The sequence below is a fragment of the Sulfitobacter aquimarinus genome (genome assembly GCF_040149565.1).
Taxonomy (GTDB): domain Bacteria; phylum Pseudomonadota; class Alphaproteobacteria; order Rhodobacterales; family Rhodobacteraceae; genus Sulfitobacter; species Sulfitobacter aquimarinus.
Genome location: NZ_JBEFLO010000003.1, coordinates 447,197 through 497,734, shown reverse-complemented (window position 1 = coordinate 497,734; position 50,538 = coordinate 447,197). Strand labels below are relative to the sequence as shown.

The window sequence follows — 50,538 nt, the reverse complement described above, 5'->3', positions numbered from 1 at the left end:
ACTTTTTTGATTTTTCTTGAATTTCCTTGTTTTTCAGCGCTCTAGCGAATTTTGATTGCGCCAACAGTCGCCTTCACGCAGGTTTATTACCCGAACCCAAGGTAAAGCAATTTGCGGCCCGCGCCCCTTCTTGGGTTATCCACAGGCTTACCCACATACTAACCGGATATTGAGGCTCAAAACCCCCGAATCCGCGACTCGGAGCGTTACGCTTTTCGCTTTTTGACGAGTCGCAGGGCCAACAGCCCCAGAATCGCCGCCATATACAGGAGCGGCTCTAGCTGAATGCCTTTGACCAGCCACAGGAAGTGGATCCCACCAAGCAGGACGGCAATATACGTAAGCTTGTGCAGCTTGCGCCAAGTTGCGGCGCCCAGTTTGCGCACCGACAGGTTATTGGATGTAACAGCCAGCGGGACCAAGACCAGAAAGCCGGCCATCCCTATTGTGATATAGGGACGCTTCCAGATGTCGGCCCACATCTGCCCCCACAGCAGCGACATATCCAAAACCACCCAGACCAGCAGATGCAGGGCAACATAGGTGAAGGCCAGGACGCCAAACGTCCGGCGGAACTTTATCAGGTTAAGCCCAAGGTATTGGCGCAAAGGCGTCACGCACAGCCCGATTATCAAAAGCTGTAGTGCAATCTCGCCCAGCTCATGCTCCAGCGCCTTGATCGGTTCACGGCCCAGCCCCCCTGTCTGGGCCAGATACAGAAGCCACGGCACTGGCAATAGATACAGTATATAGACAGCCCATGTCGGGATCCGTCTTGCCAGACCATTCAATCGCTCAACTACTGTGTTCACTACTACGTCCTAGATACGTGAGGGGGGGGTGTTTTGCCTCTATTAGATAGACGGCACGGTCAGAACGTTTCTTTCAGGCTCATCCCTGCATACAGGCTGGCGACCTCTTCCTCGTATCCGTTCAACTTGAGCGTCGGAATACGTTTTGCAAACAAGCCACCCCCTACGAGGCGTTCGGAAGCCTGACTCCAACGCGGGTGGTCCAGCTCGGGATTCACATTACTATAGAAACCGTATTCGCGGGCGTTGGCGTTGTTCCAGCTTGTCGGAGGCTGTTTGTCCGTCAGGGTGATGCGCACAACGGACTTGATGGATTTGAACCCGTACTTCCACGGCACGACCAACCGCAACGGGGCGCCGTTCTGGTTCGGGATGTCTTTTCCATAGATGCCGGAGGCCATGATCGTCAGCGGATGCATCGCCTCATCCAGACGCAGACCTTCGACATAGGGCCAGTCGAGCACAGGGAACTGCACCCCCGGCATTTCATCGGGGCGCAGCGCGGTCTCGAAAGCTACGTATTTTGCCGAAGACTGCACCCCCGCCAGCGCCAACAGGTCGGCCAGCTCGAACCCGTTCCACGGGATCACCATCGACCATGCCTCGACACAACGGAAACGATAGATGCGTTCCTCGATCGTCATGGCCTTCATGATGTCTTCCAGCGCGTAGTTGCCGGGTTTGTCGACCATACCGTCGATCTGGATGCTCCACGGCTCTGTCGTCAGCGCGCCCGCGTAACGGGCGGGATCGTCCTTACCGGTGCCGAATTCATAGTAGTTGTTATATTGTGTGATGTCCTCGTAGGAGTTCGGCTCCAGCGAGTCCGCCGCAGCCATGCCAGCCCCCGCCCCGATAGAGGCAAGCCCCAGCCCCACAGCCGCACCGCCGATCAGTTGGCGGCGGTTCAGAAAATGCGCCTCGTCGGTGACGTCGCGATCGTTGAGCGTGTTTTTCCAGCGCAGGGCCATCAGGCTTCTCCTTCTATGTATATCATAGAGGTAGGGGGCGCAGACGTTTCGACCAAATGTTTTATGTCAACATTTCACCCGACACACCCGAATGTCAGAGAGTGTTTCAGTGAGGGCTGGTCAATTTAAGGCTCGGATCAACGCTAACGCGACCTGACCATCGGCGAGAACCGCGATGACCACCTTTGGGACGGGACTGGCGCGGACGGGGTCACACCCCTCAGCCAGCGCGACAGCATCACGATTCATGTCGGATGGTCGGTTCGGAGGTCGCATGACACCTCTTATATTACTCGCAATGCTCGGCGTCGGCTTTGGCGCATTCGCACTTTCGGGAGGTTCTGACGAAGCAGACACCCCCGAGCCAGAAAAAGAGCCTGTCGTTGAACCCGCCGATGAAGAACCGGAAGCTGAAGAACCCGATGTCGGCGTTTCATTTGTTGTCGACGGTGACACGATCAGCATTGATGTGGGCGAAGATGAGACGGGATCGGTGGTCGCAATCCGCACGGAGCTCCTCCGAGAGGACGTATTGGATGCCGACGACGTAGCAAACCCGCATCAAATGAACGGCTATCAAGAAACAACCCATTTTGGCGTTGAGTTTTTTCTTGTTCCCAAAGGTTCGGATTCCCCTCCAGTGTTGAGGATGTACTTGCCTCTACAGGTGCGGACACAGGCGATGTTGCAGAGAACCGCCCCGCGAGAATGGCCTACCAAGATTACCTCGCCAACATGGGCGCTGAACGCTTGGGCAGTGTCGATTTGGGAAGCTTTATCTTCTTCAATCCAACCCGTGACGCTGACGCACCGATAGCTTCACCATTGAAAGCAATCAGGAAGTTGCTTCGTTTAATCTGATTGCAAACGACGTTCCTTCCTTTTTGCCGGACGGTGAACACAATGTTTTTGGCACTCCCTTTCTTGATACATCGGAACAGGTCGTTGCAGATCAGAGCATTCAGCCTGCGGATGCCGAGATTGCGTTTGAGGACGGCATCATAGACATCACAGTCGACGCAGACGTCGAAGGGCAACTGATCGCGATTGAATACAACGATCTAAGTGGCGATGATACAACCCGCGTGGTCGAGTTCTACGTCCTACCAGAAAGCACCGAATTCCCGCTGACAGTCGCAGAAGTAAATGAGGCCGTGGCCGGAAAGGATCTGGACTATATAGGTTATCAAACGACCGAAAACTCCGTCGATATCGACACAATGCTTTTGGTCGCAGTCGCGCAGGAAACCAGCAGCGTCCGTGTCGGCTCTTTTGGCTCGTTTTTTCGAAGGCCCTGATGGCGGGATTGCCACTTACAATAACCTGATGGCGTATGAGATTCACGGCACGGTCGATTACGCGGGCTTCCGGTTTCACCCCGACGGAGCAAACGATACTGTTGTGTATGACACAGGACCCAATGCAATCGCACCGGTAGAAACCCCAAGCGGGGCCGGAGCGACCGCATAAGCCAGACAATCCCAAACAAAAAAGGCCGGAGCATACACTCCGGCCTTCTTTCATCCATTAACCCCGATCAATGCACCGTGGCATCGTCCGGCTTTGGCTTGTTACTGGCGGCGATGCGGTCGCCGATGATCAGCCCATCCGCCCCCGCGCTCACCGGAATGGTGTCGCCGTCGCTGACATCACCGGCCAGCAACATCTCTGCCAGCGGGTTTTGCAGCGCCGACTGGATCACCCGTTTCAGCGGCCGCGCCCCGAACACAGGGTCATAGCCTTCGTCGGCAAGCCACTTGCGCGCGCCCTCGTCCAGCTGCAACTCGATCTTGCGGGCAGCCAAACGTTTGAGCAGGCGGGCCATCTGGATATCCACGATCCCGTCCATGTTTTCGCGGTTGAGGCGGTCAAAGATGATCGTCTCGTCCAGACGGTTCAGGAACTCGGGGCGGAAGTGCGCCCGCACGGCATCCATCACATCACGCTTTGCGTCCGACATATCACTGCCGTCAGGCGCATTGCTGAGCGCTTGGGCCCCAAGGTTGGACGTCAGGATAATCAGCGTCTGCTTGAAATCCACGGTCCGCCCCTGCCCGTCTGTCAGCATGCCGTCGTCCAGCACCTGCAACAGCACGTTGAACACGTCCGGGTGCGCCTTCTCGACCTCGTCGAACAGCACCACCTGATAGGGGCGGCGGCGGACGGCTTCGGTCAAGACACCACCTTCGTCATACCCGACATACCCCGGAGGCGCACCGATCAGGCGGGCCACGGCGTGTTTCTCCATAAACTCGGACATATCAATGCGCACCATCGCGCTGTCGTCGTCAAACATGAACTCGGCCACAGCTTTGGTCAGCTCGGTCTTGCCGACGCCCGTGGGTCCGAGGAACAAGAAGCTGCCCAGCGGGCGGTCCTCGTCGTTCAGACCCGCACGCGAACGGCGTACGGCGTTGGCCACAGCCTTCACTGCCGCGTCTTGGCCGATCACGCGGCCATGCAGCTGTTCTTCCATGCGCAACAGCTTGTCACGCTCGCCCTCCAGCATTTTGCCGGCGGGGATGCCTGTCCAACGCTCGACCACGCTTGCGATCTGGTCGGGGCGCACAGCTTCTTCGACCGTCACGCCGTCTTCACGGCTTTCGGCCTCGTCCAACTGACGCTCCAGATTAGGGATGACGCCATAAGACAGCTCCCCCGCTTTGGCCAGATTGCCGTCCCGCTTGGCGATGTCCAGATCAGCGCGGGCGCGGTCCAGTTGTTCTTTGAGCACCCGTGCCCCTTCCAGTTTGTCACGCCCCGCCTGCCAGCTGGCCGTCATCTGCGCGCTGCGTTCTTGCAGATCGGCAAGGTCCTTCTGCAACGTCTCCAACCGGTCCTTGGACCCTTGGTCGTCTTCGAGCTTGAGCGCCTCTTCCTCGATCTGAAGCTGCAAGACCTGACGATCAAGCGCGTCCAGCTCTTCGGGCTTGCTGTCGACTTCCATCCGCAAACGGCTGCCCGCTTCGTCCACCAGATCAATGGCTTTGTCAGGCAGAAAACGGTCGGTGATATAGCGGTGGCTGAGTGTGGCGGCAGCGACCAAGGCGCTGTCGCTGATCCGCACGCCGTGGTGCATCTCGTACTTCTCTTTAATGCCGCGCAAGATGCTGACCGTGTCCTCGACCGTAGGCTCAAGGATCATGACGGGCTGAAAGCGCCGCGCAAGTGCCGCGTCTTTTTCGACATATTTGCGGTATTCGTCCAGTGTGGTGGCCCCGATGCAATGCAACTCACCCCGCGCCAGCGCAGGCTTGATCAGGTTCGCCGCGTCCATCGCGCCATCTGCCTTGCCCGCACCAACCAGCGTGTGCATCTCGTCGATGAACAAGATCACTTCGCCCGCGGCCTCGGTCACTTCGGTCAACACCGCTTTCAGACGCTCTTCGAATTCGCCACGGTATTTCGCGCCCGCAATCAACGCGCCCATGTCCAAAGAAAGCAGGCGCTTATTGCGCAGGCTTTCCGGCACGTCACCGTTGATGATCCGCAGGGCAAGGCCCTCTGCAATCGCGGTCTTACCCACGCCCGGCTCACCGATCAGAACAGGGTTATTCTTGGTCCGGCGGCTGAGCACCTGCATGGCGCGGCGGATTTCTTCGTCGCGGCCAATGATGGGATCAATCTTGCCCGCCTCGGCCCGCGCCGTCAGGTCCTGCGCGTATTTCTTGAGTGCGTCATACCCGTCTTCGGCGCTGGCACTATCTGCCGTGCGCCCCTTGCGCAGATCGTTAATGGCCGAGTTCAACCCCTGGGCCGAAACTTTGCCGGCTTCCAACGCGGTCTTGGCGCCCGATTTCACCATGCACAGCGCCATCAGGATACGTTCGACAGGAACAAAGCTGTCGCCTGCCTTCTTGGCCAGCGCCTCGGCCTCGGCCAGTACGCGGGTGGTGGCCCCGTCCAGATAGGTTTGTGCGGCGTCGCCGGTCACTTTCGGCATTTTGCCAATGGCCAGATCGACGGCCTGCTTGACCGCCTTTGCGTCGCCGCCAGACGTATTGATGAGGTTGCTTGCCAGCCCCTCTTCGTCGTCCATTAGGGATTTCAGGATATGTTCAGGCGTGAGCCGCTGGTGGCTGTCACGGGTCGCAATTGTCTGGGCCGCCTGCACAAATCCGCGCGACCGCTCTGTGAACTTGGTCAAGTCCATGGTCTTCTCCTTTTCAAAAGCGCCCACATATGGATGCACCCGCTTGGCGGCATGCGTTGGTGTGTGAGCCTCATGAGTGATTTGGGGAAGGTCACGCCCCTTATCAAGGTGGCGTTCCTTCAAATTTTACGCTTTTTCCCGCCACCCAAAAATCCACAAGCTACAGAATCGGCCAGTTTACGCCCAAGACACCAAAACGTGAAAAGCACCTAAAGCATTGTTACAAAATATAAAAATATAAGATTGCAAATTTTCCTGTCCTGATGGGGAAACCAAATCGGCTTTTAACAGTTCATTTATCAATGGGCATCACCATGTTGGTGTTAGCGGTACTGAGCGCCGGACACACGGACGCCATGAGGAAAAGCAGATGAAAGATACAAAAACACACATCGATCAGGTTATATATAATGCCTGCGCACAGCAGTTCGAAGCACTCGTAACAGTAGGTACCGGCGATGACGCCAAGAAGTATGCCTGCGCCATCGATGCGCCGATCACCATGACCTTCAAAGACGCGGCCCAAGGGCTGACAACCAAGGCGCTGCGCATGGATAAAAAGCATCAAGGGCTCCGCTCGTTCACGCGCCAGCATGTGGCCGCTGTGCGCGCCGGCCGACCACGTTTCGATCCGCGGGTCTGGCTGTCTCAGCTCGACGTGCGTGCATTCATCAAGGCGGCCTAACGCCGCCACCCCGAGATTCACGAATTTGCGCGTGTTGCGGGCCTGTTGCGTACACTCTGTCCCCGTACCCAACGCCCTCGCGCAAACGCACAGACGTCTGCCTGCCTGCACTGTCTGTGATACTCAAGCCCGGTCTGCCTTTGCGCGGCCGGGCCTTTTTTCTGTACTTGCCCCCCGCAGTCGCATAAGGCGTTGGACGTTTGTCAAACCCCTAGCCTGCTGGAGCGCGCCCCATGTCCCCTACCCAAGTTGATGACCGCCTGATCGTTGCCCTTGATGTTCCCAATGCCGTCAGCGGACTGGCCCTTGCAGAAAAGCTGGGCGATGCGGTCGGGTTTTATAAAATCGGGCTGGGGATGCTGACAGGCGGCGGGCTTGCACTGGCGAATGAGCTGAAACAGGAACACGGCAAGCGGATCTTTCTGGACATGAAACTGTTCGACATCGGCGCCACGGTGGAGTCCGCCGTGCGCGGGCTATCGCAGTTCGATCTGGATTTTCTGACCGTCCACGGCGACCCGCATGTCGTGGCCGCAGCCAAACAAGGAGCCGCTGGCAGTGATATGAAAATTCTGGGCGTCACGATCCTCACCTCGTTGGACCGCGCCGATCTGGATGCCAGCCTGATTGTCGCAGGCGATTTGCCCGAACTGGTCACCACCCGCGCCGCCCGCGCGTTCGAGGCAGGTGCCGACGGGGTGATCGCATCTCCGCAAGAGGCCGCGCTGATCCGCGCCTTGCCCGAGGCCGCGAACAAGCTGATCGTAACACCGGGTGTGCGCCCTGCGGGTGCCGCATTGGGCGACCAAAAGCGTGTGGCGACGCCCGCGCAAGCCATCGCAGATGGCGCAAATCATGTGGTCGTCGGCCGCCCGATTTATCAATCCGACGACCCCGCCCAAGCCGCCCGCGACGTTCTGGCCGAGATCGCAACAGCGGGATAGACAACCTGACCGTGTGCCAATTGCGCCACAACGCCTGGAATTGACCGAACGTAACCACATCCGAAACTATGTCACAGGCGCGGTTCGTGATACTCTACGTATGGTGATACTCCCCGACGAACTGGATCTTCCTTATGTTCGTCACCTTCCCCCCGCTACATAAGGCGGGGGGGCTTTTCGGAAAAATTCATTATGCATCAGATATTTGCGTCACGCGCATTGACCCAGACGGCCAGCCGCTCCTGAAAGGCGGGCACGGCTTTGGGATGGTGCAGGAACGCCTGTTCGGACATCATTTGCCAGCGCTGCCCCTCGTCGCCGAAAACGATATCGTGCCGCACCTCATGTGGCAGTTGGGCCACAAAGAACCATTTGAATGTTGCACCTTCGCGAAAACGGCGCCCCCATCGCAGTGCGGATTGCGGCACGCGCACCCCCAGCTCTTCGTGGCATTCGCGCAATGCGCAGTCTTGAGGCGTCTCTGTCCCCTCGCGCCCGCCGCCGGGCAAATCCCAGTGATCCGCAAAGATCAGGCCCGGCGTGGCATCCCGCAAGATAACCGCCAACTCGGCCCCAAGGTACAAGGCCAACTTTGCACCCCCGAAGGGGCTGCCGTCATAGGTTTCGATGTCGATTTGCATGGCTCTTGACCTCCGATGCGCCTATGATTAGCCATCCCGAAGCCCAGCACAATAGCCCCGCCATGCCCGCCCTTTGCCGCGATTGCCTGACCCAGTTCGAAGAGGCCCGCAGGTGTCCCGCCTGCGCCAGTCCGCGTGTCACGCGCCACGTGGAGCTGTGGGACCTTGGCATCGCGCATATGGATTGCGACGCCTTCTATGCCTCGGTGGAAAAGCGCGACGACCCCAGCCTTGAGGGCAAGCCCGTGATCATTGGTGGCGGGCGGCGCGGTGTTGTTTCAACCGCGTGCTATGTGGCGCGTATCAGGGGGGTCCGTTCGGCCATGCCGATGTTTCAGGCGCTTAAGCTGTGCCCTGAGGCCGTTGTGATCAAGCCGAGGATGGAGGAATATGTCAAAGCCTCCCGTGCGATCCGCACCATGATGGAGGAGCTAACGCCCGCGATTGAACCCTTGTCGCTGGATGAAGCGTTTCTGGACATGCGCGGCACCACCCGCCTGCACGGCGCCCCGCCTGCCGTGATGCTGGCAAGGCTGGTGCGGCGGATGAAGACCGAGCTTGGGCTGACAGGGTCGATCGGGCTGAGCCACAACAAGTTTCTGGCCAAAGTCGCCTCTGATCTGGATAAGCCGCACGGGTTTTCGGTCATCGGCGAAGGCGAGACGATGGATTTCTTGCGCGACAAACCCGTGCGGATGATCTGGGGCGTGGGTGCTGCGGCGCAGGCCTCGCTCGAGAAAGCGGGAATTCGGACGTTTTCGGATTTGCTACGGTGGGAGCAGGCTGATCTGGTTGCGCGCTTTGGCGGCATGGGCGACCGCCTGTGGCATCTGGCACGGGGGCAGGACAAACGCCGCGTTTCGGCCCATGCGCCGATGAAGTCGATCACAAATGAAACGACATTCAGCGAGGATACCTCGGACCCCGACATATTGGACGGGCACATCTGGCGGATGGCCGAAAAAGTCGCAGACCGCGCCAAGGCAAAACGCCTTGCGGGGCGTGTGGTGACGCTGAAACTGAAGCGGGCCGATCATACGCTGCTGTCGCGGCGCGTGGCACTGAGCGATCCGACGCAGTTGGCGGACCGGATTTACCGAACGGCGCGGGGGCTGTTTGATCAAGTGGGCGCGCAGGGGCCGTATCGTTTGCTGGGCTGCGGGTTGGCTGACTTGAGCGATGCTGCGGGGGCGGATCAGTTGGGGGATTTACTGGACCCTGACGCATCGCAGCGGACGGAAGCCGAACGGGCAACCGATGCGATACGCGACAGATTTGGTGCGCGGGCCATTGTGAAGGGCCGTGCCTTGCGGTGATGTTGATGGGGGCCAGCCCCCTTGACCCGGTGGCCAATTCCCCCGGAGGATTTTTGGCCAGAAAATATAATGACAGTTATTCAGCGGCGAGGGGGACGCTGCCCTGGCCGATTTTGGCGACCTCCGCGATGACATCGCGCAGGGCGGATTGAACGGCCTCGAAGTCGCCGTTGGGGCGGATCAGAGGCTCGTTCATGTAAAGGGAGCGGTCAATTTCCACTTGGACGGCGTGCTGGCCTTTTGCGGGCTTTCCGTAGGCTTGGGTAATATAGGCCCCTGCGAAGGGGGTGTTTCGGGTGACGACAAAGCCTGCGCTTGCGAAGGCTGCCTCGATCCGGTCGACGACTTCACCGCTGGCGGCGGCGCCGAAACGATCCCCCAGCACTACATCGGGGCGGCGGATGCCTGCGCGGGCGACGCCGTCCATTGCCTCGTGCGGCATGGAATGACAATCGATCAGGACTGTCTGACCATGGCGGGCGTGGGCCGTATCGAGCAGGGATTGCAGGCGATTGTGGTAAGGCTCCCAATAGCGGGATATGCGGTCTTGGGCCTCTGCAAGTGAGATTTTCCCGCGGTAGATGGCGCGGCCATTGGCAACAACGCGGGGAATCACCCCGAGACCAGAGGCCACACGCGGGTTGTGCCCGATACGGCGCGCCCCTTCGATCAGGGCGGGGTCGAGTTCATCGGGGGCGCGATTGAGGTCGACGTAGGCGCGTGGTGCGCCTGCTTTCAGGAAGACAGCGCCGAACTGGGGGGCGCATTCAAACAGCTGATCAACAAAGGCATCTTCGGATGAGCGGATCGCGTGTTCGTTCAGCACCGTTTTGCGCAGGAAGGACCAGCTATAGTCGCGCCCCGAGTGCGGTGAGGCAAAAACCACACAGGATGCGGGGGTGCTGGGCATCAATACATCAAAGGCAGCGGCGGGCATATGTGTCTCCTGTTCACCAAAAACACATAGCGCAGTTTATTAGAAAGCCAAAAGGTCTTGAACACGTGGACGACTCCTTTTATAGCGAGCGGACGGCGCGGTGTTTCGCGCCCCATTTTGTTTGGGGCAATGAGGCGCTGCACGTATAGTGGATGATTAGCTCAGCGGTAGAGCACTTCGTTGACATCGAAGGGGTCACTGGTTCGATCCCAGTATCGTCCACCATTTATTCTTTGGTATGCTCAATTCGTGAGCATACTGCCCGTAACCCGGCGCTGGCCCGCGCCACAACTTGGAAGGATTGGACCTATGAAAGTTCGCAATTCACTCCGCTCGCTCAAGAACCGGCACCGCGACTGCCGTGTTGTGCGTCGCAAAGGCCGCGTTTACGTGATCAACAAAACACAGAAGCGTTTCAAAGCCCGCCAAGGCTGAGACTGTTCTGACGGTTTTTTAAAGAGGCTGCTCTGGTTCAGAGCGGCCTTTTTGCTGTTGTGCTAGAGCGTGACGTGGCCGTCGATGACAATGCTCGTGTGGCCGCCGATCCAGATGTCATTGCCCCGTGGGGTGGCGACAGCGCGGCCTTGGCGCCCAAGCGCTGTGCCCTGGGCCAGCACAATCGGCGCCGTGAGCCGCCCTACCCCATGCAGCCAGCACGCAACTGCCGCGATGAGCGAACCCGTCACGGGGTCTTCTGACGCGAGGGATGCGGGCGTTAGGTTTCGAACCTCATAGCCTGCACCGTTAGCGCCGATGATGCTAACCCCGTTAAATGCGGGCTTACTAACCGCATGTGCATCAAGAGACAGAACGCGGGCGGCATTCGACAGCTCAATCACATTGCGCAAGACGCCGTTATCCAGTTGCACCGCATTCAGGACTTCGTCCGTGGCAATCGTCAGAGCGGTGCAAATCGCGTTGCGGGTCTGCGGTGGCATTGGGGCAATCCTGGTTTGGGGTGCTTCGAACGCGGGCGCCTCGCCTGTCAGATCAATCTCGACCAAACCCACATCGCAGTCCTGGATCACGCAGCCTTCGTTCTGCGGAATGCCCCCTGCGTGCAGCCATGCCGCACAACTGCCCAGCGTCGGGTGGCCTGCGAATCGCATCTCTCCTGTGGCGCTAAAAATCCGCACGCGGTAATCGCCACCTCTGTCCGAGGGCATCAGGAACGTCGTCTCGGCCTGCTGGGTCCAGTTGGCAAAATCCTGCATTTGTGCGGGGGTGAGGTCAGCGCCCTCAACCACCACGGCCAGCCCGTTGCCTTTCAACGCTGTGCTGCTGAACACGTCACATTGGATAAATCGCCGCTTCATCTGCACTCCATTTTGCGCTGGCCCTTGTCTGCGGCCTGCGCCACCATACCTGCCAAGTTGTAGCATTCCTTAAAGGAGCCCAAGATGGCAAGTGATCTGACCTATACCCCTCCGAAAGTCTGGACATGGGACGCCGAGAGCGGCGGCAAATTTGCCTCGATCAACCGGCCCATTGCAGGGGCAACCCATGACAAGGACCGCCCCGTGGGCAAGCATCCGATCCAACTGTATTCGCTGGCGACCCCCAATGGGGTGAAGGTCACGATCCTGCTGGAAGAGCTGTTGGCTCTGGGGCATTCGGGTGCCGAATATGACGCGTGGCTTATCAACATCGGCGAGGGCGATCAGTTCGGCTCGGGCTTTGTTGAAGCGAACCCGAATTCAAAAATCCCCGCGCTGATGGACCATTCCGATGGCGAACCGCAGCGGGTTTTTGAATCAGGTGCGATCCTGCTGTATCTGGCCGAGAAATTCGGCGCATTTGTCCCCACGGACCCTGCCCAAAAGACCGAGATGATGAGCTGGCTGTTCTGGCAGATGGGGTCTGCACCCTATCTGGGCGGCGGGTTCGGGCATTTCTATGCCTATGCGCCAGAGAAATTCGAATATCCCATCAACCGATTCTCGATGGAAACAAAGCGCCAGTTGGACGTGTTGGACCGCCATTTGGCCGACAACGAGTGGTTTGCGGGCGACTACTCGATCGCGGATATGGCGATCTGGTCGTGGTACGGTCAGTTGGTTCTTGGACGGCTTTATTCGGCGGCAGAGTTTCTGGAGGTCGAAAGTTATACCAATGTGATGCGGTGGGCCAAAGCGATTGATGCGCGCCCTGCGGTGACACGCGGGCGGATGGTAAACCGCGCGTTCGGGGATGACCTGTCGATGCAATTGCATGAACGGCATGACGCAACAGACTTTGAGACCAAGACGCAGGACAAACTGCAAGGCTCCTGAGTACAGTTCACCTAATGACCTGAATAAGCGCGCCCTGATTTTCGGGGCGCGCTTTTTTGTGGGGGTATATGGGGGCCAGCCCCCTTGGCCCTTTGGGCCAACTCCCGCAGAGGATTTAAGGCCGGAAAAATAGACGATTATGGCACCCGAGCGCGTCAGGGGCGGCGGCCCACCTGGCGGCAGATGAGGATGACGGGGAGCAAGCCCATCGCAACGATGACAAGGCTGGGCACGGCGGCGCCTTCAAGGCGTTCATCGCTGGCGAGTTGGTAGGCCTGAACGGCCAATGTGTCAAAGTTGAACGGGCGCATGATCAGGGTTGCGGGAAGTTCCTTCATCACGTCCACGAAGACGATCAACAGAGCGGTAAGCAAGCTGGGGGTCAGGATCGGCAAGTGAACGCGACGCAGAGTGCCGATGGGTCCTTGACCCAAGGAGCGGGAGGCTGCGTCCATATTGACGTGGACCATCGCCTGACCGCCCTCGTACGCGCCCAAGGCAGCGGCAAGGAAGCGCACCATATAGGCGATGACCAGCAGCCAGATAGAGCCTGTGATCAAAAGGCCGGTAGAGATGTCGAATGTGTCACGCATCCATGCGTCCAGCGCGTTATCAAAGGCCGCGAAGGGGACCAGAAGGCCAACGGCGATCACGCCGCCTGGCACAGCGTACCCAAGACGGGCGATATAGGCGGCCGATTGGGCCATGCGCCCGCCGCGCATCCGTTGCAGGAACCCGATGCTGATCGCGGCACCGACGGTGACCAGCGCAGCGACTGTGGCCAGTTTGGCGGAGTTCTGGATAAAGCCGAGGTAGCGGGCGCTGAGCAGGTTCTGCTCGGACCCCAACCCCATTGAGAATAGGACAATGACAGGTAGGACAGCACCCAACAGGACGGGCAAGCCGCAGAGTGTAATGGCGGCGGCGGCTTGCCAGCCTTTCAGGGTCGCGATGGGTGCCTCGCGGGATTGGCGGGCAGGATCGTGATAGCGGGCATTGCCGCGCTGCAAGCGTTCCAGCATCGCCAGAAGAAGCGCAAAGCCCAGAAGGCACAGCGCGAGCTGGGCGGCCCCCACGCGGTCAAAAAGGGAAAACCAGCTGGTGTAGATGCCTGTGGCGAAGGTTTGCACGCCGAAGTAGGCCACTGTGCCGAAATCGGCGATTGTCTCCATCACTGTCAGAAGAACACCACCCGCGATGGCGGGACGGGCCAGCGGCAGGGAGACTTTGAAAAACGCGACCCAAGGGGAAGATCCCAAAGCGCGGGCCGCAAGAAAGGTGGAGCCGCTTTGTTGCACGAAAGCAGCGCGGGCCAGCAGGTAGACATAAGGATATAGCACAAGAACAAGCATGCAGGCCGCACCGCCCAGAGAGCGGATCTCGGGGAACCAATAGTCACGCGGGCCCCAATCCATCATGGCACGCAAGCTGGATTGCACGACACCCGGATGGTCCAGAACATGGGTATAGGCGTATGCCAGCACGTAGGCAGGGAAGGCCAGCGGCAGCACCAAGGCTACCTCGAAAAAGCGCACACCGGGGAAGCGGGTCATGGTGACCAGCCACGCCGCGCCAACGCCGATCGAGAACGTGCCGAAAGCGACCAGAAGAACAAGCGCTAGCGTGGTGCGCGCATAGTCGCCCAGCACGGTTTGCGCCAGATGCTGCACCGTTTGCGTCCCGCCGGAGATTGCGGCAAGAAACACCGCGATCATCGGCAACGCGCACAGGATGGCCACGAACACTGCAAGCGCGGACAGGGATCGCACTCCGTCGCGTTTTGCAGGTTTGATTTGGGTTGACGCGTTGCTCATGCCTCTATGTCGACTATTATAGTCGGAAAGAAAAGTGCGCTGTCGTCGCGGTCTTTAGGCTTAGTCGTAGGTGCGTTGATCTTCGATCACCAGGCCGTCTTTGGGCAGGGTGTCGGGGGCCACTACGTCGATCACGCCTTTGAGCTTGAGCAGCGATGCGACAGACGCGGCATAGGCGGCCTCATCCGGTGCGCTGCTTTCGATGCGCACGGTCATCACGTCCTGCTCGGACGCGCGGGTGGCGATAACGCGGGCGCGGGTGATTTCGGGGTGGTGGGCAACCAGTTGGGCAACCTGTTCGGGTCGCACGAACATGCCTTTGATCTTGGTCGTCTGGTCGGCACGGCCCATCCAGCCCTTGATGCGCATGTTGGTGCGGCCGCACGGGGACGGACCTGCCAAAACCGCGCTCAGATCACCTGTGGCAAAACGGATCAGCGGGTAGTCGGGGTTCAGCGTGGTCACAACGACCTCGCCAACTTCGCCCGCAGGGACAGGGATGCCAGTGCCGGGCGTGACGATTTCCACAATCACGCCTTCGTCCACAATCATGCCTTCGGCTGCGGGGGATTCGTAGGCGATGTTGCCCAGATCGGCCGTGGCATAGCTTTGCAGGCAGATGATGCCGCGGGCGGTGTACCACTCACGTAAGGAAGGGAACAACGCGCCGCCGCCAACGGCGGCCTTGTCGATCTTGAGCGTCACACCCATCTCGTCCGCTTTTTCCAGAATCACCTTCAGGTAGTCAGGTGTGCCCGCATAGGCCGTTGTGCCGATGTCGCGGGCCGCGAAGACCTGTAACTCTGTCTGTCCGGTGCCCGCAGGCAGGACCGAGGCGCCGACGGCGCGTGCGCCACTCTCGAATATCATGCCCGCAGGGGTAAGGTGGTAGCCAAAGCAGTTGTGCACAATGTCTTTCGCGCCGATGCCAACCGCATGCAGAAAGCGGCCCATGCGCCACCAATCGGGGGCGTCGGATGAGGGTTCATAGATCGGGCCGGGGGATTGGAACACATGGCTAAAGCCGCTGGCGGGTTTTGTGGTAAAACCACCGAAGGGCGCATTGGCGGCTTGGGCTTTGCCCAGCTCGGATTTGCGCAGGACGGGCAGGTCGGCAAGCGCCTCGGCGCTGGTGATTGCCGCCGCGTCCACATCGGCGAGGCTCCCTGCATACCCGCCGAGCCCTTGGGCAGCGGCGATTTGGCGGGGCAAGGCCGTGGCATAATCAGCGGCGCGGGCGTCAGCGCTGCGTGTTTCCAATTCGTCGAAATGGCTCATCTTGGTCCCTCGTCCCCTGAGGCGGCACGCGGACTAATGGCGTGCGGCATACGTCGTCTTTGTGTGTATCGGTGCGCCCGTCGGCCCCGCCGTGATCAGCTGAGCCAGCGCTTGCGGCGGCGATAGCTGCGCACATCGCGGAAGGATTTGCGGCCCTCGTCGGACATGCCCAGATAGAATTCTTTCACATCCTGATTTTCGCGCAGATCGGCGGCAGGGCCGTCCATCACCACGCGGCCACTCTCCAGGATATAGCCGTAGTGGGCGAACCGCAGGGCCACGTTTGTGTTCTGCTCGGCCAACAGGAAGGTCACGCCTTCTTTTTCGTTGATCTCTTTTACGATGTTGAAAATCTGTTCCACCAACTGCGGCGCAAGGCCCATCGACGGCTCGTCCAGCAGGATCGTCTCGGGGCGGCTCATCAATGCGCGACCCACGGCGCACATCTGCTGTTCGCCGCCCGAGGTATAGCCCGCTTGGGATTTGCGGCGCTGGCGCAGGCGCGGGAAGTAGTTATAGACCATCTCGAGGTCGGCTGCGATTGCGCCTTTACCATCCGTACGGGTGTAGGCACCCGTCATCAGGTTTTCTTCAATCGTGAGGTGTTCGAAACAGTGACGGCCCTCCATCACCTGAACGACACCCTTTTTCACCGTCTCGGCGGGGTCTTGATGTTGGATCACATCGCCGCGGTATTTGATCGAGCCTTTGGTCACTTCGCCCCGCTCGGACGCAAGCAATCCCGAGATCGCCTTGAGCGTCGTCGTCTTACCCGCGCCGTTACCGCCCAGCAGCGCAGTGATGCCGCCCTTGGGGACGTTCAGGCTCACGCCCTTCAGGACAAGGATCACGTGATTATAGATCACCTCGATGTTGTTCACTTCGAGAACGTTCTCAACCTCAACCGATGGGGAGTTCGTGTCCAGCATGTGCCTTGACCCTTCTTGAATTCTTGCAAATTCTCTGGCCGCTACGAGATGCAGCGGCCAGAGAGAACGCGCAGCTTACTTGCAACCGGCTTCGATGTTGTTTTCCGCAGCGTAGGCTTCGGAATCTTCTTTGATCAGTGGCCCGATCACATCCATGTCGGAGGGAGCGAAGTCGGAAACGAGGCTCCACGTCTTGGACGATGCATCCCACTGGGTCATGCCGACAAGGCCTTCACCACCATGGTTTGCGCAAGACACGTTGAACTCTGGCCCGAAGTTCGGCAGGCCGAGAGCCGCCATCTTGGCTTCGGTCATTTCCAACGCTTCCATACCGTCGCGCATCATCGCGGGGGTGATGTCCATCTCGCCGTGGATCGCTTGGGCTGTTTTCACAGCTTCGGCGGCCAGCATTGCCGCGTACATGCCGCGGTTATACAGAACCGTGCCGATTTGATCGCCGGCGCCTGCCGCGTTGCCCTTGTCGACAACGTGGGTTTTGATGTCGTCGAACACGGGGAAGTCACTGCCCACACCGTGGAATGTCAGCGCCTTGTAGCCGTTGGCCGCGTCGCCTGCTGCGAGCACGTCATTCTCGGAACCGGACCACCAAATGCCGATGAAGTTTTCCATGTTGAAACGGATGTTGGCCGCTTCTTGCACCGCAACCTGGTTCATCACGCCCCAACCGTACATGATCACATAGTCAGGTTTGTCACGGCGGATTTGCAGCCACTGTGATTTCTGCTCCTGACCTGGGTGGTCAACTGGCACGCCTTTGAACTCGAACCCGTGCTTTTCAGCAAGTGTTTCCAGCGTGCGGATCGGCTCTTTGCCGTAGGCAGAGTTGTGATAAACGAGTGCTACTTTCTTGCCCTTCAGATCACCGCCGTTTTCGCCCAGCAGATAGTTGATCGCGCCAGAGGCACCGTTCCAGTAGTTGGCAGGGTAGTTGAACGTGTGGCTGAACACTTCGCCGTTCGCAGCAGAAGTACGGCCATAACCCATGGTGTGCATCGGGATGCCGTCCGCCGTGGTTTTCGGGATCAGCTGGTAGGTGATACCAGTGGAGAGCGGTTGATACACCAGCGAGCCTTCGCCCTTGGTGGATTCGTAGCATTCAACACCTTTCTCGGTGTTATAGCCGGTTTCACATTCCAGCACGCGGGTCATCACGCCGCCGATCCCGCCGTCACGCTCGTTCAGCATGGAGAAGTAGTCGGCATAGCCATCTGCAAACGGAATACCGCCCGCCGCATATGGGCCTGTGCGATAGCTCAGCGATGGGAACACAAGGTCCGCCAGAACGGGGCTTGCGCCCATCACGGCCGCGACGGCCAATGTACCTAGTTTATATTTCATCGGTAGTTTCCTCCCTTGGATTTTATCCGATTGGTTTAGTGAGCAGGTTGTCCCGCTTTCGTTGTTCATGGTCCTGCCCGTCAGTGCGGGAAGGGCCACAATCTCAGTTTCTCTTTTGCGACGCGCCACAGTTGTGCGATGCCATGCGGCTCTGCGATCAGGAATACGATGATCAAAAAGCCGACGACGACAAGGTTCAAATGCGCCACAATATCGGTGGGCCAGCCGAACCAGTCCACGCCAACAACCTTGAGCGCAACAGGCAGCAGCACCAGAAACGCCGCACCCGCGAATGACCCGAAGATCGAGCCGAGCCCGCCGATGATGATCATGAACAGCACCAGAAACGATTTCTGGATGCCAAAGACTTCGCCCACTTCCACAGCGCCCAGATAGACCGCAAAGAACAGCGCACCCGAGATGCCGATAAAGAAGGACGAGACCATGAACGCCGTTAGCTTGGCGCGCAGCGGGTTCACGCCGATGATCTCGGCCGCGATGTCCATATCACGGATCGCCATCCATTTGCGGCCCGCCGAGCCGCGCGTGAGGTTGCGCGCCACATAGGCGCTGACGATGGTGAAGAAGAGACAGAAAAGATATGTCGCCCAGGGCTCGGTCGATGGACCTGTCAAAAGGACGCCGAACAGGTCCCGCTCGGGCGCGTTGATCTGGCCGGAGGCCGAGTAGTTGTAGAACCACGCCACACGGTTGAACAGCCACACAAGGAAGAACTGCGCGGCAAGCGTCGCCACCGCCAGATAGAACCCTTTGATCCGCAAACTGGGCAGACCAAACAACACGCCAACAAGTGCGGTCATTACACCGCCCATGATAACGCTGAAAAAGATGTTGAATTCAGGCAGTCGGAACAGCAATTCGCCGCCCCACCAGATGTCGACGCCTGTCATGAACTTGTAGCACGCATAGGCGCCCACCGCCATGAACCCGCCTGTCCCCAAGGACACCTGCCCGCAATATCCCACAAGGATATTCAAGCCCAGCGCCGCAATCGCATAGATCAGGAACGGCAGCAGCAGCGAGTTCACCCAATAGTCATTAACCACAAAGGGGACCACAACGATGGCAATGAACAAGACAAAGTAATAACGATACCGGTCAAACTTGATCGGGAACGTCTGCTGATCCTCGGCGTAAGTCGTACTAAAATCGCCTGCTTCACGGTAGAACATCAGCTGCGCCCCTCTTCTTTATTTTGCCTATAAACTCCGGGGTCTGGGGCAGCGCCCCAGCCCACGCGGGCCAAATCACACACGTTCAATGATCTTCTCCCCGAACAAGCCCTGCGGACGGAAAACCAAGAACAAAAGCGCCAGCATGTAAGCAAACCAGTTCTCCGTCGCACCCCCAAGGAAGGGCGCACCGATCAGGAATTCAAACAGCTTCTCACCCACACCGATGATCAGACCACCCACGATAGCCCCCGGAATGGAGGTAAACCCACCAAGCATCAAAACCGGCAAAGCCTTCAAAGCAATCAGCGACAGCGAGAACTGAACGCCAGACTTTGCCCCCCACATAATCCCCGCGACTAAGGCAACAAACCCCGCCAGCGACCACACGAAAATCCAGATGAAGTTCAACGACACACCAACAGACAAGGCCGCCTGATGGTCATCCGCCACAGCCCGCATGGCGCGGCCCTGCTTGGTGTACTGAGCAAACATCACCAGCCCCGCAACCAACAGGATCGCAATAATGCTCGCCACGATATCAAGGTTGTCGATGAAGAAGCCGTAACCGAAGGCTTCATAAGTCGTGCCCTCGAGCCAGACGTTCATCCCCTGCGGCAGGCACGCACCCTCAGCCGCACAGACATTCAACGCCTTCAGCTCGGAGCCCCACATCAAATCCGCCACCCCTTCAAGGAAGTAGGCCAGGCCAATCGTCGCCATGAACAGAATGATAGGCTCTTGCCCCACCAGATGGCGGAAGACGAACCGCTGCACAGCCCAGGCAAGGGCAACCATCACAAACACCGTCAGAATGATCGCGATGAATGAATGCACATGCCAGCCGAACTTGTGCACATCCAAGCCGAATATTGCGTTGATCAAATGCGCAAACGGCACCTGCCCGTTCTGGATCCCGACCAAGGTCATCGCCGCAAACAGTGCCATAACCCCTTGGGCATAGTTGAAAATCCCCGACGCCTTATAGATCAGCACAAAGCCGAGTGCGACCAGCGCATAAAGCACTCCCGCCATCAGCCCGTTGGCAAAAACCTCGATTGTAAACGCTAGTTGTTCGTTCATCACACAGCTCCCCCAAGATCAGTCATGTGCCACACCCAGATACGCATCAATCACAGCCTGATTGTTGCGCACATCATGCGGCGTTCCGTCGCCGATCTTCTTGCCGTAATCCATCACAACCACACGGTCGCTCAGGTCCATCACAACACCCATGTCATGCTCAATGAGCGCAATCGTGGTGCCAAATTCATCATTCACCGACAGGATAAAGCGGCTCATGTCCTCTTTTTCCTCGACGTTCATCCCCGCCATCGGCTCATCCAGTAGCAAGATCGAAGGCTCGGCAGCCAGTGCCCGTGCCAACTCGACCCGCTTCTTCAACCCGTAAGGCAGACGCGCCACAGGTGTCTTGCGAATGGCCTGAATTTCCAGAAAATCAATGATCTTCTCGGCAACTTCACGGTTCTCGACCTCTTCACGCTCCGCCGCTCCGCGCCACAACATCTGCGAGAACATCCCCGACTTCATATGCGTCAAACGGCCGGTCATCACGTTGTCCAGAACGCTCATCCCCTCAAACAAGGCGATATTCTGGAACGTCCGCGCAATCCCCTGCTGCGCAACCTCAAAAGGCTTCACCGCCGGACGCCGCGCACCCTTATACCAGACCTCGCCTTCCTGCGGGACATAGAAGCCCGAAATCACATTGAGCATGGACGATTTACCCGCCCCGTTCGGCCCGATAATCGCACGGATTTCGCCCTCACGAATATCAAACGAGATGTCCTTGATCGCCTCAACCCCGCCAAACCGCAGAGTGATGTTCTTCATCTCCATGACAACAGGCCCAATCGTGCGCCCGTCTTCGGTCACATAACTCTCGACGCTATCTTTCACGCGCGGACCCCCATCTTCATTTTGCCAATTAAACTCAATCCCGCACCCTCACCAAACGCGACACCCGCGTTCGCAACCAAAAGGGATGGCGGGCGGGGCGTCGTGGCACACGCGCGTCGCAAGACATCCATCATTCTGCCGCCATCTTGCGATTGTCCGCAAAGACCTTCGCATCGCGCACTTCCAGCGTTGCCTTGATCGCCCCCTTGCGCCCATCTTCATAAGTCACTTCGGTCTCGGTACTCACCTGAGGCGAGCCATCGTAGAGCGCTGCAATAATATCGCCGTATTTCTCTTCGATGATACGGCGGCGCACCTTGCGCGTCCGCGTCAATTCACCGTCATCCGCATCCAGCTCTTTGTGTAGTACTACAAAGCGGTGGATCTGGCAGCCCGACAACATCTCGTCCTCGGCAACCGAGGCATTCACCGCCTCCACATGTTCCTGAATCTGCGCCATCACCTGCGGGTGCCGCGCCAGTTCCTGATAGGATGCATAGCCGATGTTGTTGCGCTCGGCCCAGTTGCCGACCGCCGTGAGGTCGATGTTGATAAACGCCGTGCATTCGTCCTTGCCATTGCCAAAGACCACAGCCTCCAGAACATTCGGGAAGAACTTCAGCTTATTCTCGACATATTTAGGCGCGAACAGCGAGCCATTGGCCATTTTGCCAACATCCTTGGCGCGGTCAATAATCCGCAAATGGCCCGTGTCAGGCTCGACAAAGCCCGCGTCACCCGTGGCAACCCAGCCTTCGGCGTCCTTGGTATCGGCCGTGCTTTCCGCGTTTTTGTAATACTCTACAAACACACCGGGTGAGCGGTAGAAGACCTCGCCATTGTCGGCAATCTTCAGCTCCACACCGGGACAGGTCACACCAACGGTATCGCTGCGCACCTGCCCGTCGGGCTGCGCGGTGATGAACACTGTCGCTTCGGTCTGGCCATAAAGCTGCTTCAGGTTGATCCCGAGGCTGCGGTAGAAATCGAAAATCTCGGGGCCAATCGCCTCACCGGCGGTGTAGCCCACGCGCACACGACTGAACCCAAGCGTGTTTTTCAGCGGGCCGTAGATAAACAGCTCCCCCAAACGGTACTTCAGCTTGTCGCCAAAGCTGACTTCCTCACCATCCAGAATGGCCGACCCCACTTTGCGCGCGTGCGCCATATAGTGGTCAAACAGCTTCTTCTTGAACTTGCTCGCGTCTTCCATGCGGATCATCACATTGGTCAGCTGCGTCTCGAAAACACGCGGCGGGGCGAAATAATAGGTCGGCCCGATTTCGCGCAGGTCGACATGCATCGTGTCCGCACTCTCGGGGCAGTTGGTACAAAACCCCGTCCACAGCGCCTGACCCACCGAGAAAATGAAATCCCCGACCCATGCCATCGGCAAATAGGCCAGAATCTCATCTGTCTGCTGCAAGTTATCAAACTCGGACGAAGACTTGGCCGTCTCGATGATGTTGCGGTTGCTCAGCACAACGCCCTTGGGCTTGCCCGTGGTGCCAGAGGTATAAAGCATCACGCCCGTGGTGTCGTAATTCAACTTTGCCTGACGCGCTTCCAGCTCTTTGATGTGGGCATCACGCGCCTTGCGGCCCATGTCCTGCACATCACTGTACTGGTTCAAAGCGGCATGGTCATATTTGCGCAAGCCGCGTGCATCCAGATAGATCATCCGCTCGAACTCGGGCAGTTGCTCCTGCACTTCGAAAACCTTGTCGACCTGCTCTTGGTCGCCCACCACGGCAAAACGCGCACCGCAGTGGTTCATCACATAGGCCATCTCTTCGGCATTGGCGTCTTGGTACAGCGGCACAGGCACCGCGCCGCACATCTCGGCGGCCATCATCGCCCAGTACAGATAGGGGCGGTTGCGACCGATGATGGCGACAAAGTCGCCCTCATTCAGACCCAGCGCAAGAAAGCCAAGCGCAAGCGCCTCAACCTCGTTACGGGTCTGCGACCACGTCCAGCTCTGCCAGATGCCGTATTCTTTTTCACGGTAGGCAGGTGCGTTCGCAAACTGCTTTGCATTGCGGTGCAGCAATGCCGGAACAGATGCAGGTTGCCCCGCAGGACATTCAATCAAAGCCAAAGTGTATCCTCCCAAGTCCTGTCTTCAAAACAGGCCGACCGCGTTTGCGCGATTCAGTATGGCGCCAAGAATGGCAGGGTTACTGTCAGCGTCAACTTTTTCCTGATGTTTTCTCAATCACAACGAATTGTAACAAGACGGCCTGCCCCTTTGACACCCCAGCCTGCGGGTGCAAACTGCGCCTTATGCAAAACCGCGATGATCACACAAAATCCATGACGATGGCAGGTCTGAACCTGATCGCCCAAGGTCTGACGATCTACGATAGTGATCTGCGGTTGGTCGTGTGCAACGCCCCTTTCCAGACCATGTTTGACCTGCCCCAATCGCTGGTCACACCCGGGGCCCCCTTTCACGATACAATCACCCATCTCGCCAGCCGCGGCGAATACGGCGAGGTCGGTGGTATTGCAGCCTTCGTCGCAGAGCGCACCAGTCAGGCCCAAGCGTTCCAACCGCATTATATGGAGCGCACCCGCGCCAACGGCCGCACCATCAGCGTCGAAGGCTCGCCCCTGCCCGATGGCGGCTGGGTGGCGGTCTATACAGATATTTCCGCAACCAAAGCCCAAGAGGCGTTGCTGCGCGCACGGTCCGATGCGCTGAGCGATCAGGTGCTGTCGCACAGCGAACAACTGGCACAGACCAACCGCGAACTGGCCGCGATGATTACCACGCTGGAAGAAACCAAGCGCCAGCTGACCGCATCCGAAGCCCGCGCCCGCCTGACGACTGAAATGATGCCCGCCCATATCGCGCATGTCGATGCGACAGGCCACTACACCTATTCGAACCAGCGGCTGGCCATGATCCTCCCTCACCGCGGCACGGAGATCCTCGGACGGCCGATCCGCGAAGTGCTGGGCGAGGAAACTCACGCAAAGATCCTGACCGCGCTTACGGCAGCCTATGGCGGCACGGCCACGGTGCAGGAATTCACCGATGACACCAGTGCGCGGCGCATCCGTTCGTCCTTTACGCCGGACCAGATGGGCGGCGTGTATATCATGACAATGGATGTGACCGAAGAAACCCAAACCCGCGCCGCCCTGCAACAAAGCAGCCGACGCGCGCTTGCCGCACAGATCACCTCGGGGCTGGCGCATGATTTTTCAAATCTGCTGACCATCATCCTTGGCCTGCAATCGCGCCTTGAAGGGATCACCAACCTCCCCCCCGAGGCCCCCGCCCTGATTGAGGGCACCCTTGTGGCAGCCCGCCGTGGCGGTACGCTTTTATCCTCTATCGCGCAAATCACAGGCCCGCGCAGCCTGCGCCCGACAGCAACCGATGTCACCGCCCTGTGCCACGACCTGATCACGCTCGCGCAGCCCACCCTGCCCGAGGGGATGGAGATCACCCTGACCCTCGACGAGGTCGGGCCTGTCCTTTTGGATGGTGGTATGTTGCAGGACGCCCTGCTCAATCTGGTGCTGAACGCCCGTGACGCGATGGGCACAACGGGGCGCATCACCCTTCATGTGCAATGCGTGCATGACACATGGATCGAATTCCGCATCGGCGACACGGGCGGCGGGTTCTCTGACGCTGCTCTGGAAAAGGCGCTTGATCCGTTCTTTACCACCAAAGGCGCCGAAGGGTCGGGGCTGGGCCTGCCCATGGTGTATGACATGACAAAACTGGCAGGCGGTGACGTGCAACTGGCCAATACCGCAATGGGTGCCGAGGTCACGCTGCGCCTGCCCTACCGCGCGGCTGTTCCCTCTACCACGGGCCTTGCACTGCTGGTCGAAGACCGCGACGACCTGCGCGCCCTGATGCGCGATATGCTGATGCAAATGGGCTATTCGGTGATCGAGGCCGCCACCGCAGATGAGGCCTCGGCCCTGCTCGCTGATCTGCCTGATATCGCGCTGGTGCTGTCCGATATCCAGCTAGAGGGCGACAGCACCGGCATTGATCTGGCACAGCGGTTGGGGCCACACAGCCCTCCGCTGATCCTGATGACCTCCCTGCCGCCCGACGCGCCCCTGTTTACCCAAGCACAGCAACACGCGCCCGTCCTGCGCAAACCGTTCACTGCGCACGACCTGACTGCGCTTGTCGCGCAACCGCCAAAGGCCACAGTATGACCAAACCCCTGATCAGCATCCTCGACGATGAACCCGCAATCCGCACGCTGCTGTCGGACGTGCTGCGCGATGCAGGGTTCGAGACCCAAAGCTTTGGCCGCGCCTCTGCCTTTGAAGCGGCGTTGAAACAACGCACACCCGATGTCTGCCTTGTCGATCTGTCATTGCCCGACACCGACGGGCTGACCCTTGTGCATCGCTTGGCGCTGGAGCAAGGGGCGGTGGTCATCATCATTTCCGGCCGCGCCCAAGTTCAAGACCGCGTGACGGGGTTAGAACTGGGCGCTGACGACTACATCAGCAAGCCGTTCGACCCCGCCGAAGTCGTCGCCCGCATCCGCGCACGCCTGCGCGGCGCACGGCCCGCAACCCGCACCAGCAACACCGCCCGCTTCAACGGCTGGACTGCACATTTCGACAGCTACACACTGGAAGATGCCGATGGGATCGAAACCCCGTTCAGCCACGCCGAGGGCGAAGTCCTGCGCCTGTTCCTTGACGCCCCCAAACGCCTGATCAGCCGCAGCCAAATGCAAAGCAGCCTCGGCGGGGCCGCCTCCGAAAGCTTTGACCGTGCCATGGATGTCCGCATTTCACGCCTGCGCACCAAGCTGCGCGAGGATCCCAAGAACCCGCAACTCATCAAAACAATCTACGGCGCGGGCTATATCTTTTTGGGCGAGGTCAGCTGGATCTAACCCGCGTGCAGCGCGGCAACAGCACGCGCCAGAACCTGTACCCCCGTGATCAGATCCGCCTCGGCTGTGTCTTCCTCAAACGCATGACTGATACCGCCAATCGACGGAACAAACAGCATCGCCACAGGCATCAGCCGCGCCACGTTGGTCGCATCATGCAACGCGCCTGACGGCATCACGCGCCATGCGTCAGGCACCAAATCCTGCGCGCTGGCCTCTAACGCGCCGCGCAAACGGGCGTCCATCGCCACAGGTTCCAACCCCGACATCGGACCAAAGGCCACATCCAGCCCCCGCCGCTTGGCCACCTCCTGCGCGGTATCGCGAATAATCCGCTCCATCGCGGCCAACCGCTCTGCATCCCCGTCCCGCCATTGCATCGAAAACACGGCACGTCCCGGCACGATGGACGAGGCATTGGGATGCATGCTCAAATGTCCGATTGTCCAGACGGTCGCGGGCGTCACAACAGGCGCAAACCGTTCTTCAACCAGACGATTAAATGCCGCAACCGCCTGAAACGCATCCCGCCGCAAATGCATCGGCGTGGTGCCCGCGTGGTTCTGCTGCCCGTCAAACGTGATCTTCATGTCGCGGATACCAACAATATCCGAGACAACGCCAATCCGCTCCCCGACTGTATCCAGAACAGGCCCCTGTTCGATGTGCATTTCGATAAATCCGGTAAATTGCGAGGGATCAACCGCCCCCGCGCCTGCCACAACACGCCGCGCCTGCGCCAACGACACCCCGCCGTGATCCAGCAATTTATCCGCCTCGGCCAGCGCCAGATGCCCCGACCAAACGGCGCTGCCCGTGGTTACACCAAACCGCCCCTCTTCATCCTGAAACGAGACTACAGACACGGCAGGCCCACCCGCCTCACGACTGGCCCGCGCCACTTCCAATGCCGCGATCACGCCCAGCGCCCCGTCCAGCCACCCGCCCTCTGGCTGGCTGTCACTATGCGAACCCAGCAAGATCGAAGGCCCGTCCGCCAAACCAAACAGATTGCCCATCGCATCGGTCTGCACCCGCAGCCCCGCAGCCTCAAACCGCTGGGCAAGCCAGCCCCGCGCAGCCATGTCAGCCTCTGAATATGCAGGCCGCACAACACCTGCCCCACAAGCACCAAACGCACGCAACCCATGCAAATCCGCCAAAAACCGCGCCCTATCAACCTGCACAGCACTCTCCTATTTTTTCTGGCCCTATATCCTCTGGGGAGTTTGAGGGACAAAGCCCCTCATCAGCAAAATAAAATCGAACGCGCAAGCGCACACTCCGATCACTCCGCAGCAACCGCCCCGCGTACGGCTTCTACTTTCACAGCAGAGAACTTGAACTCGGGGATTTTACCATAAGGGTCGACGGCAGGGTTGGTCAGAATATTTGCCGCAGCCTCCACATAGGCAAACGGCAAAAATACCATGTCGGGCGATACGGCACGGTCCATCCGCGCCATAATCTCGATGCTGCCGCGTTTGGTCGTCAACCGCACCAGATCACCCGCCTCAACACCCAGCTTGCGCAAGGTTGACGGATGGAGCGAGCAGTTCGCCTCAGGCTCCAACCCGTCCAGCACAGTCGCCCGCCGCGTCATGGAGCCCGTGTGCCAATGCTCCAATTGACGCCCCGTGGTCAGGATCATCGGATACTCCGCATCAGGCGTGTCGTCGGGCGCGATGATGCTGGCGGGGGTGAACCGCGCACGCCCATCGGGACGCGGGAAGCCATCGGTAAAGACAATCGCCTGACCGGGGTCTTCGGGGCTCAGCGACGGGTAGGTGACCGCGTTCTGGCTCTCCAGCCGCTCCCATGTGATGTTGTTGAGCGAGTTCATGTTTTGCTTCATCTCGGCGAAGATATCGGCGGGGCTGTCATAGGACCAATCAAGCCCCAGACGTTTCGCCAGTTCCAACTCGATCCACCAATCCTCACGCGCCTCACCGGGTGGCGATACCGCGCGGCGGCCCATCTGCACCTGACGGTTGGTGTTGGTCACCGTCCCAGATTTTTCGGCAAAGGCCGAGGCGGGCAGGATCACATTGGCAAAGTTTGCTGTCTCTGTAATAAAAATATCCTGCACTACCAGATGGTCGAGCTTGGCCAGCGCGTCGCGCGCGTGCTCTACATCAGGGTCGGACATGGCGGGGTTTTCGCCAAGGATATACATGCCCTTGATGGCGCCTGCATGGACCGCATCCAGAATCTCGGTCACCGTCAGGCCCTTTTCGGCGCTGAAATCGCCGCTTTCCCAGACATCCGTGAACGCACTGCGCACGCCGTCATCAGTGACGGATTGATAGTCGGGCAGGAACATCGGGATCAGCCCCGCGTCGGATGCCCCTTGCACGTTGTTCTGGCCGCGCAGCGGGTGCAGGCCCGCACCGGGGCGGCCCACTTGGCCGGTCATCAGCGCAAGGCTAATCAAACAGCGCGCATTGTCGGTGCCGTGGATGTGCTGGCTCACACCCATGCCCCAGAAGATCATCGCGGATTTTGCACCGGCAAAGGTGCGGGCCACATCGCGCAGGGTCTCGGCGTCAATGCCGCAAATTTCGGCCATCCTCTCGGGGGTGAAATCCTTCAGGTGCGCCTTCTCTGCTTCCCAATTCTCGGTATAGGCTTCGATGTATTGGGTGTCGTACAGCTCTTCCTCGACGATCACATGCATGATCGCGTTGAGCATGGACACATCCGTGCCGGGACGGAATTGCAGCATATGCGAGGAGAACCGTTTGAGCGCTTGGCCCCGCGGGTCCATCACAATCAGCTTGCCACCGCGTTTGGTGAACTGCTTGAAATAGGTTGCTGCGACAGGGTGGTTCTCAATCGGGTTACAGCCGATGGCAATCGCCACATCGGCGTTCTCGATCTCGTTAAAGGTCGCGGTCACAGCGCCCGACCCGACGTTCTCGAGCAAGGCCGAGACGGAGGACGCATGGCACAACCGCGTGCAGTGATCGACGTTATTGTGGCCAAAGCCTTGGCGGATGATCTTCTGAAACAGGTAGGCTTCCTCGTTCGTACATTTGGCTGAACCAAAGCCCGCAACGCCCGTGCCGCCGATGTCTTTCAGCCCCTTCGCCGCCGCATCCAGCGCCTCGTCCCATGTCGCCTCACGGAAAACTTCCAGATAGTTGCCGGGGTCCACGTTCAAACCTTTGACGGGCGCATCGTCGCGGCGGATCAACGGCTTGGTCAGGCGGTGGTCGTGGTGGATATAGTCAAAGCCAAAGCGCCCTTTGACGCACAGCCGCCCCTCGTTCGCGGGGCCGTTAATGCCGTCCACATATTTGACCTTGTCGTCCTTGATCTTGAGCGAGATTTGACAGCCAACACCGCAGAAGGGGCAGATGCTTTCGACCTCTTTGTCAAAATCGGCGCTGTCGCCGACCTGATTCTCGTCCACCACACTCGACGGCATCAACGCGCCTGTGGGGCAGGCTTGTACACATTCGCCGCAGGCCACGCAGCTGGAGGCCCCCATCGGGTCGGCCATGTCGAATGTGGGATAGCTGTCGTGGCCGCGGCCCGACATGCCGATTACATCGTTCACCTGCACCTCGCGGCAGGCCCGCACGCACAAGCCGCAGGAAATGCAGGCGTCCAAATTCACGCTCATCGCAACGTGGCTGTCATCCAGCAGCGGAATGCGGCCCTCTTCGAGCTTGGGAAAGCGGCTGCCCTCCACGCCATTCAAGTCGGCCATGTCCCACATGTGGCTGGATTTGTCATGGGCCACCTCTTGTTCGGGCATGTCCGTCATCAGCAATTCGACAACCATCTTGCGTGCGCTTTCTGCCCGCGCACTGTCAGTCGTTACCACCATCCCCTCGGAAGGTTCGCGGATGCACGAGGCGGCCAATGTCCGTTCTCCCTCGATCTCGACCATGCAGGCGCGGCAGTTGCCGTCGGGGCGGTAGCCGGGTGCGGGTTTGTGGCACAGGTGCGGGATTTTCAGACCACGGCCATTGGCCACTTCCCAGATCGTCAAACCTGCGTCCGCCTCGACGGTTTTACCGTCCAGCGTGAATGTGACTGTATCTGGCATTGCATATCCCTCCTGCGTGTCTGTCTCAGGTTTACCCGCGCAACCGTGTTGCGAGAAGACCGTTCCCGACCCCAAACACCGCATTTGCGCCATGCAAAAGCGCCCGCGTTTCCGATACGCCCCTTTCGCGCCGCCATAGCCTCCCCTATCACTGTGGCAACAACACCGGAGCACCCATGTCGACAATCACACTTATCCGCCACGGTCAGGCAAATTCCACCGCCCAAGACGAGGTCAGCTATGACCGCCTCAGCGATCTGGGGCATGAGCAGGCGGGATGGCTGGGGACGCACCTTAAGGATACCGCAGCCCACCATACGCGACTTTATACGGGCACCCTGCGCCGCCATATCGAGACGGCGGATGGCATGGCAACAGGGCTGGACCCCGTCCGCGATGCGCGGCTGAACGAGCTTGAGTATTTCACCCTCGCGGGGCTTTTGCACGACCAGCACGCCGTGCCCTTCCCAACCGAACAGGCCGATTTCATCGCCCACCTGCCACAGGTGTTCCAATACTGGAAAGACGGCAAGCTGGAGAACACGCCAGAGACATACGCACACTTCCAAAGCCGCATCAGCGATGCCCTGACCGAGATCGCATCAGGCAGCGGCCCCGCACTGGTCGTGACCTCGGGCGGGGTCATCGCCAACCTGATCGGCCAGCAAATGGCGCTGAGCGTCGAGGCCACGGCCCGCACGGCCATCGCGATCTTTCACACCTCGCTGCACCAGCTCCACCCGATTGGCGACCACCTGTCGCCCGTGCTGTTCAACGCAACGCCGCATCTGGACACGCCGACCCGCAGCCTGTCCAAAACCAATATCTAAAAGGACCCAAACGGATGAAGCTTTATTACGCCAACGGCACCATCTCGATCGCCGCCGCGATCGCGCTCCTTGAGGCAGGGATTGACCACGACCTCGCCCGCCTCGACTTTGCCGAGGGCGCGCAGACCAAGCCGGAGTACCTAAAACTGAACCCCAAAGGCCGCGTGCCTGCTCTTGGGCTGGAGAACGGTACCGTCCTGACCGAAACCGGAGCGATCCTTGAATATATCGCGGCCATTGCACCGGAGGCGAACCTTGTGCCGTCGGCCCCTGAGGACGCCGCCCATATGCGGTCTGTGATGTACTACATCGCTTCCACCCTGCATGTCGCCCACGCCCATAAGATGCGCGGCCACCGCTGGGCGGACTCCCCCGATAGCCACGCAGATATGACCGCCAAAATCCCCGAAACAATGACGGCCTGCGCCACCTACGTTGAGCGTGATTGCCTGCGCGGCGCGTATGTCTGCGGCGGCACGCTCAGCCTTGCGGATGCCTATCTGTTTGTCGCGTGCTGCTGGCTTGCGGGTGATGGCGTAGATGTTGCCGCCTTCCCGAAGATTACCGCATTTCTCGAGCGTATGGGCGCACGCGATAGCGTCAAATCACTGCGGGCACGGGGAATGATCTGACCCGCTGCGGCACTTGTGACCTCTGCGTGCAGACAGCCAACAGGTCGGCAGGTGCCACCGTAAAAATCGCATGCCGCCCCATGAAGGGGCGGCGCTGCAGGATCACGAAAAGATGCGGAAATAAAGCCAGTCTGGCAAAAGCTGGCTGCCACGGAACAACAGCGAGAACAGGAAGGGGAAGCTCTTTTTGAACTTGTCGGTGTTCATATGCTCGAACACTTCACGGGCTGCGTATTCAGGCTCCATCAGGAAGGGCATTTTGAAATCGTTCTTCTCGGTCAACTGGGTCTTGATAAAACCGGGGTTCACGACCTGCACCTGCACGCCCGTTTTGCGCAAATCCGCATACATGCATTCGGCCAGCGACATCGTCGCCGCCTTCGCCGCTGTATACCCGATCGAGCCGGGCAGCCCGCGGAACCCCGTCAAGCTGGATGTCACAACGATATGGCCCGCATCACGCGCTACGAACTTCGGAACGATTTGCCCCATCACCCGCATGAGGCCGGTAAAGTTGACGTCTGCCATGATCGCCCCCTGCTCGGCGTTCCAATCCTGCGCGCCAAAGGGCCAGTAGGCGCCCGCCAGATACACAACGCCGTCCACATCCCCCACAGCCTCCGCTGCCTGCACGACGCTTTGCGCGTCAGACACATCCAGCGTGACCACCTGTGCCTTGCCCGGCAGAGCCTGCGCCAGCGCGTTCAGCTTGTCTTCCGAGCGGGCGGAGAGGACGATTTCGGCGCCTGCGCGGCTCATCGTGTGGGCCAGTGCCGCGCCCAAACCGTCGCTCGCGCCAACCAGCCAATACCGTTTACCTTGCCACTGTGTCATACCGTTTCCTTCTTACGTATTGTTGCGACCAATTCCGCGACCCTGAACCCGAATTTGCGAAACTGGCTTCGGTTCACGATTGTGCCATTGTCTGTGAGATACATGCAGTCAAACGCCCTGAGCGTGTGCCCGCCTGAGTCGGCGGGCAGGGTTATCAGATAATTGAACAGCACGGCGGGCCCTGCAATTTCGCCTCGGGCTTTGCCGGGAACATCGTCTGCCGTGGCCTCGAACCCGCCGCCGCCGTCCAGCTCGATCCGCCAGCTGCGTGTCTGGGTCGAGCCGTCGTTGTAGTGGAACAGCTCATCCATCGTGCAAATATCGCCGTCCCAGCTGATGTCGAAATCTGCGGTAAACGTGCTTGTCACGCGCCCCAACGGGCCAAAGATCACACCGTCGCAGATCATCTGACCGTTCAAATGCTCCCGCATAATAAACTGCGGGTAGTCCTCGGAGTAGTCATCCGCCGTCTGGCCAGAAAAGTCAGCAAAGCGACGGCGCAGCGCAACCAACACGGCCAATACCGCCCCACCCAGCAAAAAGAAAAACACTGCGTCGCTCATCGCGCATCCCCATCAAGTTTCGTCTGCCACAGCAAAAAGATCGCCGCCAGTTTCAGCACGCAAGGAACGCCTGCGTACATGAACCGCAACAGGTCAATCGCCTCGGCTGGTGCCGCGTCGGGCGCACCACTGGCATAACCCGCGCTCTCCAATACTGGAAGTAGAATGACCGCCGACAAGGCCAAGGTGAATTTTGAGACAAATGACCACAATCCGAACCCTTCCGCCGCCGAAGGCGAGATTTTCGCCATCCGCGTGGCGAATAGTGCAGGCAGCAGCGTCAGATCAGCACCGATCGCCGCGCCCGAGGCGACGCAGACCAGCGCGAACCACCACTGATCCCCCTGCCCCAGAAACAACGCACCGCCAAATGCAAAAATCGCCAGCACCATCGCGCTCAGCAGGACTCGCTTTGTGCCGAACCGTTCGGCCAACGTGCCCCAAACGGGTGCAGCAGCGGCGGCAGACAGGAAGAACAAAAGCAGTAAGGGCCCCTCGTACCCCGCCGCACCCAGCGCGCTTTCGACGTAGAACAGAAACAGGGTTGAGCTGACCGCAGCAGGCGCGGCATTCAGCAGCGCAATGAACAACAGCCGCCGTGCAAGTGGGTCGCGTAGAACAGTGGCAAAGCCCGCGCCCTCGGGCAGGTCGGTCGATACCCACTCGCCGCGCATGGCAAGGGCGGCGGCAACCGCCAGCACGGCAAAGCCTACGGCAAACCCCGCAAAGGGTGCGCCCATTACCAGCCCCAGCGCCACAGGCGCAACAGAGGCGACGCAGACCCCCAAAAGCGACCCTGTCTCGCGCCAGCGGGCCAAGCGCAGGTGGCCTTGGCCTGCCATGCCTTCGGCCTTGGCAACGCCTTGGGCGTAGAAACAAATCGTGAGGAAGCTGAAGGCCGAAAAGACCAGCGTCAGCATAATCCCGAACCACAGCACCGGCCCTGTCAGCGGCGGCACTGCAAACAGGCCCACCATCGCAACCGCAATCACGCCGCAGGCGATGCCAACGGCCAGCCCGCGCTGATGGCGCAACCGCTCAGACAGACGGCCCAGCAACGGATCCTGGACCACGTCGAGCAGGCGCAAGCCGAACAAGACCGCGCCCAAAGCTGTCAGGGACACGCCGTATTCATCGACATAGAACTTGGGCGCGTGGATATAGATCGGCAGACCGGCACAGGCCAGCAAGGCGGCAAAAAGCGCGTATGAGGGCAAACGGTTGCTCATCACTTTGACACGTCGTTGGGCGGCGGTGCGGGCTGGCTGCGGAAGGTCGCCCCCTTGAACCACAGTTTGAGCGCTTGCCAGTGGATGAGTGCCAGCACCCGACGCGCGCCCAACGGGCGTCGCCACATGCTGCGCAGGATCGAGGCGTTGCTCAGCCGCTGCCGTTTGCCTGTTAGCGTGGCCAACACGCCGCCTGCTTCACGGCCATAGTCGATCCAGATGCCGACACGGGCATCGGTGATGTCAAAGCGAAAGGTATAGTCCCCCGCGACGGGCTGAAACGGAGAGACGTGCATCAACTTGGTCGCGTGCAACTGATCGCTGCGGGTGATGTCGCGTTGGTCGGCGTGGTGGCACAGATAGCTGTGGCGGTCGCCAAAGGTGTTTGTCACTTCTGCAATGACGGCGCGGAGGCCGCCTGCCTCGCTGCGGCACAGCCAAAAGCTGACGGGATTGAACACATGGCCCAGAACACGCGGCTGCGCCAGCAACTCGATCTTGGCGATGTCTTTGATCTGATATTGACGCAGCACGTCACGCGCCCATGCGGCACCGCGCCCCTGCTTGGGCGCGCCGCCATGGTCGCTATCGTGCAAAGAGGTCATACCGCCTGCGTTTCGGGCGAAGAGCGCGGGTGTCTTGATTTCGTCCTCCGCATCAAGAAGCACATAGTCGATGGAGTAGCGAAAGGCGTTCTCTACCGCGCCTTTGCGTCCGTGGTATGTATGCCCGACGATATGATCGACGGTGCTGCTCACTCGGCCGCCAAGGGGTTGGCGTTTCGGGCCAGCAGCGCGCCCGCGACGTCGAGCGCGCTTGACAGGCCGTCCTCGTGAAAGCCGTGGCGCATCCATGCACCGCAGAACCACGTGTGATTTGTGCCGTTCATGCCGCGCACCTGTTCTTGTGCCGCCAATGCGCCCAGATCATAGACCGGATGGCGCAGGGTTACCTGATCATAGATCAGATCCTCGCGGATGGTGCGTTTGGTGTTGAGCGTGACAAAGTGCAGATCGTCCTGCGGGATCGGCTGCAACGAGTTGAGCCAATAGGTCAGGTCAATCCGGTCGGATTTGATATGGGCGTCCTCGGTATAAACCCACGACGCCCATGTCGCACGGCGCTTTGGCATAATGCTGGCATCCGCGTGCAGGACAACGTCATTGGGTTGGTAGGCGACGGCGCCAAGGGCGGCTTGCTCGTCCACGCTGGGGTCTGCGAGCATGGCAAGGCTGTCGTCGGAATGGGTGGCCATGATGACCTCGTCAAACCGCTCCCATTCACCGCCGTGGGTTTTAACCTCGACGCCCTGTGCGTCACGGCGCACGCCCTGAATGGCAGCATTGAGGCGGATGTCGACCCCGCCCTGTACCATCGCTGCCTGCAAGCGGTTCACGTATTCGATCGAACCGCCGTTCACCGTGTACCACTGATGCTGGCCCGAATAGCCAAGCAGCGCGTGGTTCTCGAAAAACTGGATCAGCGCATGAGCGGGGAAATCCATGATCTTTTCCGTCGGCGTGGACCAGATCGCACCTGACAGCGGCAGCAGGTAGTAGTCGCGGAAGTAGTCCCCGGTGCCGAGTTTGGTCAGGAAATCTGCAATGGTCAGCGACTTGTCCTGAGCGATGCGCAAGGCGTGCTTGTTGAACTTCATCACGTCGCGCAACATCCCAAGGAATTTCGGGTTCACCAGATTGCGCCGCTGGGCGAACATGGCGTTGAAACTGGTCAGCGCATACTCCAGCTTGCCACCCGCGATCGAGGCGCCAAAGCTCATGTTGGACTTGACGACCGGCACGTCAAGCTCGGCGAAGAGCGCAGCGAGGTTCGGATAGTTGGCGTAGTTGAAGACCAGAAAGCCCGTGTCGACGGGCTGATTGCCATTCTTACCTGCCATCACCGTGCGGGCGTGACCGCCAAGGCGGGTGCCTGCCTCGAAAAGGGTGACGCGGTTGGTTTCGCAAAGCCGATGCGCCGCCCCCATGCCAGAGATGCCCGCCCCGATAATTGCAATGCGGCGGGAGGGCGATAAATCAGGGGAAATCATAGATGAGGGGTTTCCTTGGGGTCGGGATATTCTTTGGTTCACGGTTACCTACTCTTGGGAGTGCGATCTGGTTGCAGCGAAACGTAAATTTGTTTGGTGGGGTGTCTTGTCGGGCGGGTCGCACAAGGCGGGTTTGGGGGGTGAAGCTGGTTTAGGGGGTACGGCTTTTTGGGAGATGGACGAGCGGGGGTGGGGTGTCTTCGGGCGTGACTTCTTCGAAGTCGAAATTATCGAGGCGGGCGGCGCGTTTACCTGCGCGTTCGGCTGCGGTGCCGATGCCTTCGAGGTCTTCGCGGGCTTGACGAAAGTGGGTGTCGAGTTTGGCCACGCGGCCTACAACAAGTTCGACGTCGCGGTGCAGCAGGCGCAGGGTTTTGCGGATCTCGCCTGCTTGTTCGCGCATGCGGGCGTCTTTGAGGATGGCGCGCATTGTGTTCAGCGTTGCCATGCAGGTGGTGGGCGACACGATCCAGACACGTGCGTCAAAGCCTTCGCGCACCAGCTCGGGGAAATTGGCGTGGAGTTCGGCGTAGACGGCCTCGGACGGGAGGAACATCAGCGCGCCGTCTGCGGTTTCGCCGTCGAGGATGTATTTCTCGGCGATGTCGCGGATGTGTTTGCGCACCGAGGTGCGCATGTTGGCGGTGGCGGATTTCAACTCCCAGTCGGTGGTGGCGCGGTGAAGCGCCTCGTAAGCCTCTAGCGGGAACTTAGCGTCGATCACGATTGGGCCCGGCGGGTTGGGCAGGTGGATCAGGCAATCGGCGCGGCGACCGTTCGTGAGGGTCTTTTGCATCGTGTAGCTGTCGGCGGGCAGCGCTTTGGACACGATATCGTTGAGTTGGATTTCGCCGAAGGCACCGCGGGTTTGTTTGTTGCTGAGGATGTCCTGAAGGGACAGGACATCACCGGAGAGTTTGGTGATGTTCGTCTGCGCTTTGTCGATGGCGCTGAGGCGTTCCTGAAGTTGGGTAAGGCTGGTCGTGGTGCGCTGGGCGGCGCCATGCAGGCTGTGGTTGGTGCGCTCCTGCATCTGGGCCAGTTGTTGCTGCATCTGGAGCTGAACCGTGGCGAGGCGTGTCTCGAGGCTTTGGATCAGTTGGGTCTGGGCGTGGGCCTGTGTGTCGGACACGGTTTGCAGGTTACCGCGCAGTTGTTGCTGGCCTGCGTTGAGGCCGTGCAACTGGTGCGCAAGCGGAGCAGGGATGCGGGCCGGCCGGAGGAGCATCACGACGAGTAGCACGAGGATGAGAGCGAGGACGCCCGCGCAGAGGATCAGCGCCACAATGACGGGATCACTGGTGTCGAATTGCACGTCGCCCAGCGTGATCATGTGCGGCCGAACAACCGCTCGATGTCTGTGAGTTTCAGTTCGACGTAGGTGGGGCGGCCGTGGTTGCATTGGCCCGAGTGGGGCGTTGCCTCCATCTCGCGCAAAAGTGCGTTCATTTCTTCTCCGCGCATTCGGCGGCCCGAGCGGATGGAGCCGTGGCAGGCGACGCGGCTGAGGATTGCCTCGATGCGGGACTGGACGAGGATGCTTTGGCCCTCTCCCTCCAGTTCGTCAAGGATGTCGCGGATCATCGCTTCGGCGTTGACTTCGCCCAGGATGGCGGGGGTTTCGCGGACGGCAATGGCGTCGCCGCCGAACGGCTCGATCCCGAGGCCGAAGGTCGCGAGGTCGTCCGCGACCGCGAGGATGGCGGCGCGGTCGGTAGGGGACAGGGCGATGATTTCAGGGATCAGGAGGGCTTGGGATGCGACGCCATTGGCGGCCATCTGGTTCTTGAGTTTTTCGTAGACGAGACGTTCGTGGGCGGCGTGTTGGTCGACGATGACCATACCCGTGGCGGTTTGGGCGATGATGTAGTTTTCGTGAACTTGGCCGCGGGCGGCGCCCAAGGGGAGGTCAGCGCGCTCCTCGCTCGCCTGCGGCTGCTCCTCGCTTGGGGTTTCGACGCGGGCCCAGTTCCCTGCCATTTCGGCAAAGCCTTGGGGCGACTGGCCGGTATATGCGGCTGTCCGTGCCCCCATGGAGGGGCGGTCCATCTGGTAGATGCGCGGCTCCCCTGTCGGTTCGGGGCGCATGGCACCCAAGGTGGCGTCGGCTACGGTGGTTGAGGCGCGGTGGCCTGCGTTGGCCAATGCGTGGCGCAGGGCCGAGACGATAAGGCCGCGCACGATGCCCGGCTCGCGGAAGCGGACCTCGGATTTGGCGGGGTGGACGTTGACGTCGACCAGATTGGGATCGCAGTCCACGAAAAGCGCTGCGGCGGGGTGGCGGTCGCGGCTGAGGAAGTCGTTGTAGGCACCGCGCAACGCCCCGATCAGCATCTTGTCTTTGACCGGGCGGCCATTGACGAAGAGATATTGCGCCACGGAAGAGCCGCGTGAATAGGTCGGCAGGGCGGCAAAGCCTGTGAGGTGAAAGCCGTCACGCTCGGCATCAATGGGCAGCGCGTTGTCGGCGAAATCCCGCCCCAGCACGCGGGCCAAGCGTCCATGGAGGGCGTCGAACAGCTCTCCCTGCTCGGCCTCGGCGCGGAAGACATCGCGGCCCGTACCATCGCCCGAGACATCGCGCAGCACAAAGCGCACGAAAGGCTCGGCCATGGCAAGGCGTTTGATGACGTCGCCGATGGCTTGGGCTTCCGCGCGGTCGGTGCGCAGGAATTTAAGGCGGGCGGGGGTAGCGTAGAAGAGATCGCGCAGGGTGACGACGGTGCCTGCGTTGAGGCCCGCGGGTTTCACGGCGGCGTGTTTGCCACCCGTGACGGCGATTTCGGCACCGCTGTGACCTGTTGCGCGGCTGGTGATTGTGAGGCGGCCCACTGCGCCCAAGGACGGCAAGGCCTCACCCCGAAAGCCGAAGGAGTGGATGTTGAGCAGATCGGTGCCGTCGATTTTTGACGTGGCATGGCGAGAGAGTGCAAGCGGCAGGTCATCGCCTGCAATGCCGCAGCCGTTGTCGGTGACGCGGATCAGCGTTTTGCCGCCATCGGCGTATTCAACCGTGATGCGCGTGGCCCCTGCGTCGATGGCGTTTTCCACCAGCTCTTTGACAGCGGATGCCGGACGTTCGACCACTTCGCCAGCGGCGATGCGGTTGATTGCCGTCTCGTCGAGTTGGCGGATCACAGGCTGGGCTGCGCGTATGTTGGGGGTGGCTTGGGACATGACCCAAGACCTAGCATATTTGCCCGCCATTTTGGAAGCGGGGCCGCAAAGATATCCACCGCTATTTTCGCTGTATTTATGCGGGTTCTTGCGCACCACCGCAAAGGGTCTGCGGGTGGTGGGGGCAGGATTGAGTTTATAGGCAAAATAAAGAAGTAAAGGGCGCGCCCTGATGGGGAGGGCGCGCCTGATTTTGTTGGAGTTAGATCTCGTCTGGGAGGACGAGGTTCAGGACAACGGCGGCCAAAGCCGTGGGGGCCACTGCCGAGGTGGCGAGGGTTTTGACCACGCCGGGCAGGTATTGCACTGCTTCGGGCACAAGGTTGAGCCCGAGGCCTGCGGCGAGGGATACCGCGATGATCACCATGTTGCGGCGATTCATGTTGATCTCGGACAGCATGTTGAGGCCTGCCGCCGCGACCATGCCGAACATCACGATCACGCCGCCGCCCAAGACGGGCAATGGCATGGAGGCGATGACCGCACCGATTTTGGGGACGAGGCCGCAGAGGATCAGGACCAGTGCGCCGATGGTGACGACGTGGCGGCTCATGATGCCTGTCATGCCGACGATGCCGACATTCTGGCTGAACGAGGTATTGGGCAGGCCGCCGAACACGCCTGCGACCGCCGTGCCGAGGCCGTCGGCGTAGGTGGCGCCAGCGACTTCTTTGTCTGTGGCTTGACGCCCAGCGCCTGCTTTGGTGGTGGCGGATGCGTCGCCCACTGTCTCGATCGCGGAGACGATGGAAACGAGTGTAACGGCAATGACAGCGCCGAGGTTGAATTGGAAGCCGAAGGGGAGCGGTTTAATCGCGGTGAACCAGCCTGCTTTTGCAACGGCGCCGAAGTTCACCATGCCCAGCGCAAGTGCCAGCAGGTAGCCCGCAATGAGGCCGATGAGGATGGCCGAATTGCTGAGCGCGCCCTTGGTGAAGAACTTGAGCACGAGCGAGACGATCACCACCGTGAGCGCCACGCTCCAGTGCATGAGCGAGCCGAAGCTTTCGGCCTCCATCTGAAAGGTTGCGGCACCGCCTGCGGCGTATTTGATCGCCACGGGGATGAGGTAGAGACCGATGGCGAGGATCACGAGCCCCGTGACCAGTGGCGGAAACAGCCAGCGCAAATGCTGGATCACGGCGCCCAGCAGAAAGTGGATGACGCCCGCGATAATGCAGGCCGTGAGGGCGACACCAAGGCCCATGGTTGCCGCGATACCGGCAAGCACACCAACAAAGGCAAAGCTGGTGCCTTGCATGATCGGCAGGCGCGCCCCGATGGGGCCGATGCCTACGGTCTGGAACAATGTCGCCACACCTGCAAAAAGCATTGCCATCTGGATCAGGTACACTTGCTCGGGTCCACCAAAGGCCAGACCGGCGGCACCTGCCACGATGATCGAGGGGGTCACGTTAGAGGCGAACATCGCCAAAACGTGTTGCAGGCCAAGCGGGATCGCTTGGGCCAGCGGCGGCGTTTCATCTGGATCGGCGTAGATACCGTTTATGTCTGTCATTGGTTAGGTCCCTGAGCTGTATGTCATGCCCCGCTCTGACGGCGGTGCTGGGCCATACTAAGGGATAACCGTTACCGCTTTAGCAAGTGTTACTTCTTCAAGATTGGCAGAATCGCCAATTCTATCGACGACTGCAAACAGACCGGGCAACGACAGCGGTGTGAGCACACCGTGCCACGTGCCGCGGTAAAAGTTCACGGCCTGATGCGGCGCGGTCAGAAATGCGCGGGGCTGGCCCGGTTGGCCACCCGCATCGGCGGCTACGATCACGAGGAAGGGCGCAGGTGTCATGGGGATGAAGGCTTGGGACCCTTCGGGGTGACGCTCCAGCAAATCAAAACTGTAGGGCAGGCTGCGCGGTTCGGCGTTGAAGAGGCTGATGCCTGCGCGGCCGCCCTCGCCGAAATCGAGCGTGGCGCGGTCGTGGTAGCGACCACACAGGCCCGCGTTGATGATCTTGTCGGGCGCGCCTGACGTGTCGATGACATCGCCGAAGGGGGCGAAGGCTGCAGCGGTCAGGGGTTCGGCTTTGATCTGTACGCTCACAGAAGTTGCTCCAGCCGAATGCGGGCGATACGTTCGACCTGTTTGCAGGCGGTGGAGAACTCGGTTTCGGTTTCATTGGCGATGCGGGAATGGAACGCACGCAAGATGCCGTCTTTGTCGTGGTCTTTTACGGCGATGATGAAGGGAAAGCCGTGCTTGGCGACATAGGCGGTGTTCAACTCGGTGAACTGCGCCCGCTCGGCATCGGTGAGCGCATCAAGGCCTGCGCTGGCTTGCTCTGACGTGCTTTCGGGTGTGAGACGCTCTACGGCGGCTAGTTTGCCCGCCAGATCGGGGTGCGCGGTCAGCACGCCCAGACGCTCGGGCTCGGAGGCCGAGCGGAACATACGGCACAGGGCGCTGTGCAGGCCTGCGGCGCTGTCGTGAGCGGGGCCAAGCTCGAGGTCATGGGCGCGCTCGGCGATCCACGCGGAATGCTCGAAGATGCCGCCGAAATGCTCGACGAATTCGGCGCGTTCCATGCGACTGGGGCGAAGACCGCCCGCAGGGTAGGGATGAGCGCTGCGCCAGTGGTCCGCGATATCAATGCGGCGCGGGGTCCAGACGCCCTCGAACCCTTTGATGTAGTCGATAAACCGCGCCAGCGCCTGCACACGGCCCGGACGGCCAATCAGGCGGCAATGCAACCCGATCGACATCATCTTGGCCTGCCCTGCCCCGCCTTCAGCAAACAGCGCGTCGAACGTGTCGCGCAGATAGGCATAGAACTGGTCGCCGGAGTTGAACCCCTGCGGCGTGGCGAACCGCATGTCGTTGCAATCAAGTGTGTAGGGGATAATCAACTGCTGGGTGCCTGCGATGTCGGACCAATAGGGCAGATCATCGTCATAGGTGTCCGAGATGTAATCGAAGGCACCGGTTTGCGCGGCCATACGCACGGTGTTGGCGCTGGTGCGGCCACAGTACCAGCCGCGTGGCGCTTCGCCGGTGACCTCGGTGTGCAGACGGATCGCCTCGGCCATGTCGCGGGCCTCGTCCTCTTCTGCGTGGTCGCGGTAGTCGATCCATTTGAGGCCGTGGCTTGCGATTTCCCAGCCTGCGGCCTGCATCGCCTCGACCTGTTCGGGCGCACGGGCCAATGCGCTGGCCACGCCGTACACGGTGACGGGGATCTGGGATTGGGTGAACAGCCGGTGCAACCGCCAAAACCCTGCGCGTGCGCCATAGTCATAGATGCTTTCCATGTTCCAATGCCGCTGACCGGGCCATGGGGCCGCACCAACGATTTCGGACAGGAATGCTTCGGAGGCCGCATCGCCGTGCAAGATGTTATTCTCGCCGCCTTCTTCGTAGTTGACGACAAATTGCACCGCGATCCGCGCATCATTGGGCCAGTTTGCATCGGGCGGCGTGGCACCGTAGCCGGTGAAATCTCTGGGGTAGCGGTTCATCTTGGTGTCTCCCTTTGCGCGTCAAAACTACCTTGCACAAAGCCGCAGCCACAGCAATTTGCAAAACAGGGCCCCAAATACAGTCAGGCCGGACATTACTGTCCGGCCTGCCGCTCGCCCGAGTGTCACTGAGACATCTTTCTTATTATTTATTTCAGCTAGGTATAACTATCCGCTGGCCTATCTGGATCTGGTCGGGCGAGTGTAGGGTATTGCGGTTTGCGTCCAGAATACGTTTGTATTCATCCGGCTTCCCGTAAAATTGCAGTGCAATATAGGCGAGACTATCGCCAGATTGAATCGTATAAACGCGTGCGCCGTTCACGGCCTGCGTGCGGGCCACAGATGCCGCAAAGACCTTACGCGACATATCACGCGCTGCCTGAATGCTTTCGGCGGTATCATCCTCTAACAGGGACGACTGAACGCGGTTGAAAATCATCGTGGTCACGTCCACACCGCCATCGGGCGTGCGGAGTGCCAGCCCTATGTCGACTTGACCACGCCTTACCGCATCGATCAAAATCGCATCGGCAAAGTTGCTGGTCATCGAGACATTGATGGCGTGAATCTGGACACGTTGCGCACCGCCATCCTCTACCGTGATAACGTCGAACATTCCGGCAAGGACAGCTTCGCGCAGCATTCGCAGCTTTTTGTCATTGAGGACCTGAAAGGCTTCGATCTCTTGCGCTTCCATTTGACTTCGGGCCTCGGTCTGTGCTGCCTGCGTCAGCCCCGCCAGAACGGCCTGCCCCAAGTCCGCCGAATTGGCGGCAGGCGCCACAACAGCGTCCGGCACCTGTGCAACCTGGGTCAGGTCCGGCGTGACGCTGCGGGTGGCGGTTTCCTGATCTGGCCCGGCCATCGGCGATGGCATCGCTGCGGCCGCAGTTGTAGCCGCAGAGAAGGTCGCGGGGGCCGTCGATTGCGCGGTCTGCGCTGCGCCCCGATCGCCAAGCCACACAACTGTGGCCGTGACGCCCAACAGAAACGTCGCCAAGACAACAGACGCCACCGAAAGCGCACCAGAGTGGCGTTGGAAAAAACTCTGGGACGGCGCGCCCATCAGGCCCGTTGCCGCAAACCCGGGCGGTTTGGGTGCAGGCTCCCGAAAGGGGTTCGGCTCTATCGCTGTTTGCCACCCGGCCTCCGTGTCGTTTGCGTCCTGAACCGGCGCTTGCGTGGCTTTCCAATGGGGCGCGGGGGCCTGCTCATCCGGTGTCTTGGCAGCGCCAAAAACATCGGGTAGCGGCTCTGACAGGCCGCCATGGCTGGGGCCGTTTGTATCAAAGCGCAAAGCCGATTTTTTAGGGGGTGCGCTGACGTCCGCCTCGACCTCTTGATAAACTTCGGCTTCTTCATGAACCTCGGCTGTATCAGGCTGCGCAGACGGGTCCAAAGCCGGAGAACTGGATGTATTGAATGAAATTTTGGAAGATGAATTAGCCACAGTAATTATTCCTGAATTGTAAGGCCCAGCACGGCCCACACCTGCATTCCGCCACGATAATAGCGAATTTTTTCGGGTGGATAGCCGGCGGCCAGCAAGTTGGTAATCAACGCTTTTGCATCATGTTGGGTCGGACCACTGTCATAAACGACAAGGCTCTGCGCGTCGGCGAAGTTAAACACATCCTCGAATGCACGCGCCCCAAGCGCCTTGAGGATGTCGTCACGAAATTCACTATCGGGACCAACCGTTTCCGCGGGCAGACTTACGGAGCCTGGAATAAACCCCATCTCGCGGCCCTTCGGCAGTCGCGCATCAACCAACAGACCTTGGTTCTTGCCGACAATCTGCGCCAGAAATTCCAGCACTTCAGGTTCGACCAAAGTCTGCACCCCTGCCGCTGCGGTTGGCCCGCCTATGCAGGCAGTGGCGCAATCGGGCGCGATCGCTGCGAAACGCGCAGCGTAGGTTGCGGATTGTTCAAACCCTGTGCTGATACTCAGCTCTACACCATTAAAAACAAACTCGGCTTGCGCGTCAGTACGATGACTCTCGGCTTGCGCAGACCCCACACTCACTACAAACGCTGCCGCTAACACCGACGGTTTAATGCTCATGTTGTCCCCCACCCTCCTCACACCAGATCTAGTCTTTGATGACAAAAAAGTGATGCTTCAGGATTTCTTCAACAAGATATAGGCCATGACCGAATCAGACGTCAAAGCAAAAAAGCGCCGATAAAGGAATTAACCCTGAATTAATCGACGCCTTTCGGCCTCAGCCCAACCCGTAAGGGAAGTTGACAATAAATTAACCTTTTTACGTGTCTGCAAAGCCATTTTCCCAGCCAATTCTCATTCCCTGCGCAACCTCAAACTGCCACCACCCCGAATTGCCGACCGCAAAAAGAGAAAACGCCAAGTCACTCTGGCACAATGCGCCGCTGGATCGGGTTTGGGTGCCTTGCAACCCCTACCGCCACCGTGCGAGTTTGGCGCAAACGACCTGAAAGGGGCTGCGCCATGGCCATACAAACCTCCACACCCACCGAAATGGGCACAACACAACTCCCCCAAGTGACCGAGCCGCGCAATGCGGGCCTGCCGCTGGACCTGAATTGGGTTTTGGGCGCACAGGCGAATACCTCGGCGATTGAACGGCGGGCCGCGTCCCTGCCTGCCCGCCGGTCGGTAAAGAAAGAGTTTCAGGCCGCGTGGATGCTCAAGGCAGTAACCTGCATCGACCTGACGACCCTGTCGGGGGATGACACAACGCGCCGCGTGCAGCGGTTGTGTGCCAAAGCGCGCCAGCCTGTCGCCGCAAGGACGCTGGATGCGCTGGGCATGACGGGCATCACCACGGGCGCAGTTTGTGTGTATCACGAAATGATCGCACCCGCCGTACAGGCGCTGGCTGGCAGTGGCATCCCCGTCGCGGCAGTATCTACTGGCTTTCCCGCAGGTCTGTCGCCCCTGCCGCTGCGCATCGCCGAGATCGAGCAGAGCGTGGCCGCAGGCGCATCCGAGATCGACATCGTCATCTCGCGCCGTCACGTGCTGGAGGGGAACTGGCAGGCCCTCTACGACGAGATGCGCGCCTTTCGGGCTGCCTGCGGCGAGGCGCATGTAAAAGCGATCCTTGCCACGGGGGAGTTGGGCAGCCTGCGCAATGTCGCCCGTGCCAGCCTTGTGTGCATGATGGCGGGCGCTGACTTTATCAAAACCTCCACTGGCAAAGAAAGCGTGAATGCAACGCTGCCCGTCACCCTGGTAATGATCCGTGCGATCCGCGATTACTATGACCGCACAGGATACCGCGTCGGCTATAAACCTGCGGGCGGCATATCAAAAGCCAAGGACGCGGTGACGTACCTTGCGTTGATCAAGGAAGAGCTGGGCGACCGTTGGCTCCAGCCCGACCTCTTCCGCTTCGGCGCGTCTTCGCTGCTCAACGATATCGAGCGGCAGTTAGAGCATCACGTGTCGGGCCATTACTCCGCCGGCTACCGCCACCCCACTTCCTAAAGCCAAGAGGCACATCCCATGACAGTATCCGACATATTCGCCTCTATGGACTATGGCACAGCCCCCGAATCCGCCGCCGAAGCACTGGCGTGGATCGTGGATCAGGGCGGCCGCTTCGGCCATTTCATTGACGGCAAGATGACCGCACCCGCGCAGGTCTTTGAAAGCCGCAACCCCGCCACGGGCGAGGTCCTCGCCCACCTCAGCCAAGCGACCCAAGCGGACGTGGACGCCGCTGTAAACGCCGCCCGCAAAGCCCAACCCAAATGGGAGGCTGCAGGCGGTGCGGCGCGCGCCCGCGTGCTTTATGCCCTTGCACGACTGCTGCAAAAGCACAGCCGCCTGTTTGCCGTTCTGGAATGTTTGGACAACGGCAAGCCCATCCGCGAAGCGCGTGACATCGACGTGCCACTGGCCCAGCGCCACTTTTACTACCACGCAGGCATGGCCCAACTGATGGAGGCGGAGCTGCCGAACGCCGCAGCCATCGGTGTTTGCGGCCAGATCATCCCGTGGAACTTCCCGCTGCTGATGCTCGCGTGGAAAGTAGCACCCGCGCTGGCCATGGGGAACACCGTGGTCCTGAAGCCTGCCGAATACACCTCCCTCACGGCGCTGCTGTTTGCGCAAATCTGCGGCGAAGCAGGCGTGCCGGCGGGTGTCGTCAATATCGTCACAGGGGACGGAGCCGTGGGCGAAATGATCGTCGCCGCGGATGTGGACAAATTGGCCTTCACAGGCTCCACCGCCGTGGGACAGGCCATCCGCACGCAAACCGCAGGCAGCGGCAAGGCGCTCACGCTAGAGCTGGGCGGCAAATCCCCCTACATCGTCTTTGACGACGCGGACATCGACTCGGCCGTCGAAGGGCTGGTCGACGCGATCTGGTTCAATCAGGGCCAGGTCTGCTGTGCGGGCTCCCGCTTGCTGGTGCAAGAACCCGTCGCCGATGTGTTCTATGCCAAACTACGGGCAAGGATGGACAAGCTGCGCATCGGCTCCCCCTTGGACAAAAGCATCGACGTGGGCGCAATTGTCGCCCCAAAACAGCTGGAGACGATCCGCGCGATGGTCGCGGAGAACACCGCAGGCACCACCCATGTTGCCGCCACCGATCTGCCCACCACGGGCAGCTTCTATCCCCCCACGCTCATCACCGACCTGCATCCCGCAGATACGTTGATGCAAGAAGAAATCTTTGGCCCCGTGCTGGTCGCAACGACCTTCCGCACCCCGGCAGAGGCCGTCAGCATTGCCAACAACACCCGCTATGGCCTCGCCGCGACAGTCTGGAGCGAGAACATCAACCTCGCCCTCGACATCGCCCCCAAGCTGGCCACGGGCATCGTCTGGATCAACGGCACCAACATGATGGACGCCGCCGCAGGCTTTGGCGGTGTAAGGATGAGCGGCTTTGGCCGCGAAGGCGGCTGGGAGGGCCTGAGCGCTTACACCAAGCCCAAAGCCAAAACGAAACCCGTCAAAACAATCCCCCCCCAGCGCGGCAACGGCGCCCCCGAGGACACAATCGACCGCACGGCCAAGCTCTATATCGGCGGCAAACAAGCCCGCCCCGACAGCGGTTACTCGACGCCCGTCTGGGCCGCGAACGGCGCGCTTCTGGGCCATGCGCCAAACGCCAGCCGCAAAGATGTGCGCAACGCGGTCGAGGCCGCGCAGGCAGCACAAGCATGGTCAAAAACCACTGGCCACCTGCGCGCCCAAATCCTGTATTTCGTGGCTGAAAACCTCGCCGCTCGCGGTGATGAATTCGCCGCCCGCCTTGACGGGATGCAAGGCGGCAAATCCGGCGCAAAAGAAGTCGCCGCCGCGGTTGATACCCTGTTCACTTATGCCGCATGGGCCGACAAATACGATGGGCAAGTCCACGGTGTCCCGATCCGTGGCACGGCCCTCGCAATGAAAGAACCTGTCGGCGTGATCGCAGCCCTGTGCTCCGACACCGCCCCGCTCGCGGGGTTGGTCGCGACGATGGCCGCCGCCATTGCCATGGGCAACCGCGTGATCCTTGCCGCGTCACAGCCCTTTCCGTTGGCCGCTACAGACTTCATGCAGATACTTGAAACGTCCGACATCCCCGCAGGCGTGGTCAACATCCTGACAGGCCCCCACAGCGACCTCGCCGCCACAATGGCAGGCCATATGGACATCGACGCGGTGTGGAGCTTTAGCGACCCTGCCCTCGACACAGAGATCGAGCGCGCATCGGCCACAAACCTCAAACGCACGTGGGTTCAAAACGGCCAAGCCCACGACTGGTTGCAGCCCGACACCAAATCCTTCCTGCGGCAATCCACAGAAGTCAAAAATATCTGGGTCCCTTACGGAGAGTAGCCCCAGGCTTCATTTTGCCTTTAAACTCACTTCTATGCCCCCTTTAGGGGGGCATAGACAGCAACAGATCACTCGGACACAACGCCGACAGGTTTGCCCACAACAACGAAATGCAACCCGTCAGGGTCCATCAGTTCCCCCGCCACACGGCGCACATCGTCCAAGGTTACCTTCTCAACCCGCTCATTGCGCGTTTTGACATAGTCGATGTCCAGATTGATCAGCTGCATCCCGACCAGAATACCCGCAATCGTCCCGTTCCCGTCAAACCGCAGCGGATAGGCGCCCGTCAGATAGGTCTTGGCGTCCTGCAATTCCTGCGCTGTAATCCCTTCGGAGGCCGCACGCCGCCATTCGTCTCTAATCACCGAAATCGCCTCTCCGATCCGGTCGTTGCCAGAGCTGACCTGCCCCATAAAGGCATTCGCAAGATCGCGGGAGGCGAGGTAAGAATAGACACCATAGGTCAGCCCGCGCTTTTCACGGACCTCCTGCATCAAACGGCTCTCGAACGAGCCTCCGCCCAATACCTGATTCAGCAAAACGGCTGCGAAATAGTCAGGGTCATCCAACGCAATGCCGCGCTGGCCAAACAGGGCTACCGATTGCGGCGTCTCGAAATCGACAACGGTGGTGCCGCCTTCGATCATCGGCTCGACTTTCGGAGGCATCATCGGGCCTGACTCTGGCAGATCGCTCAGCAGCACGTCCAGCAACTCCCCCAACTGTTCTGGCGTGATGTCGCCCACCGCCCCAACCAACACGCGGTCGCGGACCAGCACATTTTTATGCGCCTCCAGCAAATCATCACGCGTCAGCGCGGCGACGCTTTCGGGGGTGCCTTCCTCAGCGGTGCCGTACGGGTGGTCGCCGTATGCCATCGCGGCAAAGGTTTTGGAGGCGATTTCATTGGGGTCTTTGGCAGCAAACGACAACCCAGACAGCACTTGTGCGCGGACCCGTTCAATGTCGGCCTCGTCAAAACGCGGCGCCTGAATCGCGTCACGCAGTAAGGCGACAGAAGCATCGAAATTCTCGGTCAAAAAGCGGGCCGAGATCGACATCTCTTGCGCGTTCGCATCAAAGCTAAAGCTGGTTGCCAAAGCCTCGGTTGCGCGGGCAAAGCCGCGTGCCCCCAGATCGCCGGAACCTTCCTCCAGCAATCCAGTCATCAGATTGACCGCGCCGCGCTTGTCCACGGCATCCAGCGAGGTGCCGCCGCGAAAGGCGATCTCCAAGGCGACAAACGGCAGCGAATGCTCTTCCACCAACCACGCGGTGATGCCACCATCGGAGGTCACGGATTGAATATCCACTTCCGCGCGGGCAGGCAGGGCTGCGGCGGCACCAAGGAACAGGGCGGTTGCAAAACGGATCATTGGGTTTCTCCCTCTGGGCGCATGAGCCAGCCGGTGACCGACGCCTCGCGGCGCAGCAATGTAGCGGCTTGCATAATGTCTTCGGCGGTGACGGCATCCAACACATCGGGCCAGGCCTGCACGTCTTCGATGGTCAGCCCCGAGGTCAGCGCACGGCCATACCGGTTGGCAATCGCGTCCACGTTGTCCTGCGCATAAATCTCGGAGGCGCGGATCTGGAACTTGATCCTCTCCAACTGCTCGGCGTCGACACCGGCTTCAAGGAAATCAGCAATGGCTTGGTCCAGCGCCGCCTCGCCGTCCTGAAGGGTGATGCCATCGGAGGGCACGACGATCATGCGGAAGGTGCTGTCATCCAGCG

43 protein-coding genes and 1 tRNA gene (1 of these 44 running past the window's edge) are annotated in these 50,538 nt (G+C 60.0%); 14 read left to right on the top strand and 30 right to left on the bottom strand.

All coding sequences use genetic code 11. The features are described from left to right. Nucleotides 1–206 precede the first annotated feature (206 nt). The gene (gene msrQ / locus ABMC88_RS09435) at nt 207–812 is read right to left on the bottom strand and encodes a protein-methionine-sulfoxide reductase heme-binding subunit MsrQ (RefSeq protein ID WP_349576611.1); all 606 of its coding nucleotides are present in this window, start codon (nt 810–812) and stop codon (nt 207–209) included. A 59-nt stretch (nt 813–871) separates the two neighbouring features. Next, entirely contained in the window at nt 872–1,783 is a 912-nt protein-coding gene (gene msrP / locus ABMC88_RS09430) for a protein-methionine-sulfoxide reductase catalytic subunit MsrP (protein ID WP_349576610.1), read from the bottom strand. Between the two features lie 274 nt (nt 1,784–2,057). Here msrP and ABMC88_RS09425 point away from each other — a divergent pair, with 274 nt between their 5' ends. Together ABMC88_RS09425 and ABMC88_RS09420 are read left to right on the top strand one after the other, a co-directional pair. Then, nucleotides 2,058–2,600, top strand: a complete 543-nt coding sequence (locus ABMC88_RS09425) for a hypothetical protein (RefSeq protein WP_349576609.1) — start codon at nt 2,058–2,060, stop codon at nt 2,598–2,600. 67 nt (nt 2,601–2,667) lie between these two features. Further along, on the top strand, nt 2,668–3,081 hold the full coding sequence (locus ABMC88_RS09420; protein WP_349576608.1) for a hypothetical protein: 414 nt from the start codon (nt 2,668–2,670) through the stop codon (nt 3,079–3,081). Between the two features lie 239 nt (nt 3,082–3,320). Here the strand turns inward: ABMC88_RS09420 and clpB are convergent, their stop codons facing one another. Further along, nucleotides 3,321–5,936 (bottom strand): ATP-dependent chaperone ClpB, encoded by a 2,616-nt coding sequence (clpB, locus tag ABMC88_RS09415; RefSeq protein ID WP_349576607.1) that lies wholly within the window; start codon nt 5,934–5,936, stop codon nt 3,321–3,323. 370 nt (nt 5,937–6,306) lie between these two features. Here clpB and ABMC88_RS09410 point away from each other — a divergent pair, with 370 nt between their 5' ends. Together ABMC88_RS09410 and pyrF are read left to right on the top strand one after the other, a co-directional pair. Then, on the top strand, nt 6,307–6,621 hold the full coding sequence (locus ABMC88_RS09410) for an orotidine 5-phosphate decarboxylase (RefSeq protein ID WP_349576606.1): 315 nt from the start codon (nt 6,307–6,309) through the stop codon (nt 6,619–6,621). Nucleotides 6,622–6,854: 233 nt separating this feature from the next. Beyond that, nucleotides 6,855–7,565 (top strand): orotidine-5'-phosphate decarboxylase, encoded by a 711-nt coding sequence (pyrF, locus tag ABMC88_RS09405; protein WP_349576605.1) that lies wholly within the window; start codon nt 6,855–6,857, stop codon nt 7,563–7,565. Nucleotides 7,566–7,762: 197 nt separating this feature from the next. Here pyrF and ABMC88_RS09400 read toward each other — a convergent pair whose 3' ends face one another. After that, nucleotides 7,763–8,206 carry an NUDIX hydrolase gene (locus ABMC88_RS09400; protein WP_349576604.1) on the bottom strand — a complete coding sequence of 148 codons (444 nt, stop codon included), beginning with the start codon at nt 8,204–8,206 and terminating at the stop codon, nt 7,763–7,765. Nucleotides 8,207–8,268: 62 nt separating this feature from the next. Here ABMC88_RS09400 and ABMC88_RS09395 point away from each other — a divergent pair, with 62 nt between their 5' ends. Then, on the top strand, nt 8,269–9,522 hold the full coding sequence (locus ABMC88_RS09395) for a DNA polymerase IV (RefSeq protein WP_349576603.1): 1,254 nt from the start codon (nt 8,269–8,271) through the stop codon (nt 9,520–9,522). 76 nt (nt 9,523–9,598) lie between these two features. On the opposite strand, the gene ABMC88_RS09390 is transcribed toward ABMC88_RS09395, so the two are convergent. Next, entirely contained in the window at nt 9,599–10,459 is an 861-nt protein-coding gene (locus ABMC88_RS09390) for an N-formylglutamate amidohydrolase (protein WP_349576602.1), read from the bottom strand. Between the two features lie 150 nt (nt 10,460–10,609). Here ABMC88_RS09390 and ABMC88_RS09385 point away from each other — a divergent pair. Together ABMC88_RS09385 and ykgO are read left to right on the top strand one after the other, a co-directional pair. After that, nucleotides 10,610–10,684, top strand: a tRNA-Val gene (locus ABMC88_RS09385). A gap of 84 nt (nt 10,685–10,768) precedes the next feature. Then, on the top strand, nt 10,769–10,894 hold the full coding sequence (ykgO, locus tag ABMC88_RS09380) for a type B 50S ribosomal protein L36 (protein ID WP_025058716.1): 126 nt from the start codon (nt 10,769–10,771) through the stop codon (nt 10,892–10,894). A 62-nt stretch (nt 10,895–10,956) separates the two neighbouring features. Here the strand turns inward: ykgO and ABMC88_RS09375 are convergent, their stop codons facing one another. Further along, complete coding sequence (locus ABMC88_RS09375) at nt 10,957–11,775, bottom strand: PhzF family phenazine biosynthesis protein (RefSeq protein WP_349576601.1); 819 nt, start codon at nt 11,773–11,775, stop codon at nt 10,957–10,959. 84 nt (nt 11,776–11,859) lie between these two features. On the opposite strand from ABMC88_RS09375, the gene yghU reads away from it, so the two are divergent. Then, entirely contained in the window at nt 11,860–12,732 is an 873-nt protein-coding gene (gene yghU / locus ABMC88_RS09370) for a glutathione-dependent disulfide-bond oxidoreductase (RefSeq protein WP_349576600.1), read from the top strand. Nucleotides 12,733–12,887: 155 nt separating this feature from the next. On the opposite strand, the gene ABMC88_RS09365 is transcribed toward yghU, so the two are convergent. From ABMC88_RS09365 to ABMC88_RS09330, 8 genes are all read right to left on the bottom strand, one after another. Then, the gene (locus ABMC88_RS09365) at nt 12,888–14,546 is read right to left on the bottom strand and encodes an ABC transporter permease (RefSeq protein WP_349576599.1); all 1,659 of its coding nucleotides are present in this window, start codon (nt 14,544–14,546) and stop codon (nt 12,888–12,890) included. A 60-nt stretch (nt 14,547–14,606) separates the two neighbouring features. Then, nucleotides 14,607–15,824 carry a phenylacetate--CoA ligase family protein gene (locus tag ABMC88_RS09360; protein WP_349576598.1) on the bottom strand — a complete coding sequence of 406 codons (1,218 nt, stop codon included), beginning with the start codon at nt 15,822–15,824 and terminating at the stop codon, nt 14,607–14,609. A gap of 95 nt (nt 15,825–15,919) precedes the next feature. Next, nucleotides 15,920–16,753: an ABC transporter ATP-binding protein gene (locus ABMC88_RS09355; RefSeq protein ID WP_349576597.1), complete on the bottom strand. Its 834-nt coding sequence runs from the start codon at nt 16,751–16,753 to the stop codon at nt 15,920–15,922. A gap of 75 nt (nt 16,754–16,828) precedes the next feature. Next, a complete protein-coding gene (locus tag ABMC88_RS09350; protein WP_349576596.1) occupies nt 16,829–18,112 on the bottom strand; it encodes an ABC transporter substrate-binding protein in 1,284 nt (427 codons plus the stop codon). Between the two features lie 80 nt (nt 18,113–18,192). Continuing rightward, nucleotides 18,193–19,305 carry a branched-chain amino acid ABC transporter permease gene (locus ABMC88_RS09345; protein WP_349576595.1) on the bottom strand — a complete coding sequence of 371 codons (1,113 nt, stop codon included), beginning with the start codon at nt 19,303–19,305 and terminating at the stop codon, nt 18,193–18,195. A gap of 75 nt (nt 19,306–19,380) precedes the next feature. After that, nucleotides 19,381–20,388 (bottom strand): branched-chain amino acid ABC transporter permease, encoded by a 1,008-nt coding sequence (locus ABMC88_RS09340; RefSeq protein ID WP_349576594.1) that lies wholly within the window; start codon nt 20,386–20,388, stop codon nt 19,381–19,383. 18 nt (nt 20,389–20,406) lie between these two features. Then, nucleotides 20,407–21,165, bottom strand: coding sequence for an ABC transporter ATP-binding protein (locus ABMC88_RS09335; RefSeq protein ID WP_439655593.1), 759 nt, complete (start codon nt 21,163–21,165; stop codon nt 20,407–20,409). A 190-nt stretch (nt 21,166–21,355) separates the two neighbouring features. After that, complete coding sequence (locus ABMC88_RS09330; RefSeq protein WP_349576592.1) at nt 21,356–23,326, bottom strand: AMP-binding protein; 1,971 nt, start codon at nt 23,324–23,326, stop codon at nt 21,356–21,358. Between the two features lie 185 nt (nt 23,327–23,511). On the opposite strand from ABMC88_RS09330, the gene ABMC88_RS09325 reads away from it, so the two are divergent. Continuing rightward, a complete protein-coding gene (locus ABMC88_RS09325; RefSeq protein ID WP_349576591.1) occupies nt 23,512–25,419 on the top strand; it encodes a hybrid sensor histidine kinase/response regulator in 1,908 nt (635 codons plus the stop codon). Beyond that, nucleotides 25,416–26,117, top strand: a complete 702-nt coding sequence (locus ABMC88_RS09320; protein ID WP_349576590.1) for a response regulator transcription factor — start codon at nt 25,416–25,418, stop codon at nt 26,115–26,117. The genes ABMC88_RS09325 and ABMC88_RS09320 overlap by 4 nt, the downstream gene beginning before the upstream one ends. Here ABMC88_RS09320 and ABMC88_RS09315 read toward each other — a convergent pair. Continuing rightward, the gene (locus tag ABMC88_RS09315; RefSeq protein WP_349576589.1) at nt 26,114–27,304 is read right to left on the bottom strand and encodes a hydantoinase/carbamoylase family amidase; all 1,191 of its coding nucleotides are present in this window, start codon (nt 27,302–27,304) and stop codon (nt 26,114–26,116) included. The two genes, ABMC88_RS09320 and ABMC88_RS09315, sit on opposite strands and share 4 nt — an antisense overlap. A gap of 101 nt (nt 27,305–27,405) precedes the next feature. After that, the gene (gene fdhF / locus ABMC88_RS09310; protein ID WP_349576588.1) at nt 27,406–30,174 is read right to left on the bottom strand and encodes a formate dehydrogenase subunit alpha; all 2,769 of its coding nucleotides are present in this window, start codon (nt 30,172–30,174) and stop codon (nt 27,406–27,408) included. 176 nt (nt 30,175–30,350) lie between these two features. Between fdhF and ABMC88_RS09305 the strand changes: the two genes are divergently transcribed. Both ABMC88_RS09305 and ABMC88_RS09300 read left to right on the top strand, forming a co-directional pair. Beyond that, a complete protein-coding gene (locus tag ABMC88_RS09305) occupies nt 30,351–31,004 on the top strand; it encodes a histidine phosphatase family protein (protein ID WP_349576587.1) in 654 nt (217 codons plus the stop codon). 14 nt (nt 31,005–31,018) lie between these two features. Next, a complete protein-coding gene (locus ABMC88_RS09300) occupies nt 31,019–31,636 on the top strand; it encodes a glutathione S-transferase family protein (RefSeq protein WP_349576586.1) in 618 nt (205 codons plus the stop codon). A gap of 102 nt (nt 31,637–31,738) precedes the next feature. Here ABMC88_RS09300 and ABMC88_RS09295 read toward each other — a convergent pair whose 3' ends face one another. The 12 genes from ABMC88_RS09295 to ABMC88_RS09240 form a co-directional block, all read right to left on the bottom strand. Continuing rightward, nucleotides 31,739–32,470: an SDR family NAD(P)-dependent oxidoreductase gene (locus tag ABMC88_RS09295; protein ID WP_349576585.1), complete on the bottom strand. Its 732-nt coding sequence runs from the start codon at nt 32,468–32,470 to the stop codon at nt 31,739–31,741. Further along, nucleotides 32,467–33,033 (bottom strand): DUF3833 family protein, encoded by a 567-nt coding sequence (locus tag ABMC88_RS09290; RefSeq protein WP_349576584.1) that lies wholly within the window; start codon nt 33,031–33,033, stop codon nt 32,467–32,469. The genes ABMC88_RS09295 and ABMC88_RS09290 overlap by 4 nt, the downstream gene beginning before the upstream one ends. Continuing rightward, nucleotides 33,030–34,262 (bottom strand): MFS transporter, encoded by a 1,233-nt coding sequence (locus ABMC88_RS09285; protein ID WP_349576583.1) that lies wholly within the window; start codon nt 34,260–34,262, stop codon nt 33,030–33,032. Before ABMC88_RS09285 ends, ABMC88_RS09290 begins: the two co-directional genes overlap by 4 nt. Next, nucleotides 34,262–35,020 carry a DUF1365 domain-containing protein gene (locus ABMC88_RS09280; protein ID WP_349576582.1) on the bottom strand — a complete coding sequence of 253 codons (759 nt, stop codon included), beginning with the start codon at nt 35,018–35,020 and terminating at the stop codon, nt 34,262–34,264. Before ABMC88_RS09280 ends, ABMC88_RS09285 begins: the two co-directional genes overlap by 1 nt. Next, a complete protein-coding gene (locus ABMC88_RS09275) occupies nt 35,017–36,312 on the bottom strand; it encodes an NAD(P)/FAD-dependent oxidoreductase (protein ID WP_349576581.1) in 1,296 nt (431 codons plus the stop codon). The genes ABMC88_RS09280 and ABMC88_RS09275 overlap by 4 nt, the downstream gene beginning before the upstream one ends. Nucleotides 36,313–36,463: 151 nt before the next feature. Then, entirely contained in the window at nt 36,464–37,645 is a 1,182-nt protein-coding gene (locus ABMC88_RS09270) for a DNA recombination protein RmuC (RefSeq protein ID WP_349576580.1), read from the bottom strand. After that, on the bottom strand, nt 37,642–39,489 hold the full coding sequence (gene mutL / locus ABMC88_RS09265; RefSeq protein ID WP_349576579.1) for a DNA mismatch repair endonuclease MutL: 1,848 nt from the start codon (nt 39,487–39,489) through the stop codon (nt 37,642–37,644). The genes ABMC88_RS09270 and mutL overlap by 4 nt, the downstream gene beginning before the upstream one ends. A 202-nt stretch (nt 39,490–39,691) precedes the next feature. Further along, complete coding sequence (locus tag ABMC88_RS09260) at nt 39,692–41,008, bottom strand: uracil-xanthine permease family protein (protein WP_349576578.1); 1,317 nt, start codon at nt 41,006–41,008, stop codon at nt 39,692–39,694. A gap of 57 nt (nt 41,009–41,065) precedes the next feature. After that, entirely contained in the window at nt 41,066–41,554 is a 489-nt protein-coding gene (locus ABMC88_RS09255) for an ureidoglycolate lyase (RefSeq protein WP_349576577.1), read from the bottom strand. Next, nucleotides 41,551–42,966, bottom strand: a complete 1,416-nt coding sequence (puuE, locus tag ABMC88_RS09250; RefSeq protein ID WP_349576576.1) for an allantoinase PuuE — start codon at nt 42,964–42,966, stop codon at nt 41,551–41,553. The genes ABMC88_RS09255 and puuE overlap by 4 nt, the downstream gene beginning before the upstream one ends. A gap of 154 nt (nt 42,967–43,120) precedes the next feature. Further along, the gene (locus tag ABMC88_RS09245) at nt 43,121–44,419 is read right to left on the bottom strand and encodes a LysM peptidoglycan-binding domain-containing protein (RefSeq protein WP_349576575.1); all 1,299 of its coding nucleotides are present in this window, start codon (nt 44,417–44,419) and stop codon (nt 43,121–43,123) included. A 5-nt stretch (nt 44,420–44,424) separates the two neighbouring features. Continuing rightward, nucleotides 44,425–45,048: a rhodanese-like domain-containing protein gene (locus ABMC88_RS09240; protein ID WP_349576574.1), complete on the bottom strand. Its 624-nt coding sequence runs from the start codon at nt 45,046–45,048 to the stop codon at nt 44,425–44,427. Nucleotides 45,049–45,441: 393 nt separating this feature from the next. Between ABMC88_RS09240 and deoC the strand changes: the two genes are divergently transcribed. Continuing rightward, nucleotides 45,442–46,443, top strand: a complete 1,002-nt coding sequence (gene deoC, locus ABMC88_RS09235; protein ID WP_349576573.1) for a deoxyribose-phosphate aldolase — start codon at nt 45,442–45,444, stop codon at nt 46,441–46,443. An 18-nt stretch (nt 46,444–46,461) separates the two neighbouring features. Beyond that, on the top strand, nt 46,462–48,798 hold the full coding sequence (locus ABMC88_RS09230; RefSeq protein WP_349576572.1) for an aldehyde dehydrogenase family protein: 2,337 nt from the start codon (nt 46,462–46,464) through the stop codon (nt 48,796–48,798). Nucleotides 48,799–48,866: 68 nt separating this feature from the next. On the opposite strand, the gene ABMC88_RS09225 is transcribed toward ABMC88_RS09230, so the two are convergent. Together ABMC88_RS09225 and ABMC88_RS09220 are read right to left on the bottom strand one after the other, a co-directional pair. Continuing rightward, entirely contained in the window at nt 48,867–50,177 is a 1,311-nt protein-coding gene (locus tag ABMC88_RS09225; RefSeq protein WP_349576571.1) for a M16 family metallopeptidase, read from the bottom strand. Next, nucleotides 50,174–50,538: the final stretch of a M16 family metallopeptidase gene (locus ABMC88_RS09220; protein ID WP_349576631.1), read on the bottom strand. It continues 934 nt past the right edge of the window; the window shows 365 of its 1,299 coding nt (coding positions 935–1,299); its start codon lies off the right edge, out of view — the gene reads right to left on this strand; the stop codon is at nt 50,174–50,176. Before ABMC88_RS09220 ends, ABMC88_RS09225 begins: the two co-directional genes overlap by 4 nt.

Excerpts from the sequence above, each read along its gene's own strand:
- ABMC88_RS09400 (WP_349576604.1), bottom strand. The coding sequence starts at position 8,206 with ATGCAAATCGACATCGAAACCTATGACGGCAGCCCCTTCGGGGGTGCA.
- ABMC88_RS09260 (WP_349576578.1), bottom strand. The coding sequence starts at position 41,008 with ATGACAGACATAAACGGTATCTACGCCGATCCAGATGAAACGCCGCCG.
- ABMC88_RS09335 (WP_439655593.1), bottom strand. The coding sequence starts at position 21,165 with ATGGAGATGAAGAACATCACTCTGCGGTTTGGCGGGGTTGAGGCGATC.
- ABMC88_RS09425 (WP_349576609.1), top strand. The coding sequence starts at position 2,058 with ATGACACCTCTTATATTACTCGCAATGCTCGGCGTCGGCTTTGGCGCA.
- ABMC88_RS09290 (WP_349576584.1), bottom strand. The coding sequence starts at position 33,033 with ATGAGCGACGCAGTGTTTTTCTTTTTGCTGGGTGGGGCGGTATTGGCC.
- ABMC88_RS09295 (WP_349576585.1), bottom strand. The coding sequence starts at position 32,470 with ATGACACAGTGGCAAGGTAAACGGTATTGGCTGGTTGGCGCGAGCGAC.
- ABMC88_RS09365 (WP_349576599.1), bottom strand. The coding sequence starts at position 14,546 with ATGAGCAACGCGTCAACCCAAATCAAACCTGCAAAACGCGACGGAGTG.
- ABMC88_RS09230 (WP_349576572.1), top strand. The coding sequence starts at position 46,462 with ATGACAGTATCCGACATATTCGCCTCTATGGACTATGGCACAGCCCCC.
- clpB (WP_349576607.1), bottom strand. The coding sequence starts at position 5,936 with ATGGACTTGACCAAGTTCACAGAGCGGTCGCGCGGATTTGTGCAGGCG.
- pyrF (WP_349576605.1), top strand. The coding sequence starts at position 6,855 with ATGTCCCCTACCCAAGTTGATGACCGCCTGATCGTTGCCCTTGATGTT.
- ABMC88_RS09350 (WP_349576596.1), bottom strand. The coding sequence starts at position 18,112 with ATGAAATATAAACTAGGTACATTGGCCGTCGCGGCCGTGATGGGCGCA.
- ABMC88_RS09285 (WP_349576583.1), bottom strand. The coding sequence starts at position 34,262 with ATGAGCAACCGTTTGCCCTCATACGCGCTTTTTGCCGCCTTGCTGGCC.
- ABMC88_RS09275 (WP_349576581.1), bottom strand. The coding sequence starts at position 36,312 with ATGATTTCCCCTGATTTATCGCCCTCCCGCCGCATTGCAATTATCGGG.
- ABMC88_RS09305 (WP_349576587.1), top strand. The coding sequence starts at position 30,351 with ATGTCGACAATCACACTTATCCGCCACGGTCAGGCAAATTCCACCGCC.
- msrP (WP_349576610.1), bottom strand. The coding sequence starts at position 1,783 with ATGGCCCTGCGCTGGAAAAACACGCTCAACGATCGCGACGTCACCGAC.
- mutL (WP_349576579.1), bottom strand. The coding sequence starts at position 39,489 with ATGTCCCAAGCCACCCCCAACATACGCGCAGCCCAGCCTGTGATCCGC.
- ABMC88_RS09395 (WP_349576603.1), top strand. The coding sequence starts at position 8,269 with ATGCCCGCCCTTTGCCGCGATTGCCTGACCCAGTTCGAAGAGGCCCGC.
- ABMC88_RS09345 (WP_349576595.1), bottom strand. The coding sequence starts at position 19,305 with ATGTTCTACCGTGAAGCAGGCGATTTTAGTACGACTTACGCCGAGGAT.
- ABMC88_RS09340 (WP_349576594.1), bottom strand. The coding sequence starts at position 20,388 with ATGAACGAACAACTAGCGTTTACAATCGAGGTTTTTGCCAACGGGCTG.
- ABMC88_RS09300 (WP_349576586.1), top strand. The coding sequence starts at position 31,019 with ATGAAGCTTTATTACGCCAACGGCACCATCTCGATCGCCGCCGCGATC.
- fdhF (WP_349576588.1), bottom strand. The coding sequence starts at position 30,174 with ATGCCAGATACAGTCACATTCACGCTGGACGGTAAAACCGTCGAGGCG.
- ABMC88_RS09355 (WP_349576597.1), bottom strand. The coding sequence starts at position 16,753 with ATGCTGGACACGAACTCCCCATCGGTTGAGGTTGAGAACGTTCTCGAA.
- deoC (WP_349576573.1), top strand. The coding sequence starts at position 45,442 with ATGGCCATACAAACCTCCACACCCACCGAAATGGGCACAACACAACTC.
- ABMC88_RS09320 (WP_349576590.1), top strand. The coding sequence starts at position 25,416 with ATGACCAAACCCCTGATCAGCATCCTCGACGATGAACCCGCAATCCGC.
- ABMC88_RS09360 (WP_349576598.1), bottom strand. The coding sequence starts at position 15,824 with ATGAGCCATTTCGACGAATTGGAAACACGCAGCGCTGACGCCCGCGCC.
- yghU (WP_349576600.1), top strand. The coding sequence starts at position 11,860 with ATGGCAAGTGATCTGACCTATACCCCTCCGAAAGTCTGGACATGGGAC.
- ABMC88_RS09375 (WP_349576601.1), bottom strand. The coding sequence starts at position 11,775 with ATGAAGCGGCGATTTATCCAATGTGACGTGTTCAGCAGCACAGCGTTG.
- ABMC88_RS09325 (WP_349576591.1), top strand. The coding sequence starts at position 23,512 with ATGCAAAACCGCGATGATCACACAAAATCCATGACGATGGCAGGTCTG.
- ABMC88_RS09270 (WP_349576580.1), bottom strand. The coding sequence starts at position 37,645 with ATGATCACGCTGGGCGACGTGCAATTCGACACCAGTGATCCCGTCATT.
- puuE (WP_349576576.1), bottom strand. The coding sequence starts at position 42,966 with ATGAACCGCTACCCCAGAGATTTCACCGGCTACGGTGCCACGCCGCCC.
- ABMC88_RS09225 (WP_349576571.1), bottom strand. The coding sequence starts at position 50,177 with ATGATCCGTTTTGCAACCGCCCTGTTCCTTGGTGCCGCCGCAGCCCTG.
- ABMC88_RS09410 (WP_349576606.1), top strand. The coding sequence starts at position 6,307 with ATGAAAGATACAAAAACACACATCGATCAGGTTATATATAATGCCTGC.
- ykgO (WP_025058716.1), top strand. The coding sequence starts at position 10,769 with ATGAAAGTTCGCAATTCACTCCGCTCGCTCAAGAACCGGCACCGCGAC.
- ABMC88_RS09390 (WP_349576602.1), bottom strand. The coding sequence starts at position 10,459 with ATGCCCGCCGCTGCCTTTGATGTATTGATGCCCAGCACCCCCGCATCC.